The 57,671-nt window shown below is 62.1% G+C and carries 42 protein-coding genes and 1 other RNA gene (2 of these 43 cut by a window edge); 27 read left to right on the top strand and 16 right to left on the bottom strand.

Annotated features, from left to right (window positions below; all coding sequences use genetic code 11):
• Together JFN90_RS18120 and JFN90_RS18115 are read left to right on the top strand one after the other, a co-directional pair.
• On the top strand, positions 1 to 596 hold the 3' portion of the coding sequence (locus JFN90_RS18120; protein ID WP_183344735.1) for a response regulator transcription factor. Its footprint begins 79 nt before the window's first position; only the last 596 of its 675 coding nucleotides appear in the window; its start codon lies off the left edge, out of view; its stop codon occupies positions 594 to 596.
• A 165-nt stretch (positions 597 to 761) separates the two neighbouring features.
• Entirely contained in the window at positions 762 to 2,138 is a 1,377-nt protein-coding gene (locus JFN90_RS18115; RefSeq protein WP_199396525.1) for a DegQ family serine endoprotease, read from the top strand.
• 187 nt (positions 2,139 to 2,325) lie between these two features.
• Here JFN90_RS18115 and JFN90_RS18110 read toward each other — a convergent pair whose 3' ends face one another.
• Together JFN90_RS18110 and ssrS are read right to left on the bottom strand one after the other, a co-directional pair.
• Positions 2,326 to 3,330, bottom strand: coding sequence for a ribonuclease Z (locus JFN90_RS18110; RefSeq protein WP_199396524.1), 1,005 nt, complete (start codon positions 3,328 to 3,330; stop codon positions 2,326 to 2,328).
• Positions 3,331 to 3,450: 120 nt separating this feature from the next.
• Positions 3,451 to 3,632: non-coding RNA, 6S RNA (ssrS, locus tag JFN90_RS18105), on the bottom strand.
• Positions 3,633 to 3,786: 154 nt separating this feature from the next.
• Here ssrS and JFN90_RS18100 point away from each other — a divergent pair.
• From JFN90_RS18100 to JFN90_RS18075, 6 genes are all read left to right on the top strand, one after another.
• Entirely contained in the window at positions 3,787 to 4,068 is a 282-nt protein-coding gene (locus JFN90_RS18100) for a DUF507 family protein (RefSeq protein ID WP_199396523.1), read from the top strand.
• A 37-nt stretch (positions 4,069 to 4,105) separates the two neighbouring features.
• Positions 4,106 to 4,378, top strand: a complete 273-nt coding sequence (locus JFN90_RS18095; RefSeq protein WP_199396522.1) for a DUF507 family protein — start codon at positions 4,106 to 4,108, stop codon at positions 4,376 to 4,378.
• A 160-nt stretch (positions 4,379 to 4,538) separates the two neighbouring features.
• The gene (groES, locus tag JFN90_RS18090; protein WP_199396521.1) at positions 4,539 to 4,829 is read left to right on the top strand and encodes a co-chaperone GroES; all 291 of its coding nucleotides are present in this window, start codon (positions 4,539 to 4,541) and stop codon (positions 4,827 to 4,829) included.
• Between the two features lie 51 nt (positions 4,830 to 4,880).
• A complete protein-coding gene (gene groL / locus JFN90_RS18085) occupies positions 4,881 to 6,542 on the top strand; it encodes a chaperonin GroEL (RefSeq protein ID WP_199396520.1) in 1,662 nt (553 codons plus the stop codon).
• A gap of 252 nt (positions 6,543 to 6,794) precedes the next feature.
• Positions 6,795 to 8,489, top strand: coding sequence for a HEAT repeat domain-containing protein (locus tag JFN90_RS18080; RefSeq protein ID WP_236019058.1), 1,695 nt, complete (start codon positions 6,795 to 6,797; stop codon positions 8,487 to 8,489).
• Between the two features lie 23 nt (positions 8,490 to 8,512).
• Complete coding sequence (locus tag JFN90_RS18075; RefSeq protein WP_328755773.1) at positions 8,513 to 9,925, top strand: HD-GYP domain-containing protein; 1,413 nt, start codon at positions 8,513 to 8,515, stop codon at positions 9,923 to 9,925.
• On the opposite strand, the gene JFN90_RS18070 is transcribed toward JFN90_RS18075, so the two are convergent.
• Positions 9,922 to 10,518 carry a hypothetical protein gene (locus JFN90_RS18070; RefSeq protein ID WP_199396517.1) on the bottom strand — a complete coding sequence of 199 codons (597 nt, stop codon included), beginning with the start codon at positions 10,516 to 10,518 and terminating at the stop codon, positions 9,922 to 9,924. The two genes, JFN90_RS18075 and JFN90_RS18070, sit on opposite strands and share 4 nt — an antisense overlap.
• A gap of 419 nt (positions 10,519 to 10,937) precedes the next feature.
• Here JFN90_RS18070 and JFN90_RS18065 point away from each other — a divergent pair, with 419 nt between their 5' ends.
• The 4 genes from JFN90_RS18065 to JFN90_RS18050 all read left to right on the top strand — a co-directional run bounded on the left by JFN90_RS18065 (position 10,938) and on the right by JFN90_RS18050 (position 18,422).
• A complete protein-coding gene (locus JFN90_RS18065) occupies positions 10,938 to 12,989 on the top strand; it encodes a serine protein kinase PrkA (RefSeq protein WP_199396516.1) in 2,052 nt (683 codons plus the stop codon).
• Between the two features lie 109 nt (positions 12,990 to 13,098).
• A complete protein-coding gene (locus JFN90_RS18060; protein WP_199396515.1) occupies positions 13,099 to 14,460 on the top strand; it encodes a DUF444 family protein in 1,362 nt (453 codons plus the stop codon).
• A 33-nt stretch (positions 14,461 to 14,493) separates the two neighbouring features.
• Positions 14,494 to 16,119 (top strand): SpoVR family protein, encoded by a 1,626-nt coding sequence (locus tag JFN90_RS18055; RefSeq protein ID WP_199396514.1) that lies wholly within the window; start codon positions 14,494 to 14,496, stop codon positions 16,117 to 16,119.
• Between the two features lie 14 nt (positions 16,120 to 16,133).
• Entirely contained in the window at positions 16,134 to 18,422 is a 2,289-nt protein-coding gene (locus JFN90_RS18050; RefSeq protein WP_199396513.1) for a serine protein kinase PrkA, read from the top strand.
• Positions 18,423 to 18,549: 127 nt separating this feature from the next.
• Here JFN90_RS18050 and JFN90_RS18045 read toward each other — a convergent pair whose 3' ends face one another.
• Positions 18,550 to 19,734, bottom strand: coding sequence for a methyl-accepting chemotaxis protein (locus tag JFN90_RS18045; protein ID WP_199396512.1), 1,185 nt, complete (start codon positions 19,732 to 19,734; stop codon positions 18,550 to 18,552).
• 269 nt (positions 19,735 to 20,003) lie between these two features.
• On the opposite strand from JFN90_RS18045, the gene JFN90_RS18040 reads away from it, so the two are divergent.
• Positions 20,004 to 20,846 carry an epoxyqueuosine reductase gene (locus JFN90_RS18040; RefSeq protein WP_199396511.1) on the top strand — a complete coding sequence of 281 codons (843 nt, stop codon included), beginning with the start codon at positions 20,004 to 20,006 and terminating at the stop codon, positions 20,844 to 20,846.
• 146 nt (positions 20,847 to 20,992) lie between these two features.
• Here the strand turns inward: JFN90_RS18040 and sucD are convergent, their stop codons facing one another.
• From sucD to JFN90_RS18020, 4 genes are all read right to left on the bottom strand, one after another.
• Positions 20,993 to 21,892, bottom strand: a complete 900-nt coding sequence (sucD, locus tag JFN90_RS18035; RefSeq protein WP_199396510.1) for a succinate--CoA ligase subunit alpha — start codon at positions 21,890 to 21,892, stop codon at positions 20,993 to 20,995.
• Positions 21,893 to 21,945: 53 nt separating this feature from the next.
• Complete coding sequence (gene sucC / locus JFN90_RS18030; protein WP_199396509.1) at positions 21,946 to 23,103, bottom strand: ADP-forming succinate--CoA ligase subunit beta; 1,158 nt, start codon at positions 23,101 to 23,103, stop codon at positions 21,946 to 21,948.
• Between the two features lie 228 nt (positions 23,104 to 23,331).
• Positions 23,332 to 23,652, bottom strand: coding sequence for a hypothetical protein (locus JFN90_RS18025; RefSeq protein WP_199396508.1), 321 nt, complete (start codon positions 23,650 to 23,652; stop codon positions 23,332 to 23,334).
• Positions 23,653 to 23,674: 22 nt separating this feature from the next.
• Positions 23,675 to 24,163, bottom strand: coding sequence for a DUF4124 domain-containing protein (locus tag JFN90_RS18020; protein WP_199396507.1), 489 nt, complete (start codon positions 24,161 to 24,163; stop codon positions 23,675 to 23,677).
• Between the two features lie 197 nt (positions 24,164 to 24,360).
• Between JFN90_RS18020 and msrB the strand changes: the two genes are divergently transcribed.
• The 5 genes from msrB to corA all read left to right on the top strand — a co-directional run bounded on the left by msrB (position 24,361) and on the right by corA (position 29,122).
• Positions 24,361 to 24,876: a peptide-methionine (R)-S-oxide reductase MsrB gene (gene msrB, locus JFN90_RS18015; protein WP_215906857.1), complete on the top strand. Its 516-nt coding sequence runs from the start codon at positions 24,361 to 24,363 to the stop codon at positions 24,874 to 24,876.
• 163 nt (positions 24,877 to 25,039) lie between these two features.
• Entirely contained in the window at positions 25,040 to 25,645 is a 606-nt protein-coding gene (msrA, locus tag JFN90_RS18010) for a peptide-methionine (S)-S-oxide reductase MsrA (RefSeq protein ID WP_199396506.1), read from the top strand.
• 69 nt (positions 25,646 to 25,714) lie between these two features.
• Positions 25,715 to 27,451 (top strand): DNA polymerase/3'-5' exonuclease PolX, encoded by a 1,737-nt coding sequence (gene polX, locus JFN90_RS18005; protein ID WP_199396505.1) that lies wholly within the window; start codon positions 25,715 to 25,717, stop codon positions 27,449 to 27,451.
• A 145-nt stretch (positions 27,452 to 27,596) separates the two neighbouring features.
• Positions 27,597 to 28,061: an EVE domain-containing protein gene (locus JFN90_RS18000; protein WP_199396504.1), complete on the top strand. Its 465-nt coding sequence runs from the start codon at positions 27,597 to 27,599 to the stop codon at positions 28,059 to 28,061.
• Entirely contained in the window at positions 28,058 to 29,122 is a 1,065-nt protein-coding gene (corA, locus tag JFN90_RS17995; RefSeq protein WP_199396503.1) for a magnesium/cobalt transporter CorA, read from the top strand. Before JFN90_RS18000 ends, corA begins: the two co-directional genes overlap by 4 nt.
• Before the next feature lie 286 nt (positions 29,123 to 29,408).
• Here the strand turns inward: corA and pepN are convergent, their stop codons facing one another.
• Positions 29,409 to 32,051, bottom strand: coding sequence for an aminopeptidase N (gene pepN / locus JFN90_RS17990; protein WP_199396502.1), 2,643 nt, complete (start codon positions 32,049 to 32,051; stop codon positions 29,409 to 29,411).
• Between the two features lie 222 nt (positions 32,052 to 32,273).
• Between pepN and JFN90_RS17985 the strand changes: the two genes are divergently transcribed.
• The 4 genes from JFN90_RS17985 (at position 32,274) to JFN90_RS17970 (ending at position 37,075) form a co-directional block, all read left to right on the top strand.
• Positions 32,274 to 33,191, top strand: a complete 918-nt coding sequence (locus tag JFN90_RS17985) for a CopD family protein (RefSeq protein ID WP_199396501.1) — start codon at positions 32,274 to 32,276, stop codon at positions 33,189 to 33,191.
• Positions 33,192 to 33,228: 37 nt separating this feature from the next.
• Positions 33,229 to 34,455 carry a sensor domain-containing diguanylate cyclase gene (locus tag JFN90_RS17980; protein ID WP_199396500.1) on the top strand — a complete coding sequence of 409 codons (1,227 nt, stop codon included), beginning with the start codon at positions 33,229 to 33,231 and terminating at the stop codon, positions 34,453 to 34,455.
• Positions 34,456 to 34,724: 269 nt separating this feature from the next.
• Positions 34,725 to 35,471 carry a phosphate/phosphite/phosphonate ABC transporter substrate-binding protein gene (locus JFN90_RS17975; RefSeq protein ID WP_328755764.1) on the top strand — a complete coding sequence of 249 codons (747 nt, stop codon included), beginning with the start codon at positions 34,725 to 34,727 and terminating at the stop codon, positions 35,469 to 35,471.
• Positions 35,468 to 37,075, top strand: a complete 1,608-nt coding sequence (locus tag JFN90_RS17970; RefSeq protein WP_199396498.1) for an ATP-binding protein — start codon at positions 35,468 to 35,470, stop codon at positions 37,073 to 37,075. Before JFN90_RS17975 ends, JFN90_RS17970 begins: the two co-directional genes overlap by 4 nt.
• Before the next feature lie 131 nt (positions 37,076 to 37,206).
• Here JFN90_RS17970 and JFN90_RS17965 read toward each other — a convergent pair whose 3' ends face one another.
• The 5 genes from JFN90_RS17965 to JFN90_RS17945 form a co-directional block, all read right to left on the bottom strand.
• Positions 37,207 to 37,773 carry a response regulator gene (locus JFN90_RS17965; protein ID WP_199396497.1) on the bottom strand — a complete coding sequence of 189 codons (567 nt, stop codon included), beginning with the start codon at positions 37,771 to 37,773 and terminating at the stop codon, positions 37,207 to 37,209.
• Positions 37,774 to 37,894: 121 nt separating this feature from the next.
• Positions 37,895 to 39,466 (bottom strand): HD domain-containing phosphohydrolase, encoded by a 1,572-nt coding sequence (locus tag JFN90_RS17960; protein WP_199396496.1) that lies wholly within the window; start codon positions 39,464 to 39,466, stop codon positions 37,895 to 37,897.
• Between the two features lie 50 nt (positions 39,467 to 39,516).
• Positions 39,517 to 40,329 carry a response regulator gene (locus tag JFN90_RS17955; protein ID WP_199396495.1) on the bottom strand — a complete coding sequence of 271 codons (813 nt, stop codon included), beginning with the start codon at positions 40,327 to 40,329 and terminating at the stop codon, positions 39,517 to 39,519.
• Positions 40,322 to 43,792: a PAS domain S-box protein gene (locus JFN90_RS17950; RefSeq protein WP_199396494.1), complete on the bottom strand. Its 3,471-nt coding sequence runs from the start codon at positions 43,790 to 43,792 to the stop codon at positions 40,322 to 40,324. Before JFN90_RS17950 ends, JFN90_RS17955 begins: the two co-directional genes overlap by 8 nt.
• A gap of 145 nt (positions 43,793 to 43,937) precedes the next feature.
• Positions 43,938 to 45,203 carry a sensor histidine kinase gene (locus tag JFN90_RS17945; protein WP_199396493.1) on the bottom strand — a complete coding sequence of 422 codons (1,266 nt, stop codon included), beginning with the start codon at positions 45,201 to 45,203 and terminating at the stop codon, positions 43,938 to 43,940.
• Positions 45,204 to 45,408: 205 nt separating this feature from the next.
• Here JFN90_RS17945 and JFN90_RS17940 point away from each other — a divergent pair, with 205 nt between their 5' ends.
• Positions 45,409 to 46,695, top strand: coding sequence for a nitrite/sulfite reductase (locus tag JFN90_RS17940; RefSeq protein WP_199396492.1), 1,287 nt, complete (start codon positions 45,409 to 45,411; stop codon positions 46,693 to 46,695).
• 265 nt (positions 46,696 to 46,960) lie between these two features.
• Here JFN90_RS17940 and JFN90_RS17935 read toward each other — a convergent pair whose 3' ends face one another.
• Together JFN90_RS17935 and JFN90_RS17930 are read right to left on the bottom strand one after the other, a co-directional pair.
• The gene (locus tag JFN90_RS17935; protein ID WP_199396491.1) at positions 46,961 to 49,564 is read right to left on the bottom strand and encodes a cache domain-containing protein; all 2,604 of its coding nucleotides are present in this window, start codon (positions 49,562 to 49,564) and stop codon (positions 46,961 to 46,963) included.
• Positions 49,565 to 50,185: 621 nt separating this feature from the next.
• Entirely contained in the window at positions 50,186 to 53,632 is a 3,447-nt protein-coding gene (locus JFN90_RS17930; RefSeq protein WP_199396490.1) for a pyruvate carboxylase, read from the bottom strand.
• Between the two features lie 380 nt (positions 53,633 to 54,012).
• Between JFN90_RS17930 and JFN90_RS17925 the strand changes: the two genes are divergently transcribed.
• From JFN90_RS17925 to JFN90_RS17910, 4 genes are all read left to right on the top strand, one after another.
• Positions 54,013 to 54,690: a DUF554 domain-containing protein gene (locus tag JFN90_RS17925; RefSeq protein ID WP_236019057.1), complete on the top strand. Its 678-nt coding sequence runs from the start codon at positions 54,013 to 54,015 to the stop codon at positions 54,688 to 54,690.
• Positions 54,691 to 54,958: 268 nt separating this feature from the next.
• Positions 54,959 to 55,795, top strand: coding sequence for a glutamate racemase (gene murI / locus JFN90_RS17920; RefSeq protein ID WP_199396488.1), 837 nt, complete (start codon positions 54,959 to 54,961; stop codon positions 55,793 to 55,795).
• Entirely contained in the window at positions 55,779 to 56,369 is a 591-nt protein-coding gene (locus JFN90_RS17915) for a GerMN domain-containing protein (RefSeq protein WP_199396487.1), read from the top strand. Before murI ends, JFN90_RS17915 begins: the two co-directional genes overlap by 17 nt.
• Before the next feature lie 28 nt (positions 56,370 to 56,397).
• Positions 56,398 to 57,671 carry the 5' portion of a homocysteine S-methyltransferase family protein gene (locus JFN90_RS17910; protein WP_199396486.1) on the top strand. Its footprint extends 1,168 nt past the window's final position, so 1,274 of the gene's 2,442 nt are visible here — the first part of the coding sequence; the start codon lies at positions 56,398 to 56,400; its stop codon lies beyond the right edge, outside the window.

Raw genomic sequence — 57,671 nt, 5'->3', positions numbered from 1 at the left:
TCCACACGGCCGCCGACGGTGAAGAGGGACTGAAGCTTGCGCTGGAGAAGCCGTTCGATCTCATCGTACTTGACTGGATGCTTCCGAAAAAAGACGGCCTTTCCGTGCTGAAGGAACTCAGGGAGCGTAAGAACGTCACCCCGATTCTGATGCTCACCGCGAAGGACTCCGTAGAAGATATCGTGGCTGGTCTGGACTCCGGTTCCGACGATTACCTGACCAAGCCGTTCGCCTTCGCCGAGCTGTTGGCCCGCGTCCGTGCGCTGATGAGAAGGAGCGAGCTCGACCGCGGCGCCGAGATCCGCTTCGCCGACCTCCGTCTCGACCCGGTTACCCACAAGGTATGGCGCAAGGACAAGGAAATCGATCTTACCGCCAAAGAATACGGCCTGCTCGAGTACTTCATGCGCAACCCGCACCAGGTGCTTACCAGGACCATGATCGCCGAGCACGTCTGGGATTACACCTTCGACAGCTTCACCAACATCATCGACGTCTACGTGAACTATCTGCGTAAGAAGATCGACCGTGAAGCTGACAAGAAGCTGATCCACACCGTCAGGGGCGTGGGCTACATCCTCAAAGAAGAAGAGTAGCCGCCAACCGGTGTCACCCTTCTAGTCCGAGCAACGGACCTCTCCTGGCCATAGCGGCCTGGGGGAGGTCCGTTTTTTTTCGTTAAAGCCGCTCCCCGGTGGGAAGGCTTGACAAAGTACCGGTGCAGTATTAGCTTTACCGTACTCAAATCCCAGGAGGTAGCCATGCAGGCAGCAATCGTCGCAAGATTTCTGGTGTTTAGCTTATTTCTCTCCTCCGTTTTCTCCACCGTCGCGGGCGCCACGACGCTCACCCCCGACTTCGCCAAGCTTGCCAAGAGACTGAAGCCAGCGGTAGTCAACATCAGCACTTCCAAGACCATCGCCATGAAGAAGCGGCAGCATCCGGGCGGCGATCCCTTCCAAGAGTATTTCGACAAGTTCTTCGAGGCCCCGCGCCAGCAACCCCATAAGCAGCAAAGCATGGGCTCGGGCTTCATCATCAGCGATGACGGCTACATCATCACCAACAACCACGTGGTGAAGGATGCCGACGACATCAAGGTCAAGCTCTCTGACGGTCGCGAGTTCAAGGGCGAGGTGAAGGGGCGCGACGACAAGCTCGACCTGGCCCTGGTCAAGATCGACGCCAAGGCGCACCTGCCGGTAGCGCCCCTGGGCGACAGCGACAAGATGGAGGTCGGCGACTGGGTCATGGCCATCGGTAACCCCTTCGGCCTGAGCCAGACCGTCACCGCCGGCATCATCAGCGCCCAAGGCAGGGTGATCGGCAGCGGCCCGTACGACGACTTCATCCAGACCGATGCCTCCATCAACCCGGGCAACTCCGGTGGCCCGCTCTTCAACACCGACGGCGAGGTGATCGGCATCAACACAGCCATCGTAGCCGGCGGACAGGGGATCGGTTTCGCGATTCCGGTGAACATGGCCAAGGAGATCCTGCCGCAACTCAAGGAAAGCGGTAAGGTGACCCGCGGCTGGCTGGGCGTTTCCGTACAGATGGTGACCCAGGACTTGGCCAAGTCCTTCGGTATGGAGAGCGAGCAGGGCGCCCTGGTGGCCGAGGTCATGAAGGATAGCCCCGCCGAAAAGGCCGGCGTCAAGGGTGGCGATATCATCCTCGAGTACGACGGTCATGTCATCAAGGACATGGCGGAACTGCCGCGCCGCGTGGCGGCGACCCCGGTGGGCAAGCATGTGAAGCTCGTGGTACTGCGCGACGGCAAGCAGGTGCCGCTCCAGGTCGCCATTGAGAAGCTGAAAGACGGCGGAGAGGACGAGGACGGCACGGTCACCGGCGACCGCCTCGGGCTGAAGGTCACCGACCTGACCCCGGAACGCGCCCAGCAAATGAGGCTGCAGGGAGAGAAAGGTGTCCTGGTAACTGACGTGCAGGCCGACAGTGTCGCGGAGAAGGCCGGCATCGTCGAGGGGGACCTGATCCGGGAGATCAACGGGGTGCGCATCTCCAGCGCCAAGGACTACAGCAAGGTGGTCGGGGCCGTCAAGAAGGGCGGGTACCTGAAGATGCTGCTCAGAAGGGGGGATACCTCCCTGTTCGTGGCGCTCAGGCTCGACTAGAAGCGGATACATGATGTGAATGAGAAAAGGGGGACCCGGTAACCGGGTCCCCCTTTTTTTGCGTCCCATACCCTCTCCCTCCGGGAGAGGGTGCCCGAAGGGCGGGTGAGGGAGGTGGCATCGCGCACTGTTTCTGCCATGAGCAGCGCCCTCACCCCCGCCCCTCTCCCGGGGGGCGAGGGGATACTTATCTACCTGCGAAAGCCTCCTCAACCTCTCGGCGCAGTTCCTCCTCGGCGCCCAGGTGCCTCGGGGAAAAGTGGAACGGGATCACCCGCGCGGCACCGGCCTCACGCGCCAATTGGCCCGCCTGGCGAGCGGTCAGGTGGGCGCGCTCCCGGGCGCGCTCGGCATCCACGTCCAGGAACACGGCCTCGATGAAGAAGTAGTCGGCGCCGCGGGCTAATGCCACGATGCGGCGGCGGTTGTCGGGGGTGAAGGCGGTGTCGGTGACGTAGGCGATCTTCTCGCCGGGCACTACCTGCAGCACCTTCTCCTTGAGTTGGCCGATGGTAAGGCGGCGCCCTTCCGACTGGCCTGGCAGCGAGGCCACAATCACGGTATCGTCTGGCTCACCGCGCAGCACGGCACGCTTCACCTCCGACAGCCAGGGGCCAACCGGTAGTCCCAACTCCGCAAGGTGGTTCTTCATGAAGTTCACGTGCAGCTTTTCCTCGAAAGCGTAGGCGAGGCAGGGGATACTGTGCTCCAGGAAGGTCGCCCGCAGCCGCAAGTTCTCCTCCTCCAGGATCACGCCGTCCGTGAAGGTGAGCCGCTCCTCGTCCTCTCGGGCGAAAACCCGGCGCGAGCTGAAGCGGGCACGCACCCCGCTGCCATCCGGGTGTAGTTCGGTGACGGTGATGACGAACTCGGTGGGGTAGCTCTGGATCAGGTTCCAGCTGTAGGAGGCGAGGCGATGCTCGACCTGTTGCAGGATGCCGGGAGGGCCAAAGAGACGCAGCGCCATGTCGCGCCCGAGCATGATGCGCAGCATCAGGTCGAAGCCGATGAAGTGGTCGATGTGGGTGTGGGAGATGCAGACGTCGCTCAAACGCAGGATCTTGCGGGGACCGAGGCGGTGGATCTCCCCCAGGTCGAAGAGGATGGCGCGCCGGGCGAACTGAAAATCGACGTACACGCCGGGGTCTCCGAAGGGAGGGTTGACCAGGGTGGGGAGGAAGTGGGGAGTCATGCATGCCTCCGAAACCGTGGAGCAGGGAGTGGCGAGCCATCCATTGCTATATATCCATAGCCACCGGAGCGCAAGACGAAAAAAAGGGGACCGTCGCCGGATCCCCTAATTTCTATTGCAGCTCTCTCCGCCTTGTCGTTCGGTTGGGGGGCCTCACAGCGAGTTCCCATTCAGGTGGGCTCCTGTAGACCGCTTCAGGCAATTCCCGCGTAATGGGGCAGCACACCACGGTCGAAACAGGCTCCCGTTCAAAAAATTATTCCGCAGGGGCTTTAATAACCTCACGGGCACGGCAGAGAGAGCGTGTAGTGGCTGTATTGTAGGTCTGAGCTTATGAGAAATCAACCTTGTTTTCTTTAATGACAATGCCGCTCATGCGGTCCCCAAAACTGTTGCAATTTTGCCCTGTTGACGTACAATGCGCCCAACCGAAACCCTTAATAAATGGGAGGCAAGATGCGTCTTAAGGAAGAACAGATCGCGCGCCTGGCGGAAAAGGTGCTGGGAGACCTGGAGTGCGCGCAACTGGTGCAGCAAAAACAGGGGCGGGGCGCGGTGCTGGCGGGAATCAAGGCCGCCATCGCCCAGGACATCAAAAAGGAGGAAGACCTGGAGCGCGACGCCGAGGCGCTCTTGGAGCAGACCCTCAAGGCAGTGGGAGGCCAGGGCATCGACCGGCACAAGATGCTCAAGATGGTCAAGGACAAACTGGCCAAGGAGAGGAAGATCGTTCTGTGATTGCCCGGCCCGCCGGCAAGCCATGCAAGGAGACACCATGCACATCTCGGAAGACCGCATTTCCCATATAGCTCACAAGATCTACGACAAACTCTACAACGACGACCTCGCCGACTTCCCGGACGAGCGACGCGCCCTCGACTCCATCAAGGACTCCATCGAGGGATTCTTCTCCATCATGGAACAGGTGGACCAGGCGGTGCGCACGAAGCTCGCCTCCTACAGCCAGGCCAAGGTCCCCGGCAGCCGCGAATGGGAAATCCTGTACCAAAAGTTTTACGCCGAGGAACTGGCAAAAAGGAAGTGGTAGCAAGGGGATAGCTGCGGGAAAATTATTTTGCAGACCGCCCTTGATTTTTAGGGTCATGCTGTTTATATTTAGCAGGCATTTAGCACTCAGCAGTTTTGAGTGCTAATATTTTTTTCAATAATCAAGAGATCGATGCATCTCAAGGAAAGGAGAGGAAAGCATGAATCTTAGACCGCTGCAGGACCGTATCATCGTGAAGAGGGTTGAGGAAGCTACCATGACCGCCGGTGGGCTGTACATCCCGGAAACCGCCAAGGAAAAGCCGCAGCAGGGCGAAGTCGTGGCAGTGGGCAACGGGAAGAGGGGCGAGGACGGCAAGGTGTACCCGATCGATCTGAAGGTGGGCGACAAGGTGCTGTTCGGCAAATATGCAGGTAGCGAAGTGAAGCTCGAGGGTGAGGACTACCTGATCATGCGCGAGGACGACATCCTCGGCGTCGTCGTAAAGTAATCCCGGCAGCTAACCCTTCACGACTACAATCATTTAAGGAGGAGATTAGATATGGCAGCAAAGATCATCAAATTCGACCAGGAAGCACGCAACTGCATCCTCAAAGGTGTGAACACCCTGGCAGACGCAGTGAAAGTGACCCTGGGCCCCAAAGGGCGCAACGTCGTCATCGAGAAATCCTACGGCGCACCGCTCATCACCAAGGACGGCGTCACCGTCGCCAAGGAAATCGAGCTGGACGACAAGTTCGAGAACATGGGCGCACAGCTGGTGAAGGAAGTCGCTTCCAAGACCTCCGACGTCGCCGGTGACGGCACCACCACCGCTACCGTTCTCGCGCAGGCCATCTACCGTCAGGGCGCGAAGCTGGTCGCTGCCGGCCACAACCCGATGGAAATCAAGCGCGGGCTGGATCAGGCTGTCGAGGCGCTGGTGGGCGAGCTGAAGAACATCTCCAAGCCGATCAAGGACCACAAGGAAATCGCGCAGGTCGGCACCATCTCCGCCAACAACGACAAGACCATCGGCGACATCATCGCCCAGGCCATGGAGAAAGTCGGCAAGGAAGGGGTCATCACCGTCGAGGAAGCCAAGGCGATGGAAACCACCCTTGAGACCGTCGAGGGCATGCAGTTCGACCGCGGCTACCTCTCCCCGTACTTCGTGACCGATCCGGAGCGCATGGAAGCGGCCATGGACAACGTCGCCATCCTGATCCACGACAAGAAGATCTCCAACATGAAGGACCTCCTCCCGGTTCTCGAGCAGACCGCCAAGTCGGGCCGTCCGCTGCTGATCATCGCCGAGGACATCGAGGGCGAGGCCCTGGCCACCCTGGTGGTCAACAAACTGCGCGGCGTGCTGAACGTCTGCGCCGTCAAGGCCCCGGGCTTTGGCGATCGTCGCAAGGCGATGCTCGAAGACATCGCCATCCTGACCGGCGGCAAGGTGATCTCCGAGGAAGTCGGCTTCAAACTCGAGAACACCACCATTGACATGCTCGGCAACGCGAAGAAGATCACCGTCGACAAGGACAACACCACCATCATCGATGGCTACGGCGCTGAGGCCGACATCCAGGGCCGCGTCAAGATGATCCGTGCCCAGATCGACGAGACCTCCTCCGACTACGACCGCGAGAAGCTCCAGGAGCGTCTGGCGAAACTGGTTGGCGGCGTCGCCGTGATCAAGGTCGGTGCGGCCACCGAGATCGAGATGAAGGAGAAGAAGGCACGCGTCGAAGACGCGCTCCACGCAACCCGCGCGGCGGTCGACGAGGGCATCGTCCCCGGAGGCGGCGTGGCTTACCTGCGCGCCATGCAGGTGCTGGACAACCTGAAGCTCGCACCGGAGCAGCAGTTCGGCGTCAACGTGATCAAGCGCGCCCTCGAGGAGCCGATCCGTCAGATCGCACAGAACGCCGGCGTCGACGGCTCCATCGTGGTCGACAAGGTGAAGAACGGCAAGGAGGCCTTCGGCTACAACGCGGCCGACGACGTCTACGTCGACATGATCGAGGCCGGCATCATCGACCCGACCAAGGTCTCCAGGAGCGCACTGCAGAACGCAGCTTCCGTGGCAGGTCTCATGATGACCACCGAGGCGATGATTGCCGACAAGCCGAAGGAAGATGGCGGCATGCCGGCAATGCCGGGTGGCATGGGCGGCATGGGCGGTATGGGCGGTATGGGCGGCATGGGCGGCATGATGTAAGCCCTGCAGTCCAAAGCAGCAACAAAGGGAGTCGGCCTCGAGCCGGCTCCCTTTTTTTTGCCTTTATTTTTAATGGGGATTGGAGCTATCGCTTTCGGACTAAGGCCATCCCTTTACATAAAACAAGGGAAAGCGTATGCTTACGCGGGTGTGCCTGATGCTGAGGGCTCATGAGCCGAGAGTTTTGCAGGCGCAACGCGAGGCAAGGGCGGTCGGCGTGGACCTAACCACCACCGCAGGCGAGGGAGCATGATGGAACAGGCTGTTGAGCAGTCGGACGTCGGTAAGAAAGAGCTTGCCTCGGTGACCCAGATCGTCCTGGGCATGATCAAGACGTCGAAGGCGCTCAGGATCTACCTGCCCAACAACCCGGTACTGATCGGGTTCATTTCTGATTTGGGCACCAGGATGACTGTTCACCTGGCGCGTTACGGCGAGCTTACCCTGGACGTGGAGCAGTTCGTGCTGCGCTACCAGGGGGCGCAGGTGTACGAGAACAAGGACCCCAAGGAGAGCATGGCGAGCCGGCTTCACGCCGACGGGATCAGAACCGTGTTCTTCGACCAAGGAGTGGCGCCGGCAGAAATCGTGGCCTTTCTGGGGGTGGTCGGCTTCGAGCGTCCCAGCGGCGACGACGACGTGGTGACCCAGCTTTGGGAGCGAAACCTCCAGCACATCGGCTACCTCACCGAGGATGATTTCAGCGATCCCTACCTGTTGCGGGAGGCAGAGGATGCGAACCAGCAACGGGACGCCCTGGAGCGTATCCGGCAGGCTCTCACGGAGCAGCCGCCGCCCGCACCCCGGATGATCCCGAAGCACCTGCTCATGCTCACCGCCGACGAGGAGGAGTGGCTGCGCAAGGCGGTCGATCTCGAGGGGCGCTGCAACGGGCTTGATGACGTCATCAGGATTCTGGCCACGATCCTGGGCGAGGTTCAGGAGCCGGAGCTTTTCGCCGATTTCGCAGCAATCCTTGGCAACCTGGCCGTGAACCTCGTGCTGGCCGGCGACATAGCCCACGCCGTCAAACTGGCGCGCTTCCTGGACCGCCTGCAAAAGCTCCCCATCACGGCGCCGGAGCAGCGGCAGCAGTTGGCTGAGGTTCTGGCAGCGATACTCTCCACCTCCACCGTCGAGGTGCTCAAGGTAGCGCTGGACGGCAACGAGGCGGCGATAGAGTACGGCCAGTTGAAAGAGCTGTTGCTGATTTTGGGTATCCCCTCGCTGGGGTCGATCTGCGAGTTGTTGGGGCGCGTGGAGAAACTCAAGGTGCGCAAGCTGATCGTGGAGGTCCTGGTGGAACTGGGGCGCGGGGACCCGGCGGTGTTCCAGCCCTTTCTCAGCGACCCGCGCTGGTATCTGGTGCGCAACGTCGTGCTGATCCTCTCCCAGATCGGGACGCCGGCGGCCCTCAAGATGATCCTCGGGCTGATCACGCACCGGGAGCCGCGCATCCGGCGCGAGGTGCTGGGCTTTTTGGAGCGCACCAGCGACGCCAAGGCAAAAACGTACATCCTGAAGTTCCTGCGGGACGAGTCGAGCCCTCTGCGCATCAAGGCCCTGCAGGTCCTGACCCGGGAGAGGCTTCCCTTCGCGCTCAAGCCGATCGTGGCGCTCGCGGGCGCCGACGATTTCCAGGAGCGTCCCTTCGAAGAGAAGAGGGAGATTTTTCTGGCGCTGGGAGAGCTGGGGCAGGAGAGCGTGCTTCCCCTGTTGCGCGAGCAGCTGATGAAGCGCTACTGGTTTCAGAAGGGGAACGAGAAGGAGTCGGTGCAGCTTGCAGCCCTGGGGCTGGGCCGCATCCGCAGCAGGTCGGCGCTGCAGCTTCTGGAAGAGGCGCGCGGCCAGAAGAAGGGAAGCGAGATCCGGTCCATCTTGGACCAGGCCATCGCATCTTATGTGGCACGGCAAAGAAGCGCTGGGCGCGGTGAGGTTGGGGCATGATGCTTGATACGGTTCGGGAACCTGTGGCAGAAGATCTGGCGAGGCTGGGCAAGACCCTGGTGGCGCATTTCTTCGTCCTGCTCAAGAGCTCCGTTAATTACGGCGCCGGCCACGCCGCCGTCGTGCACCGGGTCGGCAACGTTCTCGAGGTACTGCGGGCCATTACCGGGCAGCATGAGGATGCTTCCCTGGTTCTCAAGGGTGGACATCTCTACCTGGGAGAGCTACGGCTCCGGCCTGACATCGCCAGTTTCGAGGGGCCGCGGTACATCATCGAGTTGATGCGGCGCCATCACCTGGGCAGTATCACCTTCGGGCCGGCCGTTACCAGCACCGACCTGCAGCGTTTCGTGTACCTGTTGCAGGAGCCGCAGGAGGACGAGGCGGATTGCTTCCAGAGGCTGGTGGATGCGGTGCAGCAACGGAGCATCGCCAACCTGGAGCTCGACCTGCTGCGTGATGACGAGGTGTTGACCATAACGCCGCAGCTTAAGCGGATGCGCTCGGCAGGGGACAAGGTGCGGCCGCTGTACCGCAAGCTCCTCTCAACCATGGACGAAGTGGCGGCCGAGGTGGCTTCGGGGCGGAGGCTGCGTCTGCGGGAGTCGAAGCGCGTGGTACAGCAGATCGTCGATCTCCTCTACACCCACGAGACTGACCTCTTGGGCCTCAGCACCATGCGTTCCCATGACAGTTCCTCGCAGCATCACGCCGCCAACGTCTGCATCCTCTCGCTTCTAGTGGGGAAAAGGCTGGGGATGAACAAGTTTCACCTCTGCGAGCTGGGGCTCGCCGCTCTCTTCCATGACATCGGTAACTGCGACATACCTGCGGAAATCCTGAACAAGGCGGGAGAACTCTCGGTAGAGGAGCGGGAGCTGATGGAAAAACACCCGCTGTTCGGGGTGAGGAAGGTGCTGAAGCTGAAGGGGCTCGACGATTTGACTGCCCGCATCATCACCGGCATCTTCGAGCACCACCTGATGGCGGATTTTTCAGGTTATCCGCGCCTGGGCTACAGGAAACTGGGGCTTTTGGGGAGGATCATCGGCATTGCCGACAGCTACGACGGCCTTACCTCCTCGCGCGTCAGCGGGCGCACAGCCTACCCCCCGCACAAGGCCCTCCGGGTCATGCTGTCGCAAAGCGGCAGGTCCTACGACCAGGCCCTGTTGAAGGTCTTCGTTGCGTGCGTCGGGATCCATCCGGTGGGGTCGTTGCTGCTTCTGGACGACAAGGACATCGCGGTAGTGGTGGGCAACAGCGAGGACCCGGCCCAGTGGGACAACCCCCTGGTGCGCGTCATCGCCGACCGGGAGGGGCGTGAAACGGAGGGGGGAGAGGTGATTGCGCTTGGCTCACCCGGCTCCCCCCAGATCATTACCGCTGTTTTGGATCCCTACCTTTACGACCTCGATGTGAGCCGGTACTTCTAGAAGTAGAGCACTCGGAGTTGCGGCGGAGTGGCGTTCGAATCGTCGATGGTGACGATGCCAAGCGGTGAGTTTACGAAGTCCTCCAGTAGTCTGATCTGGAAGTGGGAAAGCCTCTGGTTCTGTGCTTCGATGAGGAGGGCAGTTACATCAATGTCGACCCCGCCCGGGTCATTGACCTGCGCCGGGGTGATGGTGCGTACGGTTTGCGCCCTGGAGGGGATGGCCAGTATGGCCGAATCGAAGTCGCCAGCGATCAGGGGCGGGACGTAGGACACGAGTTCCACCAGTAACGGAAGGCTGGAGCCGGCAGGCGAGGTGCTCAGGTTTCTCACCACGACGTTGAGGGTGGCGGACTGGATCACACCGTTTCTCACCCCGCTGGTGAGTGGGAAATCCAGGAAGGCCCGGTACTCGTCGCCCGAAAGGTCAGGAGCTACCCCCGCCAGAAGTGTGGCTCCCGCACCGCCGCCCGGCATCGTTATCGTGAACGTGCTACCCTGCTTCAGGATGTCGCCGTCCGCAGTCTCATAGCTGTCGATGGTCGTGTCTATAAGGGGCCTGTCGTTCCCTCCGCCGCATCCCGCCATCGCCACAAGCATCGCCGCCAGTACCAGCCACAAAATTTTCCTCTTCATGTAGTCCTCCTTTTCGTCATCCCCATTAAAAACCTTCCCTGACCGGGACTAGCAAATGGTACCAGAGGATACCCGAATTTAAAGTATGGCGGCCGGGTCCTCCCGTAACCTCATTTCCTGGGGCGCCACCAGAATACCTCTTCCCTCGGTTGCAGAAATCAAAGCGGTGGGTACAATTCAATCTGCTAATTTTCTAATGTATTCGCCGCTGTTCACTGTTTAACGACCGGGCGACGCTCCCCGGACGAGTCACACGTCCCCAAGGGGCCTTTACAGTAAAGACTTTGCAAAAGTAAAGCGCCGGGGCGTATAATTTTTCTGGATATCAAAATCAATTAAAACGAAGACCGCAGCTTAATAACACGCGGAGGGAAACCATGACTGCCAAGAACGAAACGCTCCGTCAGCACCTGGCCGCCGTCAAGGCGGGAGAAAGGGTTTTTGAGAACGCCTTCCAGGGGATCATTCGGATGATCCTGGAGCCGGGTTTCGAGAAGGTCGTCGTCAATGGCAAAACGACCTATGACTTCAACATCTTCCGGACCGGTCGCAAACACACCATAGGCATGTACGACGAGATCAACAGCTTCGTCTCCTTCGTGAAGGACGCGGCCGAAGGTGGCTCCAGTAAGGAGATGGCGTTCGTGCTGGTGGGCGAGCCCGGCAACGGCAAGACCTTCTTCGTGGAGTTTCTCTGCGGCAAGTACCGGAATTTCCTGCAGGGGCGCAACCGCAAGTACAGCTTCCGCTTCCTGAACATGGAAGCGCTGGGCAACTACGGACGCATCCGCGAGATCGACTCGGAGACCTACGAGGACCCGATGATCCTGGCCATGAACCTCTTCGACGATCCCGAGGAGAGCCGCCACTTCATCGGTGAACAGGGGTTCTCCGACGCCGAAATAGAAACCCTGTACCGGAACTATCGCCCCCTGGGCGCGAGCACCGGCTACATCCTCAACGAAATCCGGCAGTACCACGACAACGACCTGGAGAAGGTCCTGGAGAGCATCGCCATCCTACCCGTACCCATGAGCGAGAGCCTCGGGACGCTCACCGGCAAGTATCCAGCCAAGGACAAGATCACCTCGTCCGCCGTGGACCTGCTGGGCGAGGAATCGATCCAGCGCCTGTTGCACCTGTCGGACACCAACAACCCGTACCGCTTCGACCTGCGCCGAGGCGCTCTGGCCCGCGTGGCGGGGGGTGGCATCCACTTCTCCGACGAGATCTTCAAGAACAAGAAGGACTTGGTGCAGGTGTACCTGGGCGTGATCCAGAACCGCGCCATCGAGATCGACGGCTACAAGTGGCCGATCGATTCCATGATCATCGCCACCAGCAACAACTCCGAGTTCAACCGTTTCCTGGCGGAGAAGGAGGAGGCGCCGATCGTCGACCGCTGCAGGATCTGCTATGTCTCGCACAACACCAACTACCGGATGCAGGAAGGGCTCACGGCCTACGCCATCGGCGGCGAATCGAAGACCACCCTGACCAAGGAAGTGCTGCACCAGGACCCGAATCTGAACTACGCCGCCTCCGTCGGCGTGGTACTCACCAGGCTGCCCAGATCGGAGAAGCTGACTCCGATCGAGACCATGAAGCTTGCCGCCGGCGAGGTGGCCGGTGAAAAGAGCATCAAGGCGCTGGCCGAGGTCATCGACACCCTCGGGCAGGAGCCGGATATCACCAAGCGCTTCGGGCAGCGCGGCCTGGGGCACAGGAGCCTCGGCCGCAGCATCCAGATCCTCAAGGAAAGCTCCGAGACCAACGAGGGGCGCTGCATGGTCGCCTACGATGTCTTCAGGAGCCTGGAACGGGTCGTGCTCGACTACGTGGTGGAACCCAACGAGCGCGCCAAATATCTGGAAGACCTGAAGACCGGCAAGAAGCTCTACCGCGAGCGGATCATGACCGAGATGTTCAATGCCTACATGGACGAGCCTTTCGCCATCAAGAAGGACGTGCAGAACTACGTCAACATGATCATCGGCATCGATGCCGAGAACCTCGGGCCGGATCGGATGTGGAAGTACAAAGATCCCCAGAGCGGCGAGCTGAAGGCGCTCAAGATCGACGAACGTTACGTGAAGAGCGTCGAGGAGCGCATCGGGCTTAAGACTGAGGAGCAGCGTGCCTCCTTCAGGACCTCGATCCGGAAGATCTACGGCCAGAAGATCTCGGTCGATCCGAGCTATGACTTCATGGACAACCTGGAGCTGGTCAAGGCGGTCACCGACGTGCGGCTGAAATCGGACATCGCCGGTGCCGGGAGCTTGATCGGAGCACTAGCCAACCGCACAAACGAGGAAAACCAGAAGCTCTACGACCGCATGATCGTGACCATGCTCGGGAAACTCGGCTACTGCCGCACCTGCGCCCAGAAGACCATCGAGTACTTCTGCACCCAGGAGGACGAGAGCTGATTGGAAGCGGGGCTAGGGGGTAGGGACTAGGGGCTGGCAGGGATAACTGGGCAACGTGGGTAGGTACCGATGGGAACCTGTCCACCGTAGCCTGATAAGGCGAAGGCGGATGAAAGATCCGGAAAAATACCTCGAACAGCTGAAGGCCAAGGGGCTCGAACCCGAGCGCGAGGCGCGTTTTCGGGAGGAACTCGCGGGTAGCCGCGAGATTTCCACTTCGAACCGCCGCGGCCCATTCCCGGACTTTTCCCGCAGCCTCTACGCCTGGCACGACCTGGCGGTGCTGCAGGCCCAGGAGCGTGTCCCCAACCCGTACCAACTCCACATGAAGGCTCTGGACGAGTTGTTGGAGCGGGACCGGCAGCGCGAGAAGGATGGCTTCCCCCGCAAGATCAGGGTGGGGAGACTGATCAAGCCGGGCAAGGGGGGCAAAGGGAAGATCGTGGTGGTTCCCTCCACTGAGGAGGAGAAGCTCATTCACGACCCGACCATCCGTCCTCCGGGTGAGGGAGGCTCCACCGGCGGCAGCGGCAAGGGCGAGGAAGGCGAGGTCATCGGCGAGCAGAAGGTGCGCGAGACCGGCGAGGAGCCGGGCCAGGGGCCGGGACAGGGCGACGGCGAAGCCCATGAGATGGGTGCTTCCGCCTATGAACTGGGACGCGTGCTGACCGAGCAGTTCCAGCTCCCCAACCTGAAGGAAAAAGGTAAAAAACGCTCCTTTACCCGCTACATTTACGACCTTACCGACCGTAACCGCGGCTCCGGCCAGGTGTTGGACAAGAAGGCGACGCTGCGGAAGATCGTGGAGACCAATATTTCCCTGGGGAACCTCCCCGATCCGGCGGACCTCGACCCGACCCGCTTCCTGATCTCGCCGCGGGACAAGGTGTACCGCATCTTCTCCCAGGAGAAGGATTACGAACCGCAGGCGATGGTCTTCTTCCTGCGCGACTATTCCGGCTCGATGGCGGGGAAGGTGACCGAACTGGTGGCGACCCAGCACGTCATGATCTACAGCTGGCTTTTGTACCAGTACGCGGGGCAGGTGGAATCCCGCTTCATCCTGCATGACACCGAGGCGAAGGAGGTGCCGGACTTCGACACCTACTACAACTCGCGGGTCGCGGGGGGAACCGAGGTGGCCAGCGCCTACAAGCTGGTGAACGAGATCGTCGAGAAGGAGAACCTCGCCGCCGACTACAACATATATGTATTCCACGGCACTGACGGCGACGACTGGGATACCGGTGGCGACAAGTCGATCCCCGAACTGGTCAGGATCCTCAGCTACGTGAGCCGCATGGGAGTCACCATCGCGGAACACGCGGGGACGCAGTGGACCGAGGTGGCGCGCTACCTGGAGAATTCCGGGCTCCTGCGCGACAAGCCCGACCTGTTGCGTATGGACATCATGCACGAGGACGCCGAGGAGGCCCGGGTCATCGAGGGGATCAAGAAGCTGATCTCGTAGTTCTTTATCTTAATCTGCTTTTTTGAGGCAGTTATGGAACTGATCAACCAACATACCAAGGCGATCATGGAAGGGTGCAAGGAGCGGGCGCGCGCCGCCGGGCTGACTTTCACCGACGAGAGCCTCGAATACATCGTCACCAACCGTGACCTGATCGAGCTCTCCCCGAAGGTCATGATCCCGACCCTTTACGATTACTGGGTCCACGACGTGGAGGTGCTGCGGGGCAAAGGGGAGTACGAACTCTACCCGCACAACCCCTACGAGACGGTCATCAACACCCGTCCCCCCATCTCGTTCTACAACGACAACAACCCCGACTGGCTCAACGTGATGATCTTCTACCACGTGCTGGGCCACATCGATTTCTTCCAGAACAACCTCTACTTCCGACACACCTGGGAATACGACTTCACCGGCCAGGCGCTCTCGGACAAGCGGGTGATCGCGAAGCTTCGGGCGGAGAAGGGGCGCTGGGTTGATTACATCCTTGAATTCGCCCGCTCCATCGACAACCTGGTCGGCTACCACGACGAACTCTCCCCCCTGTTCATGGCGCCGGAGGCTGCCACGTCCAGCCGGCTGGACTACTACTTCGACGTGTTCCTGCAGGTCGAGAAGAAGCTGCCGGTAGGGGAGTACCTGAAGGAGGTGGCGCGCTACAACGAAGCCATCGCCCAGAACAAGGAAGAGGGAGAGCGCATCTTCTTCGCCGAGGTGACCACCAAGTACCCGGAGATGGAGGCGCATTTCGGCAAGAGCCAGAACGTGAAGCGTGTGGAACGGCGCGACCTGATGAAGTTCCTCATCGAGAACTCGGAGTTCTTGGCGCGCGACGAAAACCAGTGGATGCGCTCGGTGCTCGAAGTGGTGCGCAAGACCTCCATCTTCTTCCAGCCCCAGATCCGCACCAAGATCATGAACGAAGGGTGGGCCAGCTACTGGCACGAGAAGCTCTTCCTGGTGGACGACCGCATCAAGGGGCACGAGGTCGACTTCGCCCGCGTCCATGCCGGCGTCACCTCCATGCCGCGGGTCGGCATGAACCCTTACGCGCTGGGCATGCGGCTCATGTACCAGTTGAAGGAGAACGGCGACAAGGGTAAGACCGGCTACGAGTTCAACCGGCTCTCGGACCGCGAGGAGAGGAAGCATTTCGACACCGCCGCCGGCAAGGGCGACGAGTACCTGTTCAAGATCAGGAGCAACTACTGCGACTACCTCTTCATCAAGGACTTCGTGGACCAGGAATTCACCGACCGCTACGACCTCTTCGTAACCGGCAAGCGGCTCGACCCGCAGCGCATGGTCTGGCAGTACTACGTCAAGAGCCGGGCCGCCAACGACTACCGGGACATGGTGCTCGCCTCACTGTACCATCCGCCGCACATCGAGATCGCACCCGAGCGCGGCGAGGAGGGGATGCTCTACCTGGTACACCATTTCGAGGGGAAACAGCTGGTGTCCGAATACATCGCCAACACCATGGTCGGCATCGAATACCTCTGGGGGGCGCCGGTGCAGCTGGAGACCAGCGAGGCGGTGATAGAACAGACCCGTGGCAGCTCCGGGCGTGAAGGGGTGGAAGAGCCGGAGATCACTTGGCAGCGGGTGGTCTACACCATGAAGGAAAAGGTTCTCAGCCGACAGATACTGTGACAGGCGGATAAGCTATGCCAGATCTAGAGACAGTCATAAAGCAGTTGAGCCGCACCATCGTGGACCACAAGAACGCCACCCACATGTCGTTCGAGGAGTTCATGCAGCTCGTCACCGAGCAGCCGGAACGGATGATGCGCAACATCTTCCAGCTCTTCCACGACATGGTGCGCAGTTATGTCACTGAGGGGAGCGACGAGTATGCCGAGGACCCGGAGTCGATCAACTTCGTCCCCTTCGATACCACCAAGCTCTTCGTGCAGAATTCCGACCGCCCCTTCTTCGCCGACCGCCTGTTCGCAAACCGTTTCATGAGCCACGTCGCGGACATGCAGAGCGGGGCGCGCCAGAACAAGATCTACATCTTCGAGGGCCCCCCCGGTTCGGGCAAGAGCACTTTCCTGAACAACGTGCTGATGAAGTTCGAGGAATACGCCGCCACCGACGAGGGGAGAACCTACGAGGTGGTCTGGCACTTGGACCGTCGCGTGCTCGGCAGCTTCAAGGAGCACCAGGTTGGCGCCTTCGTGGAAAAACTTTCCCACCTGCTCGACGAGTACGAGCTGGAGAGTCACGACCACATCGACACCAGGGCGTTGCTGCGCGGCGGCGACGTGGTCGAGGTGCCCTGCCCGTCACATGACAGCCCGCTCTTAATGATCGACAAGGCCCAGCGGCGCGCTTTCTTCGACGACGTGTTCCAGAACGATTCCTTCAAGTGGAAGCTCTTCACCGAGAAAGAGTACGATTGGGTCTTCCGCGACTCCCCCTGCACCATCTGCACCTCCATCTTCCAGGCGCTCTCGGCCCGGCTCGAGGACCCCACCGACATCTTCAAGATGATCAAGGTGCGTCCCTACCGTTTCAACCGCAGGCTCGGTGAAGGGATCACGGTGTTCAACCCGGGCGACAAGTCGATGAAGATGAACATCCTCACCAACGACATGCTGCAGCGGAAGATCGACCTGTTGCTGGGGGACAGCAACGAGGTGAAGTACCTCTTCTCCAACTTCGCCAAGACCAACAACGGCATCTATGCCCTCATGGACGTCAAGTCCCACAACGCCGAACGGCTCCTGGAGCTGCACAACATCATCAGCGAAGGGATCCACAAGGTCGAGGATATCGAGGAGAACGTTCGCAGCCTGTTCATCGCCCTCATGAACCCTGAGGACGAGCGGAGCATCGAAGGGGTGCAGTCCTTCTCGGACCGCATCGAGTTCATCAACATCCCCTACGTCATGGATCTCAACACCGAGGTGGAGATCTACCGCAACATCTTCGGCAAGCACATAGAATCGAGCTTCCTGCCGCGGGTGCTGCACAACTTCGCGCGGGTCATCATCTCCACCAGGATGAACGTGAAGTCGGATGCGCTCCTGGAGTGGATCGGGGATCCGGAGAAGTACCGGCTCTACTGCGACGAGAACCTGCAGATCCTGAAGATGGAGATCTACACCGGCCACATCCCGGATTGGCTCTCCGAAGAGGACCGAAAGCGGCTCAACGCCAAGCGGAGGAAAAAAATCATCGCCGAGAGCGAGCACGAAGGGGACCACGGCTTCTCGGGGCGCGAGTCCATCAAGATCTTCTCCGACTTCTACTCCGCCTACGTCAGGAAGGACAAGATGATCACCATGAACAACCTGTCCACCTTCTTTACTCGCTGGCACAAGGAGCTGAAGGAGTCGATCCCGGACGGATTCATGGAGTCCTTGGTGCACAACTACGACTACGTGGTGCTCCAGGAGGTGAAGGAGGCGCTCTACTACTACAATGAGGCCCAGATCGAGCGCGACATCCTGCACTACATGTTTGCCGTTAACTTCGAGCCGGGCGCGGTCGAGGTGTGCCGGTTCACGGGTGAGAAGCTGGAAATATCCGAGGAGTTTCTGGCGGGAATCGAGCGGCGCCTGCAGGGCGCCAAGGTGGAGGACGAGGCACGGTTGGCCTTCCGGCAGGAGACCCAGCGTGAGTACACCGGCAGGACCTTGACCCAGGAGATCATGGTAGAGGGGAAACGGGCGCAGGAAACCGCGCTGTTCCAGTCGCTGCATGACCGCTACGTGTTCAACCTCAAGGAGAAGGTGCTGGAGCCGTTCCTGGAAAACGCAAACTTCCGTCGCGCCATCAAGGATTTCGACACCGAAGCCTTCAAAACCTACGACAAGCGGATCAGGGACGACGTCACCTTCCTGATCAACAACCTGAGCTCAGAGAAGTTCAAGTACACCAAGCAGTGCGCCAAGGAAATCTGCGTTTACGTCATCGACAACGACCTCGCCCGCAAGTTCCACGTTTAAGGCAACGCGCCTTGTCCCAGATGGGCTCCTCCCCCCGGAGGGGGGAGGCTGGGAGGGGGGCTGCCATCATTTCCCCCCTCCCCCCCCCTCCCCCTCCGGGAGAGGGAGCTACAACACATCCGCTTCCTTACGCCGCCACCCTGAAACGACTCACCATGTCCTGCAGTGCCCGCGCTGAGTTGGCCAAGTCCTCGGCGGCGCGTGCGGATTCCTGAGCCCCCCCCGCGGTTTCCTGCACCACGCCGATGATCTGGCGCATACTTTCGGAAATGTTGGTCGTGGTTGCGGACTGCTGTTCCGCCGCAGTAGCGACCTGCGAGACGTACTCCAGAAGTGGAGTGATATGTTCCTTGATGGTTCCGATGGCACGGCTGGAATGCTGCACGTCGTCGGTGCCGCTCTTGACGCTGGTCGCGCTACGCTCCATCAGTGCCATCACGTTCTTCACATCCCCTTGCAACGATACGATGATCGACTGTACTTCGCGGGTGGACGAGGTGGTTCGCTCTGCGAGCCTTCTGACCTCGTCGGCGACCACCGCGAAGCCGCGCCCCTGTTCGCCGGCTCGCGCGGCCTCAATGGCGGCATTGAGCGCGAGGAGGTTGGTCTGGTCGGCGATGTCCTCGATGGCGACCACGATATTACCGATCTTGTCCGAGTTGGCACCGAGGGCCTTGACGGCGTCGACGGTCCCCGCCACCATCTGGTCGATCTCTCCCATGACCGAGGTCATGCGCGTGATGGTTTCTTCCCCCTTGCTGGTTGCGGTGTTGGTGCTTCCCGCGCGGTCCGCCATCTTTTGGCAGTTGAGCGCGATGTCGCTGCTGACGCCGGCCATCTCACCGACGGCGCTGGAGACGGAACTTGATTGCTGCGAGGCGTGTTCCGTCCCCTCCGCCATCCTGATTGAGGTGTTGCTCAGTTGACTGGAGGCGCTGGCCAGTTCGTCGGCGGTTTGCTGGATGCCTTGGATCATCCCGCGCATGGAAGCCTGTAGTTTCTGCAAGGCCTTGAGCATTTGGCTGATCTCGTTGCGGCGGTTGACCACGATCTCTTCGCTCAGGTCCCCCTGAGCCATGGTTTCCAGGTAGCACACAGTCCGCACCAGCGGCGTCCTGATGGACCAGATGTTGATTGCCCCGAAGATGCCGCCGAGGATTATGAAGAGGGTGAGTGAGCCGTACTTCACCAGTATGGAGTCGGCTTGGGCGGCAACAGCGGTGGCGATCAGGCATAAGCTGTAGCAAATGCACAGCAGGCTGAGCCTGAATTTAATGGTGAGGTTGAGGTAAACGTTCAAGATCTCCTTCATTTCCTTCTCCTTGCCGATGCTGCCGGGTCGTGCTGCCGCTGCCGAAAAGTGTCACTGGTGCAGGTCACTTATCGGGAGATGCTGTCTGTACTTGAGACGTGTTGTAAACAAAAGAAAGGTAGTTAGTGAAAAATAATGTAATCCCCGCTGCTGCCATGACGGCAACGGCCTTTATACTCCTTCCGTCAGGACAGGATAATAGGTGGCTGCCGTTGTAGATCGTGATAAGGTGTCTTGCCGTTTCTGTAACTCTCCAGGAGGTGCCAGGGATGAGAGAAACCCTTTGCCAGATGATTGAGCGGTTTGTGCGGGAGGAGCCCGGCAGCCATTTCCCGGAAGACGGTGGACCGTACTTTACAGAGCCGTTGATCGGCTTCGCGGCTGCCGACGATCCTTTGTTCACGCAGTACCAGACGGTAATCGGCCCCTTCCACCTCACACCGACCCAGTTCGCGCAGCGCGAAACCCCGCCCTGGCAGCCTGCCACCGTCATTTGCTGGGCTCTCCCCATCTCCGAACCGACCCGCCGCAGCAACCGCGCTGAGACGACCTATCCCTCCCGCGCCTGGGCGCAGACCAGGCAGCACGGGGAGGCGTTCAATGCCGCGCTGCGCCGCCAGGTGGTGCAGTTCCTGGTCGATGCCGGTTACCGCGCCCTGGCCCCGCAACTTCATCCAGCCTGGAGGGAATATCCGGAGAGCCCGGTCGGTATCGCATCTGCGTGGTCAGAGCGCCATGCGGCTTACGCCGCAGGTCTCGGCACCTTCAGCCTCAACGATGCCTTGATCACGCCGCGCGGCATTGCGCACCGGCTCGGCAGCGTCGTGACCGACCTCGCCATTGCGCCCACGGCGCGCCCGTGGAGCGATCACAGGTCCAACTGCCTGTGGTACCGGGAGGGGACCTGCGGGGCGTGCATCGGGCGCTGCCCGGTCGGCGCGCTGTCCAAGCAGGGCCATGACAAGGGTATCTGCCGCGGCTATGTTTATGGAGCGGTCCCCGAGGCTGTCGGAGAGCGGTATGCGGTCACTAGCACCGGTTGCGGCTTGTGCCAGACCAGGGTTCCCTGTGAAGACAGGATACCGGCGGGCAAGGTGGCATCGCCGGCTTAACAGCGGGATAGCCCTCACCCTGACCGTCTCCCGGCGGGAGAAGGGATTGGCGGCATGCGGCGATACGACAGGAAAAGGAAAGGGCACCTCCCGTTTGGGAGGTGCCCTTTTTTGCGCAGAACCAGCGCAGCAGCGGAAGATCGTGTTTAATCGCTCTTCTTTTTGCCGTTGTGCCTGGAGCCGATGGCGATCTGCATCGCCTCGCCCATCTTGGTCGGGCTGGAGGCGACGGTGACGCCGCACTCGGTCAGGGTGCGGATCTTGTCTTCGGCCTTCCCCTTGCCTCCGGTGATGATGGCGCCGGCATGCCCCATCCGCTTGCCGGGAGGGGCGGTGACCCCGGCGATAAATGCCGCCACCGGCTTTTTCATGTGCTCCTCGATCCAGTGGGCGGCGTCCTCCTCGGCGGATCCCCCGATCTCGCCGATCATGAACACCCCTTCCGTGCCGGGATCCTCGTTGAAGAGCTTAAGCACGTCAATGAAGTTCATGCCGATGATCGGGTCGCCCCCGATGCCGACGCAGGTGGACTGCCCGAGCCCCACATCGGTGAGCTGTTTGACCGCCTCGTAGGTGAGGGTGCCGGAGCGCGAGACCACGCCGATCTTGCCCGGCTTGTGGATGTGGCCGGGCATGATGCCGATCTTGCACTCGCCGGGCGTGATAACGCCCGGGCAGTTGGGGCCGACCAGCCGCATCTTGCTTTGTTTGAGCACCGCCTTCACCGGAACCATGTCGCGCACCGGAATACCCTCGGTGATGCAGACGGCGAGTTCGAGACCGGCGGCGGCCGATTCCAGGATGGCGTCGGCGGCTCCCGGCGGCGGCACGAAGATCATGGAGACGTTGGCGTTGGTGTACTTCACCGCCTCGGCCACCGTGTTGAAGACGGGTATCCCCTCGATGTGGATGCCCCCCTTGCCGGGCGTCACGCCGGCCACGATGTTGCTGCCGTACTCGCGGCACTGCTGGGTGTGAAACAGGCCGCTGCGGCCGGTGATCCCCTGGACCACTATCCTGGACGAATTGTTTATCAGTATGGACATATGACTGATCTCCTAGTGTGTGAATCTCCTCCCCTCGTGCGGGGAGGGGGGAGCTAGCCGAGCATCCCGACAATCTTAGAGGCCGCGTCTCCCAGGTTGTCGCTGCACTGGACGTTTAAGCCGCTCTCGGTGAGGAGCCGTTTTCCCTCCTCTACTTGGCTACCGTCCATGCGTACCACGATGGGGAGGGTGCAGTTCACCTCGCTGGCCGCCTCGATGATGCCGTGGGCGATCACGTCGCAGCGCATGATGCCGCCGAATATGTTGACGAAGATCCCCTTCACGTCCGCGTCCTGCAGGATGATCTTGAAGGCCTCGGCCACCTTCTCGCGGGTGGCTCCGCCACCGACATCCAGGAAGTTGGCTGGTTCGCCGCCGTACTCCTTGAGCACGTCGAGGGTGGCCATGGCGAGCCCGGCGCCGTTCACTAGGCAGCCGATGGAGCCGGAGAGCTTGATGTAGGCCAGGTCGTACTTCCCGGCGTTGATCTCCAGCGGGTCGAGCTGGGAGTAGTCCATCATGTCCGGGTATTCGCGGTGCCGGAAGATGGCGTTGTCGTCGAAGGTGATTTTGGCGTCCATGGCCATGAGCCACCCCGCCCGGGTCACCACCAGTGGGTTGATCTCGACCAGTGCGCAGTCTTTTTCCAGGCATACCCGGTACAGATTCTGGATCAGGTTGACGCAGTCCTCGCAGACGCTCCCGGACAGGCCGAGCTGCAGGGCGATCTGTCGCGCCTGGTACGATCTGAGCCCGAGGAACGGGTCGATGGTCAGGGTGTGGATCTTTTCCGGGGTCTTGGAGGCAACCTCCTCAATCTCCATGCCACCTTCGGCGGAGGCGATCAGGACGTAGCGCGAGGCGCTCCGGTCCAGGGTGATGGAGAGGTAGAATTCACGGGCGATCTCGACCGCCTCCTCCACCAGGATGCGCCGGACCCGGAGCCCCTCCGGCCCGGTCTGCGGGGTCACCAGGGTCTTGCCGAACAGTTCCTTGGCGTACTCCTGGGCCTGTTCGGGGTGGTGCACGAGCTTAACGCCGCCCGCCTTGCCGCGTCCCCCGGCGTAGATCTGCGCCTTGACCACGCAGCGCCCTCCCATCTCCTTGGCTGCCCGCTCCACCTGGTCCGCGGTAAGCGCAACGCGACCACGGGGGATGGGGATGCCGAACGAATTCAGTATCTCCTTGGCCTGATACTCATGAATGTTCATCCTGTTCTCCTATGGTGCAGCTTTGGATTTAACCTGATGCAGTCTGCTCTGAGAAGGTAAGTTGCCTGAATCGCGGGGATCTGTCGGAGCGACGAAAGACGCGCCCCGTAATCTTATCGGCACATCTGCACTGGAAATTCAAATTAAAGGTAAATACTATCACAATAAAAAAAAAGAGAAGCCCGGGCGGCTTCTCTTCTCATGTTGATTGTACCGATGCTGACGCCGCTACCTGGTTGGCAGCCTGCGGCGTACCTCGATCTTTTCCGCACCTTTGACGCATTGCAGTTCAACATCGGAAGTCGAGGTGAAGTTGCCGCCGGGGTTCTTGCGGGCGGCGCGGGCCTGGCGCTCCAGCGCGATCTTCTTACATTTTTCCAGCACTGCCTGGACGTCGTCACCGGTCACGTCGGCTACCTCGAAGCGGTGCTTACGCGCCACGATCCCTTCCCCCTGGGTGCTGACGATGTTGCCTCGGCAGATGAGTTCTTCTGCGCCGGCGCTGCCGGCCCATATAAGTAAAAGAGTTGTCACTACGGCAACTTTCAAGACAGCCTCCGTTTTGGTAGGGTCACTCCTCGCCCGTGCTGTTGCTGCGCCAGGCCTTTGCCCTGAGCTCCTTGCGGGAAAGCCTGCCGGCGGGCCGCGTCGAATTCTGTGCCGCGCGCGCGGGCTCTACCACCGGAGCCGCCGCAGGGGGGGCTGCTGCCGCTGGCGCGGTCGCTGCTCGCGGTGCGGCAAGCTGCACCGGCGCCTGCTGTTCCGGGGCCGCAGCGGGCTGTACCGCTGGATCCTGCGAAACCAGCAGCGGCTGAGTCATCGGCGTGGGTGCCGGGGGGCGCGCCGCAGTTACCGGTGTTGCCGGCTGTGCCGTGGCCAGCCCACCCAGTTTGCCGGTTGCCACATCGAGCACCCGGGCCTTTTTCAGAAAGCGTGTGGGAATCTCGTTCAGGCTGTTGGTGTAGAACCTGGTCCCGGTGCTGTCTTTCCAGGTATAGATCTCGGCGCGAGCCGCTGTTGCACTCATAAAAACCATCAAGGCTACCAGAAGACCCTTCATTTCCCCTCCCAAGCAATGCAGGCGACGTCACCTATTATTCAGGATAACCCTTCCAGCTTCAAGCCAAAAGGTGAAGATACTTTTCGGCAGGTGCGCCGGTATCTTAAGCAAGGGGCTGTCATGCAATATTCTGCGGCCTATGCTATCCTAAGGGCTGTGCGACAGCGGAAGTTTCAATAACAAAGGGAGATAGCGCCATGAAGTACGGAACATTGATTCTGGGCTTTTTGTTCTTTCTCGCGACGGCAGTAGGTATCGAAGCTGACGCCGCTTCCCGTATCAAGGTCTATTCAGCGGAAAAGGGGAGCTACATCATGTCTGACGAGGTAGTGAAGACGAATGCGGAATGGAAGAAGATACTTACCTCCGAGCAGTATCATGTCCTTCGCGAAAAGGGGACCGAGCGCGCCTTTACCGGCAAATACGCCACCACCCATGACCACGGCATCTACCGTTGCGCGGGGTGCGGGCTGGATCTTTTCAAGTCCGAGGACAAGTTCGAGTCGGGGACCGGGTGGCCGAGCTTTACCCAGCCGATAGCCAAGGAGAATGTGAAGACCGAGACGGATCGCAGCTTCTTCAGCACGCGGACCGAGGTACTGTGCCGGCGTTGCGGTGGGCATCTTGGGCACGTCTTCAATGACGGGCCCAAGCCGACCGGCTTGCGCTACTGCATGAATTCGGCAGCACTGCAGTTCGTGGCGACCAAGTAGGGTAAAGGACAAAATCCTGTATTTAACGCAAAGCCGCAAAGGCGCAAAGAACGGCAAAACGTGGATGTCGAAAGTCTTTTCTTTGTTCTTGGTTGAGCTTCTTTTGTTCCTTTGCGACTCCGCGTCTTTGCGTTAAATATCGGGGGTGGGGGGAGGCCTTTCAATGAAAGCACTTACTGTAGTAGCACTCGCCTCTATATTCATCCTCGCGGCGGCGGGATCCCTGCCGGCTGCGCAACTGCAGAAGGCCACCTTTGCCGGGGGCTGCTTCTGGTGCATGGAACACCCCTTCGACGAGCTGCCGGGGGTGGTGTCGGTGACGTCGGGCTATACCGGCGGCCACACGAAAAACCCGACCTATGAGCAGGTCTCCGCTGGCGGTACTGGCCACGCGGAATCGGTGCAGGTGCTCTACGACCCGGCCAAGATCAGTTACGATAAGCTGCTCGCCCGTTACTGGCACAACATCGACCCGACCGTGAAGGATCGCCAGTTCTGCGACGTCGGCCACCAGTACCGGAGCGCGATTTTCTATCACAACGAGGAGCAGCACCGCTTGGCCCTGCAGTCCAAGCAGGCACTCGAGAAGAGCAGGCAGTTGAAGGCGCCTATCCAGACCGAAATCGTCGCGGCGACCGAATTTTATCCGGCGGAAGAATATCACCAGCATTACTACAAGAAGAACCCGCTGCGGTATTCTTACTACCGCCTGAGCTGCGGCCGTGACGGTAGGCTGAAGGAGCTCTGGGGCGACCAAGCCGGACATTGAAAGGAAGCCCGTCAACGTAGAACTTAGAACGTAGAACATAGAACCTGCTGTTGTGCCTCGGGGGAAGCCATGAAAAACCGGGAGATAGCCAGGATGTTCGATGAGATCGCCGACATCATGGAGATCCGGCAGGACAACGTCTTCAAGATCAGGGCTTATCACCGGGCGGCGCTCAACCTGGAAGGGCTGAACCGGGACCTGGCCCAGATGTCCCACAAGGAGCTCCTGGAGATCCCGGGGGTGGGTGCGGATCTGGCCGCGCGCATCGAGGAGTACCTGCAGACCGGCACCATGGCTTATTACGAGCAGCTGAAACAGGAGGTGCCTCCCGGCGTCTTCACCCTGCTGGCCGTGCCCGATCTCGGGCCGAAGACGGCGAAGGCAATCTACGAAGCGCTGCAGATCACGAGCCTCGAAGAGCTGGAAAAAGCCGCGCTGGAACACCGCCTGATCGGCATCAAGGGAATCAAAGAGAAGACCGAGGAAAACATCCTCAAGGGGATCCAGGCCGTGAAGCGGGGGCGCGAGCGGCAACCATTGGGGCGGATGCTGCCGGCCGCGGATGAATTGGTGGCGGCGCTCAAGCAGATGGCGCCCCTGGAGCGGATCGAGGTGGCGGGGAGCATCAGGCGCCGCCGCGACAGCATCAAGGACATCGACATCGTGGCCACCTCACCCGACCCGGCCAGCGTCATGCAGGCCTTCCTGAACCTGACCCAGGTGCACGACGTGATCATGCGCGGCCCGACCAGGGCCAGCGTGACCATCCGGGAAGGGGTGCAGGTGGACCTGCGCGTGGTCGAGCCCGCCTCCTACGGCGCCGCGCTCGCCTATCTGACCGGCAGCCAGGGGCACAATGTCCGGCTGCGGGAGATGGCACAGAAGCGGGGGCTGAAGATCAACGAGTACGGCATCTTCCGCGAGGAGGACAACGTGCGCCTTGGTGGCGAGAACGAGGAGGACGTCTACCGCCTGCTCGACCTTCCCTTCGTGCCGCCGGTCCTGCGCGAAGATCGTGGCGAGATCGAGGCGGCCCTGGCGGGGAGACTGCCGCAATTGGTGACCAGGGAGCAGATACTGGGCGACCTGCACGTGCATTCCCGCTGGAGCGACGGCGCCCACGGCATCGCTGAACTTGCGGAGGCGGCGCGTTTGCGGGGCCTTTCCTACATAGCGGTGACTGATCATTCGCAGGGGCTCGGGGTGGCGCGTGGCCTGAGCGTGGAGCGGCTCAGGGAGCAGCAGGCGGAGATCCGGGAGTTGAACCGTGACCTGAAGGGGTTCCGGGTGCTGCACGGCACTGAGATGGACATCCACGGCGACGGCACCCTCGATTTTCCCGACGAGGTGCTCAAGGACCTCGACCTGGTGGTGGCGTCGATCCATTCAGGCTTCAACAACTCCAAGGAAGTGATGACCGCGCGCATCGTAGCCGCCATGAGGAACCCGTACGTGCACATCATCGCCCATCCCACCGGGCGCATAATCGGCGAGCGGGAGGGATACCAACTGGACATGGAAGAGGTGCTCCAGGTTGCCAAGGAAACCGGTACGGCGCTGGAGATCAACGCCTACCCGCTGCGGCTCGACTTGGAGGACCGCTACGTGCGCCGCGCCAAGGAGTTGGGGGTGAAGATCGCCATCAACACCGATACCCATGTCAAGAGCCAGTTCGATACCCTTCCTTGGGGGATTTCCGTGGCCCAGCGCGGGTGGCTGGAGCGGGAGGACGTGCTGAACACGCTGACGGTCGATGAGCTGCTGAAGGTATTGAAAAGGAAGAAGCGGGTGAAGCACGGACAGTAGCTGAACCGTGTTCCTCCCCCAGGAGGGGGGAGGCTGGGAGGGGGGTGCCTCGCACTGCTGCCCCCTCCCCGACCCTCCCCCTCCGGGGGAGGGAGTAAGAAGACGCCCCCGGAGGGGGGGCGAACAAAAACCGAAAGGAAGCAACATGCCCAACTACTGGCTCTTCAAGAGCGAACCATCCAGCTTCTCCCTCGACGATCTCAAAAGCCGCCCCGACGCCACCGAGCATTGGGACGGCGTCCGCAACTTCCAGGCGCGGAACTTCCTACGCGACCAAGTGCAGGTGGGCGACCAAGTGCTCTTCTACCACAGCAACACCGCCGAGCCTGGTGTTGTCGGCATCGCCGAGGTGGTCAGGAGTGGTTACCCCGACTTCACCGCCTTTGATCCCAATAGCAAATACTTTGACCCGAAAAGCTCGCCGGAGCGGCCAACCTGGTACATGGTCGACGTGCGCTTCGTGCGCGAGCTGCCGCGCCCGGTGACTCTCGCCGAGCTGAGGACCATCCCCGAGCTGTCGGGCATGGCGCTGTTGAACCGCAGCCGTCTCTCGGTCCAGCCCGTGCGCGAGGAAGAGTGGGAGCGGATCATGAGGCTTGCCGGGTTATGACCTCGATAAAGAACCGCTCCAAAAAAGCCGGGCTGGCCCCGGGAACGCTGATCCACATGGGCCGCGCCAAAGAGGGCACCACCAAGGTCGACCTCGTGCACTATGATGAGACACACCTGGATAAGCACCCGGTGACTTCGGTGGACGAGTGCCTGATCAAGAAGGACATTCCCGGAGTGACCTGGATCAACGTGGAGGGGCTCGCGGACCTCGAGGTGTTGCGGCACTTCGGGAGCTGCTACGGCATCCACCCGCTGGTCCTGGAAGACATCCTCGCCACGGACCAGCGCCCGAAGGCCGCCGACTACGGCGAATACCTCTACGTGGTGCTGAAGATGATCGCCCTGGACGAGGGGGGCACAGAGATCAAGAGCGAGCAGGTGAGCCTGGTGCTGGGGCAAAACTACCTGATCTCTTTCCAGGAGGGGTTGGAGGGGGACGTCTTTGAACAGGTGCGCGCCCGGCTGGTGAACGAGAAGGCGAGGCTGCGCGCCCAGGGCGCGGACTTCCTGCTGCACGCCCTTTTGGACGTGATCGTGGACCACTACTTCCTGGTACTGGAGACGCTGGCGGACCGGATCGAGGACATCGAGGACGAGCTGATCGACAACCCGACCACCGCTACGGTGCAGGCGATCTACCGGCTCAAGCGCCAGTTGCTCTTCCTGCACAAGGTGTTCTGGCCGCTGCGCGAGGTGGTGAGCAGCCTGCAGCGCCGCGATTCACTGCTGATCCACGACACCACGGTGATCTACCTGCGCGACCTCTACGACCACACGGTGCAGGTGCTCGACACCCTGGAGACTCTGCGCGAGATGCTCTCCGGCATGCTGGATATCTACCTCTCCAGCGTCTCAAACCGCCTCAACGAGGTGATGAAGGTGCTGACCATCATCGCCACCATCTTCATGCCGCTGTCTTTCATAGCCGGGTGGTACGGCATGAACTTCAAGGGGATGCCCGAGCTGGACTCGCCCTACGGTTACCCAGCTGTCTTCGCTTTGTGCCTGACCATCGCGGGGGGGATGCTCGTTTACTTCAAGAAGAAGCGCTGGCTGTAAGGCCGCTCTACAAAGCAAATCCCCCCTGTCCCCTTCCTCGTGTTCATCGGGAAAAATCGGGATCGCCAATCTGCCATTAACGAAGCTCAGCAGGAGAACCCGCGTCCTCCCCTTTGCGAAGGGGAGACAGAGGGGATTTGCCTTTAGGGGTTAGCAGCAAAGATCAAATCCCCCCTGTCCCCCCTGTCCCCCCTGTCCCCCCTTCGCAAAAGGGGGGGACCCTACGCCACGTGTACCACTAGTGGCCAATATTCCGCACGTTCCCGAATGACTCCGTCGTCAATCCCTACAGACTCTTGGCCGCCAGCTCGTAGACGTCGCGAGCCAGGCCGGGCTCGGCCAGGATGCGTTCCAGCTCCTTCTTCATGAGCTCCTGGCGCTGCGCGTCGAAGCGGCGCCAGCGGCTGAAGGGGGTGAGCATGCGCGCCGCTATCTGCGGGTTGATCCCGTTCAGGCGCAGGATCTGGTCGCCGAGGAAGCGGTACCCCCTGCCGCTGGCATCGTGGAAGCGGAACTGGTTCCCCTGGCTGAAGGCGCCCACCAGCGAGCGGACCCGGTTCGGGTTGCGGATGTCGAAGTCGGGGTGCTCCAAAAGCGCCAGCACCCGGTCCAGGGTGTCGGGCAGGCGCGAGACGGCCTGGTGGGCGAACCACTTGTCGATGACGCCGCGGTCGCTACGCCAGCACTCGTAGAAGGAGGCGAAGGCCTCCTCGCGCTCGGGGCAGGCGCAGCTCCCCAGCGGGGAGAGCGCCCCCAGGCTGTCGGTCATGTTGTCGGCGCTTCTGAACTGCACCATGCAGGCGTCGATCGCTTCCTGCCTCCCCGCCGCCATCAGGTAGGAAAGGCAGAGGTTTTTCAGCCTGCGGCAGCCGGAGAGCCCGTCGTCCGGGCGGTAGGGGGCCTTGGGTGCGCAGGCTTTTCGCACCGAGGTGAGTTCCGCGCCGAGCAGCTCGCCTACCGTTCTCCGCACCAGCTCACGGGCCTGGTGAATGGCGTCGGGGTCGATCACCGCCATCTGCTCGGCGAGGTAGTTTTCGGTCGGCAGGGTCAGTGTCTCGGCCAGGAAGGCGCGGTCCTGGCGGTCATCGGAAAGGAGCCTTCTGAAGGATTCGATGAAGCTCTCCGGCACCCGCGCCTCGCGCCCCGCCTGGATGTCGGCGATCAGCGCCATGATCAGCTTCACCGCCTGGAGCTGCCCCGCCTCCCAGCGCACGAAGGGATCGCTGTCGCGGGTCATCAGGAGGTTCAGGTCCTCGTCGCTGTAGGGGTACTCGAGCTTTACCGGCGCGCAGAAGTTGCGCAGAAGCGACGGCACCGGGCGCTCCTTCAAGCCGACAAAGGTGAAGGTTTCCGTTTCCCGCCGAAGCTCCAGGACCCGGGAGGTTCCCAAAGCTTCCGTCTCCCCCGCAAGCTTCAACGGCAACTCGTTGCCTTCGCGGTCCAATAGCCCCATGGCGAGCGGGATATGGAACGGCTTTTTCTCCGGCTGGCCCGGCGTGGACGGACAGCTTTGGGTCACGGTCAGGGTGTAGCTCCCCTCGTCAGCCCGGTAAGCGTCGCTTACCGTCAGGACCGGGGTCCCGGCTTGGTCGTACCAGAGCATGAACTGGGACAGGTCGCGCTTCCCGGCGTCCGCCATCGCCTGCACGAACTCGTCGACCCGCACCGCCTGCCCGTCGTGGCGCTCGAAGTACAGATCCATCCCGGCCCGGAACGCGTCGTGTCCCAAGAGGGTCTGCAGCATCCGGATCACCTCGCCCCCCTTGTGGTACACGGTCATGCTGTAGAAGTTGTTGATCTCCACGTAGGACTCGGGACGCACCGGGTGGGCCAGGGGACTGGCGTCCTCGGGGAACTGCGCGCTGCGCAGGCTCTTCACGTCGGCGATCCTCTTCACCGGGCGCGACTGCATGTCCGCTGAGAATTCCTGGTCGCGGAAGATGGTGAGCCCTTCCTTCAAGGAGAGCTGGAACCAGTCGCGACAGGTGATCCTGTTGCCGGTCCAGTTGTGGAAGTACTCGTGGCCGATCACCTCCTCGATCGCCTCGTAGTCGTCATCGGTAGCGCTTTGCGGGCTCGCCAGCACGTAGCGCGAATTGAAGACGTTCAGCCCCTTGTTCTCCATGGCCCCCATGTTGAAGTCGTCCACGGCTACCACCATGTAGGTGTCGAGATCGTACTCCCGCCCGAACTGCTCCTCGTCCCACCGCATGGCGCGCATCAGGGACCTCAGGGCGTGCTCGCACTTGTCCTGGTTGCGCTCCTCCACGTAGATCTCCAGTTGCACCTCGCGGCCGCTCATGGTGGTGAAGCGGTCGGCGATGTGGACCAGGTCCCCGGCGACCACGGCGAAGAGGTAGCTCGGTTTCTTGAAGGGATCATGCCAGACGGCGAAATGGCGCCCGTCCGGGAGATCACCTTTCTCCACCAGGTTGCCGTTGGCCAAAAGCACCGGGCAGCTCGCCTTGTCGGCGCGCAGGGTGACGGTGTAGACCGCCATGACGTCGGGGCGGTCGGTGAAGTAGGTGATGCGCCGGAAGCCCTGGGCCTCGCACTGGGTGCAGAGCATGGGGCCGGAGGAGTACAGGCCGGAGAGGGCGGTGTTCTCCTTGGGGTTGATCCGGGTTTCCACCTCGAGCAGGAACCGCTCGGGAGGGGAGGGGAGCACCAAGCCCGCGTCCTCGATGCGGTAGGCCCCCTGTTCCAGCGCGACCCCGTCCAGTTTGAGCGACACGAGGGTCAGGTCCTCACCGTCCAGTACCAGCGGCTTGACGCCGTTACCCCGGTCGTGGTTACTGTGAATGGCGAGACGGGAAACGACGCGGGTGTCTTCGGGATCAAGATCGAAGGTCAGCTCGACCGTGTCTATAAGATAGTCGGGAATCGTGTAGTCCTTCTGGTGGATGGTCTGGTGCTGGCACTGTGACATGACGTTTCCTCTTATGCAGATGTAATGGCTGGACCAAGGGTGCTATTGTACCGGGATGCCGCTGCGTTTTCAACGCCCGGGTGGCGGGGCGCGTGAAATTAATTAATAATGCCGCATGCTTGGCGTCGCGGTCGACGGCCACGTCTGGCGAGGGGGTTTCGGGCTCAATTAAGAGACGCCCAATATGTTGACTTTATTGGAGAATAAGGCTATACAGTCCGCATGAAAGGTCTGCTCCTCTCATTACTTTTCCTGCTCTTCACCTCTCTTGCCGCTCCGGCACTCCCCGCCCGCGCCACTGAGATATACGCACAGCAGACCGGGAAGAGCTGCGACGCCTGCCATGTCGATCCGGCGGGCGGCGGCGAACTGACCGCTGCCGGGAAGGAATTCGCCGCCGCGCGCGCCGTGAAAGCCGAGGCGCCGCGCATCGGCACCGCCGGCAAGGTGGTGCGCTTCCTGACCGGCTACCTGCACATGCTGATCGCGATCTTGTGGTTCGGCACTATCCTCTACGTGCATCTGGTCCTTAAACCTGCCTATGCGGCGGGGGGACTGCCTCGCGGCGAGGTCAAGGTGGGCGTGCTCTCCATGGTCGTCATGGGGATCACCGGCGCCATTCTTACCCACTTCCGGGTTACTTCCCTGGACATGTTGCTGCACACCCGTTTCGGGGTGCTGCTGCTCGTCAAGATATCCCTCTACCTGGTAATGGTTTTCTCCGCCGCTTACGTGGTGTTGGTCATCGGGCCCAAGCTCCGGGGGAAACGCCGTGAACCGGTGGCGCTCCCGTCCGGAAAGGAACTCACCCTCGACGAGCTGGCCTCCTTCGACGGCAAGGAGGGGCGTCCCGCCTACTTTGCCTACCAAGGCCACCTCTACGACGCGAGCGCCAGCCGGCTCTGGAAAGAAGGGGTGCACATGGGGCGGCACCATTGCGGCGAGGACTTGACGGAGGCGCTTAAACTGGCGCCGCACGGGTCCGACAAGGTGCTGGGCATGCCCGAGGTCGGGAGCTTGGCTGATGTGACCCAGCGCAAAGCTCCCTTGCATGAGCGGGTCTTCTTCTTCATGGCCTACATGAACCTGACCATCGTATTTTTGATCGTGCTGATCCTGTCGCTCTGGCGCTGGGCGTGAAAGCACAACACCGGGGCACCCCGGACAAGGACTGACCGTGAAGTACTTCCGCGCCATATTTAGTGCCGATGCCAAGAAGGATCCGGATTCCCTGCTGCGCCTGTTCGTCACGGTCGCCCTGGTTTCCATCATCGTGATCACCTCACTGGCCGGCTACGCCTTCTACCAGGTGCTGCAAAAGAACCTGGTGGACAGCGCGGAAGAGGACGCCATCAAGGTCAGCACCGCCCTTTCCGAGAACGAGCGGGCGCGCTTCACCGTGGTCAGGAGCGACGGCAGCGTCGTCGTCGAGGTGGTGCCGGACAATTTCTTCATCCTGGACCGGGACCTCAGGAGGTTCCTGGCCCCCTTCGATATCGTCAAGATCAAGATCTACTCGTCCGATTACCGCATCGTGTATAGCACCGAGGCCAAGCTGATCGGTGAGGTGAACCGCGGCAACCGGCGGCTGGCCCGCGCGCTGGCCGGCGCCTTCGACTCCAAGCTCGAGCGCAAGGAAGAGGTGAAGGACCTCGCCGACGAACTCAAGTTCAACGTGGACGTGGTGGAGACTTACATCCCCATCCGCGCCCGCGGCAAGGTGATCGGGAGTTTCGAAGTCTACATGGACGTCACCAAGTACCGCCAGCAGACCATGAACGCGGCGCTTGTCTCGCTCGGGGCGTTGTGCGGCATCCTGATGGTGGTCTTCGGCATCTCTTTCGTGCTGATCCGGCGCGGCACCAACGAGTTGAAGGAGACCCAGGAGGTTCTCAGGAAGCAGACCCTGATCGACGGGCTCACCGGAACCTTCAACAAGATGCAGATCGAGCTGATCGGGCGCAGGGAGTTCGCGCGCGCCCAGCGCCGCAGGGAGAAGGGACTGGCCGACTCCGAGGTCGGTTTCATCATGATCGACATCGACCGGTTCAAACAGGTTAACGACCGGTACGGGCACCTGGCCGGCGACCACCTGTTGCAGCAGTTCGCCGAGAGGGTCACCGCCTCGTTGCGCAGCTACGACTCCGTGGGGCGCTTCGGAGGCGAGGAGTTCCTGGTGGTGCTGCCGGGCTCGGGCCGGGAACAGACGCTCAGCGTGGCGCACAAGATCTGGTCGCTGGTCCGTGAGGAACCCTTCCTGATTGACGGCGAAACCCTGCGGATCACCACCAGCGCCGGCGTCGCCAACGTCCAGCACAGCGACGACGACCTGCTGCAGGTGTTGAAGCGCGCCGATCTGAACCTTTACCAGGCCAAGAGCGGTGGGCGGGACCGGGTCATCTAGCCTCCGCCCCTGCCGGTTGCGCCGGCCGATGACCTCCTCATCCCCATCTCCCCGACCCCGTTGGCTCCCCCCAGCCTCTTCCATGACGTTCTTTTTCAAGTTTTTCCTCTCGGCTCCGAAACGGTAGATACCCGTTTCACTCTCCCCACGCCTAGAAGTTCCAAGGGAAAGTGCGGCAAGGAGGAATGATGAAGAACGCGGTCTCTCTCTTTGTTTTCGCCTTTTTTTTGCTGTTTGCGCCCTGGTACGCGTCCGCCCAGGGGGCATTCGTGATCGGAGTCGCTCCCCATACCAGCGCCCGGGTCATTCTTGAGATGTATCAGCCGCTGAGACTCTACCTGAGCAGGAGCCTGAACATGCCGGTAGAGGTGGTCACGGCGCCGGACTTCGACGAGTTCGCCAGGCGTGCCCTCGCACAGAAATACGACCTTGCCGTTACCACCGGCCACCAGGCCCGGCTGCTCCAGAACGACGCCAAGTACCTGCCGCAACTCACCTACCAGGCCGATTTCAAGGCGGTCGCCATAGTGCCTCAAAACAGTCGCGTCACCAAGGCGGCTGACTTGAAGGGGCAGAAGGTACTCGGTCTGAGCGCGGCCTCGCTGGTCACCCTGTGGGGGGAGCACTGGCTGGCCCAAAACCACCTCGACATACCCGTCAAGTACGTCAGCGCCTCGGACAGCGTGGCGCAGCTTCTTGTGGCAGGTGAGGCCGCCGCCGGATTCACCTCCCTGGCCAATTTCCAGAAACTGCGGCCGGAACTGCAAGGCCAGTTGCGCATCATCGCCGAAAGCGCCCCCCTTGCCGGAAGGGTGTACCTGCTGAACCAGCGCTGGGCGACCCGTGAAAAGGCCATCAATGCAGCGTTGTGGGGTTTCGCCGAAACGGCGGAGGGGAAACGCTATTTCGACAGCAACAAGCTCGGTGGATATCGAAGGCTCCACAGCGGGGAGCTGGAGGGTATGGACCGGTATGCGGCCGAGGTCAGAAGGCTGCTGAAGAAAGCGGAAAAATGAGGGCGCTCGCTCCCTGGTCCACGGTGCGGGGGCGCCTTTTGATGCTCGTGATCGGCATCGAGGCGCTGATGCTGTGCGTGATGGTGTTCAACAGCTTGCGGCTGCTGCACGGCGCCATGACCAGGCAGGCCGGGTGGCAGGCGGAGCAGATCGCGCCCGTTCTGATCGCCGCCCTCACCGCACCGCTCGCGCAGCAGGACTTCGCCACCGTCCAGGCCGTCATCGACGAGAGCCGGCGGGCAGGCGGGGTGAAATACATCGCGATCCAGGACAGCGCCGGGAGCAGGGTCGCCTCCAGCGGCTGGGGGAGCAACCAGGCACTCCCCCCTCCCAGCACGAGCTTCCAGCTGTTCCAGGGGGGCGGAGGGCCGCGTTACGACGTGCGCGTCCCCATCGTACAGACGGGACAGCCCCTGGGTACCCTCCAGTTCGGCCTGGATCTCTCGCAGATCGTCGCCGCGCGGCACCTGTTGCTGCTGCAGGGGGGGACCATCGCCGCCATGGAGGTGATTCTCTCCACGGTGATACTGACCTTGCTGGGGTACTGGCTTACCAGGCACCTGGCCTCGCTGACCAGGGCGAGCCTTGAGGTCGCCCAAGGGAACCTGACGCCGGCGCCGGTGTGGGAGGGGCATGATGACGTGGGGCGGCTGGGGGCCGCGTTCAACACCATGTCCCGGGCCATCTCGGAGCGGGTCCGAGAACTGACCGCGGCCAAGGAGGCGCTGCAGCAACGCGCAGGGGAGCTCGAGGACCTGAACCTGACCCTCGAGTCGCGGGTGCAGGAAGAGGTTGTCAAGAACCGGGAGAAGGACAATTACCTGACCCAGCAGGAGAAGATGGCCTCCATCGGGCAGCTCGCCGCCGGCGTCGCCCACGAGATCAACAACCCGATGGGGTTTATCACCAGCAATCTCTCCACCCTCGACAAGTACCTGGGGCGCCTCCAGGATTTCATTGCGGCCCAGGAAGAGGCGCTCCGCGGGGAAGGGGGGGAGGCGGCCTCGGAGTCCCTGGCCCAGGCGCGCAGGCAGCTGAAGATCGACCACATCTTCACCGACGGCAAGCAACTGATCGCCGAATCCCTGGAAGGCGGAGTGCGTGTCCAGCATATCGTTCAGAACCTGAAGAACTTTTCCCGTGTGGACCAGCTCCAATACTCACTGGTCGACCTGAACGAATGCCTGGAGACGACGATCAGCATCGCCTGGAACGAGATCAAGTACGTCGCCACCCTGACACGGGAGTTTGCGGCGCTCCCCCTGGTCAGCTGCTACCCGCAGCAGTTGAACCAGGTCTTTCTCAACCTGCTGGTCAACGCCTCCCAGGCCATCGAACATGCCGGGGAGATCGTGGTCCGCACCTGGAGCGAAGGCGGGAACGTCTTCGTCTCCGTGAGCGATACCGGAACTGGGATCGCACCGGACGTCATCAAGCGGATCTTCGAACCGTTCTTCACCACCAAGGAGGTAGGGAAGGGGACCGGGCTGGGGCTGTCGATCAGTTACGACATCATCCGGAAACACAACGGCGAGATCACCGTGGAAAGCACCCCCGGCCTGGGCACAACGTTCAAGATCACGCTCCCCGTGGGACATCCCTAAGGCGGAGAACAGCCGGGCGCGGGCGCGGCCGTGGTGTGACGTCGCGGAGTGACGGGTGACGGGTGACGGTGAGGGGGGGCGGAAGGGACGGAGCCGGCGGCGGGCGCCGGCCGGCTCCGCGAAGTCTAGCGCTACTGGTTACAGCGGGCGATGATGCCGTCGATCTCCTCCTGGGAGATCTCGTCGATCCTGATGGCGCCGTCGGCCTCCCTGCGCAGTTGCGAGATGCCGGGGTAGTTCTTCTCCAAGTACTTGAGCTCCCGCGACTGGTGTTTCACCGTCTTCAACAGGCGCCTGTTTTCCTCTTCCAGGTCGTATTTCTCCAGCGCGCTCTTCAGCGCTAACTTCAGTTCCGTGTCGTTCCAGGGCTTGGTGAAGAAACGGTAGATCTCGCCGCTGTTCACCGCCCGCATGGTGGCCTCGATGCTGGCATGGCCGGTCAGCATGATGCGCACTGTCTCCGGGTACAGCTCCTTCACGATCCCCAGGAACTCCGCCCCGTCCATCCCCGGCATCTTCTCGTCCGAGATCACCACCTTGAAATGGCGCCGCGTCATGAGATCGAGCGCCTCTTTCGCCCCCGGGGCCCCCTGGATCAGGTAGGGCTCCTCGTCCAGCCCCCGCATCAGGGCCGAGATCACGTGCGGCTCGTCATCTACGATCAATATGCTCTGTTCGCCTTCTCCCGGCGTGGACATGATTCACCTCGCAGCGGACCCGGCGTTGTCGCCGCGGCCCCGTATTTTATTCCCGCTTGCCGGGGGCGCCGGCCCTTCGCTGACCTGCTTCGGCACCATGCACCCCTTATGTTGTACTCGATTATTTGCGCCGCTCTTCGACCACCCATACCCCGCAGGAGGGAGGGTCGATCCGGTAGTAGCGCAGCACCGCGTCGAGAGTGCCGCTGTTCAGCACCGTCCCTTCGGTCAGGAGCAACAGCCCCGTGCCGCTGTAGAGGTTGCGGGTAAGCTTCATCCCCTCCGCGAGCCGGTCGGGCGCCACCTCCTGCTCGGCCACCGGGACGCTGGCCGTGAACCGGGCCGCGCTCCCCTCGCTCCCCCCGGAGGGGGCCCAGCTGACGAAGATCCCTCCCGCGGGTGGGTCGACCTGGTAGGCCCGCCCGACCGCCATTATCCGTCCGGCGTCGAGCACCGTGCCGCGCTCCAGGATCAGGGCTCCCGACCCGGTGCGCAGATCCCGGGTCACGGTCATCCCTTCCAGGAGCTGCTTGGGGCGCAGTTCCTTCTCGGCCACCTCGGCGCGGCGCGAGTAGGTGGGGAGGTACAGGGCCCGCACGTGCCGCTCAACGACCGGGAAGATCTCCGGGTCGAGCCCGCGCCCGCGCTCCTGCCCCATGCGTGCCAGGAGCGCGGCGACCGGGTCGTCCCCGCCCAGCTCGGTCAGCTCGCGGTCCACGAAGTCGGCCATGGTGATGATCCGGGCCCCCAGCGGGATCTCGCCCCCCGCCAGCGCGTCGGGGAAGCCGCTGCCGTCGTAGCGCTCGTGGTGGTGCCGGATCAGGATGCCGACTTCGCGCAGGTCCTCGACCGCATCCAGCGTGGCCTGGCCACGCACCGCGTGCTGCAGGAAAATGCCCAGCTCCTCCCGGTTCATGGCGGACATCTGCTTTTGGAGGATGTCCTGGCTGATGCCGATCACCCCGACGTCGTGCAGAAGCGCCGCCGTGCGCACGGTCTCGACCTCTTGGTCGGAGAGTTTCAGATCGCGGGCGATCCTGACGCTGAGCTCGGTGACGTTCCTGGTATGCTCCTGCAGCCGGCTCGAGTGGAGTTCGATGAGGCGCGAGAAGGCGAGGATGGTCTCGCGGAAGGAGTGGGTCACGCGCCGGTTGCGCTCCTTGAGTTCCTCGTTCTGGCGCCTGATGGTCGCCGTCTGCTCCAGGACCCGGCTCTTCAGGTTGTCGTTCCAGGCGGAGAGTTCCCTGTTCTGCTGCTCCACCAGCGCGGTGAGGCGCCTGTTCTCCTGGACCAGGTGGTACTGCTCGACCCCCTCCCGGATGGTGCGCACCAGGACTTCGTCGTCCCAGGGCTTCAAAAGGTAGCGCGACGCCCCCCCCTTGTTGATGGCGTCCATGGTGGCCGCCATGTCGGCGTAGCCGGTGAGCACCATGCGCACCGCATCGGGCGCCAGGGTCTTCGCCTGTTCCAGGAACTGGGCCCCGGTCATGCCGGGCATGCGCTGGTCCGAGAGGATGAGGGCCACGTCCGGGTGTGCGGTAAGCCGCTCCAGTCCTTCGGCTCCCGATACCGCACGCAGCACCTCCAGTTCCAGTTCCTGTTCCAGGAGGAGTCGCGCAATGGAGCGGGTGATGTTCTCCTCGTCGTCGACCAGGAGCACTTTATGGGGTTCGCTTTGCGACAGTTTGTCCATGTCCTTCGTCCTTTATGGCAATCTCGTGGTGTCGGTGGGCGCGGCGTCCTTCAGCCCCCCGGCGCAATGGTAATGAGGAGTTCTCCCTCTCCCTGGCTGAGCGGGAGCGCCTCCAGCTTGAGCTGCGCCCCCCCGGCCTGCAGGGTCCAGCCCCCGGGTGCCAGCCGGCCGACATCTGCGGCCAGTTGCGCCAACTGAGGCGGCAGGGCCTCGGCGAGCCGTTTCCCGACCAGCTCGTGGCACCCCACCTGGAGCAGGTGTGCCGCCTCCCGGTTCATCTGCAGCACGGTGCCGCCGCCGTCCAGGGTCAGCACTCCCAGGGGGAGGTAGTCCAGGGCGACCGCCGCATGCAAGAGCGACCCGTACTCCTGCATAAAGCCGCAGCTGCACGCCCTCGCCCGCAGCCGCAGGTCGGCGTTCAGCTCGCGCAGTTCCTCGTTCTTGCACCGCAACTCCTCGGCCAGCTGCTCGTTGCGGCGCTGGATCTCAAAGTGTTCCAGCGCCTTCGCCACCGTCATCCTCAGCTCGTCGTCGTTCCAGGGCTTGGGGATGAACTTGTAGATCTTTCCCTCGTTGATGGCCGCCACCACCGCGGCGGTATCGGCGTAGCCGGAGAGGACGATCCTGATGGTCTCCGGGTGCCGCGCGCACACCTCCTTGAGGAACTCCACGCCGTTCATCCCGGGCATTCGGAAGTCCGAGATCACGACCTGGACCTGGGGGGATTCCTCGAGTAGCAGCAGCCCCTCCTCGCCGGAGGCGGCGGTAAGGATCTCGTAATCCTCGTCCAGGAAGATCCGCTCCAGGGCGCGCAGCACGTTGCGTTCGTCGTCGACGCACAATATCCGAGTCTGGTCAGTCATCTGAGGTCACCCCTTCGATCGGGAGCCGGATGGTGAAGGTGGTGCCGATGCCGACGCTGCTCTCCACCTCGATGCTCCCGTTATGTTTCTTGATGATGTCGTAGCTGATGGAAAGCCCGAGTCCGGTTCCTTGGCCCACCTCCTTGGTGGTGAAGAAGGGCTCGAAGATGCGGCTCTTGATTTCGTCGGGGATGCCGCTGCCCGTGTCGGAGAAGGCGATCAGCACCTCATCCCCTGCCCGCCGGGTCCGGATGGTGATCTCCCCCTGCTTCTCGATCGCGTGGGCGGCGTTCACCAAGAGGTTCAGGAATACCTGGTTCAGCTGCTGCGGCAGGCACTTCACCTGAGGCAGTTCGCCGTAGTCGCGCACCAGGGTGGTCTTATACTTGAGCTCGTTCCAGGCGATGGTGACCGTGCTTTCCAGGCATTCGTTCAAGTCGACGCAGGTCGCCTGGGCGTCGTCGATGCGGGAGAAGCTCTTCAGGTTCTGAACGATGGTGCGCACCCGCTCCGCCCCGTCCTGGGATTCGGCCAGAAGACACTTGGCATCCCCGAGGATGTAGTCCACCTTGAACTTCTTCCGGGCCTGTTCGATCCCCTGGCGCACCGGTTCGGGCGCCACCCCGGCGATGCTGTTGGACTGGATCTCCAGGAAGCCTTCGAGCCGCTCCAGGTACTTCACCATGGTGCCCAGGTTACTGGATATGAACCCCATGGGGTTGTTGATCTCGTGGGCCACGCCGGCGGCAAGCTGGCCGATGGAGGCCATCTTCTCCTGCTGCAACAGTTGCGAGTGGGTTGCCTTCAGCTCCTGGTAGGCGGCGACCAGTTCCTCCGAGACCTGCTTGATCTCGGTCAGGTCGTGCAGCATGATCACCTGCCACCCCTGGTCGCCGTACGGGTAGGTCGTCAGGGTGAGCCAGCGCCCGCTCGCCTCGTGGTAGAGCTCGCTGTGGCCTGTCTCCAGCGGCTCCAGGTTCATGCCCGCCCCGCTCAAAAGCTCGCGCCAGTTGACCGATACCAGCCTGGAGTAGGAGCTGCCGGTCAAGAGCTTGAAGGCGCGGTTGCAGCGCCTGACCTTCCCCTGGTCATCAACCATGGCCACCAGGTCGTCCACGCAATCCATGGTCTGTTCCCACTCGCGTTTCCCTTTCTCGACCTGGCGGAACAGCTCGGAGAGCTGCTCGTGCTTGAGCACCAGCTCTGCCTGGTTCTTGAGCAACTGACGCTCGGCGTCTTTGCGGGCGGTGATCTCCTCCTTGACGCCCAGGTAGTGGGTCACCTTGCCGTACTGATCGCAGATGGGGGAGATGAGGGCGCTTTCCCAGTAGAAGGTGCCGTCCTTGCGCCTGTTGTAGAATTCGCCGTGCCACTCCCTGCCGGCGGTGATGGTCTCCCACAGTTCCCTATACTCCTGATCCGGCAGCCGGCCCGACTTCAGTATGCTCGGCTTCCTGCCCAGCGCCTCCTCCTTGCTGTAGCCGCTCACTTCGCAGAATTTCCGGTTCACGTACTGGATCACGCCATCGGCATCTGTGATGACGATGGTGCTGGCGCTTTGTTCGACCCCCTGCGAGAACAGGCGTAGCGACTCCTCGGCCCGCGCGCGCTCGGTGATGTCGTACAGCGTCTCGACCACCGCCACGACCTTGCCGTCCCTGGTTACCGGCGCGGCGTCGAAGCAGAGGTAGCGGTCTCGGCCGTTGAGGTTGCGGTACCACCCTTCCGCCCTGATGATGCCTTTCATGACCACGTCGCTGCTGTAGGTGGGGTAGAACTCCCCTATCCGTGAGACGTCGCCGGATAGGACTACGTCGCACAGGGTGGGGCGATTTTCCGGATAAAACGGCTGCCATTGGCGCTGGGTACCGAGCATCTCGTTGGCGGGCATGCCGGTCATCTCGGCAATGGCGCGGTTCCATACGATGATCCGGTGGTCCGCGTCGATGACGAACAGCGGCGTCGAGGTGTTCTCCAGTAGGTTTTCCGCGAAGCGGCGCTCCGTTTCCAGCATCCCTTCCAGCACCCGGTCCTGGGTGATGTCCCTGAAGCTGCCGCGCAACCCGAGGTACTCACCGTCAGCCCCGTTCACGGCCCGGCAGGTGTACTTGAACCAGCGCGCGTCACCCTGACGCGTGATGAGACGTAGCTCCACCGGGGCCGCCGGTTTCCCTTCCCTGGCGCAGAGGTTTCGTTGCTGCCACATGTCCCGGTCCTCGGGGGGGATGATGTTCGACAGGAGTTCCGGGGCATCGAGGAACTCCCTGTCGGCGTAGCCGGTGACCCCCTGGCAGTTGGAGGAGATGTAGCGCAACGACCCGTCCGGGTTGCAAACGATGGCGATTTCAGAGGTGAACTCGGCGATGATACGATACAGCTCCTGGTTCTCCTTCAGGGCTTCCTGCCGCTTGTCCATCTCCTCCACCATGCTGTTCACCGTCGAGGCCAGGTGCTCTAGTTCGTCCCCCGTGTCGAGAGTGAGCCAGCGCTCGGCGCCGTTTTTCTGCGGAAGGCTGCGGATGTGGTCCACCAGGAGGGACAAAGGCTGGGTGATGTGCCGGATCAGGCGCCGGAGGGCGATCTGGGTGAGCAGCAAGAGGGCAATAAGGGCGCCGAGGAAGAAGAGGCGAGCGTCGATGAGCGGCTGGTAGGACTCCGACTCCGGGTGCTGGATCGCCACGATCCAGTCGGCGTTGGTCAGGGGGGTGGCGGTGGTGACCCAGGTCTCCCCATTGGCATCGCGGACCTCTCCCTCGGACAGCCGGTTGCGCTGGAGGGCGTCATCGATGCCGGGGTCTTCGCCGGGGGCGAGGTGTGCCATGACGCGGGAGGGGGCGGGATGCCAGATGATGGTGCGGTTGCGCTCCAGGACGAGCAGGCGGCCGCGCTGCCCCACGGTGTGCAGCGCCCGGTCGGTCTCGTTGTCCCGGGTGAGATCGTGGTGCCCGGCCAAAAGGCCGGCAACGCTGCCGTCGGGGCGCAGGATGGGAATCCACAAGCTGATGATGGGACGATGCGGGGCGGTCTCGGCGAGGTAGGGAGGAGAGATCGAGGATTTGCCGGTTGCCAGCGCCAATGCCGCGTAGCCGTTGCCACGGCCGGTGGGGCTGCTCTGCGCGGCGAGGCTCGTAGCGACGCTGCGCCGATGGTCATCGAAGATCTCCAGCCCTCCGTTGAAGAAGGTGCGGGCGATCTGCATCTGCTGCAGCTCACGCTGCATCGCGTGACGGTCACGCATCCGGGCGGGGTCGATCCCCTTGACGAGCAACTCCAGCATCTGCCTGGAGTGCAGCAACTCGTCGTCGATGTACCTGCTGGCCATGCGGAGCATGGCAGCATGCTGCCGGGCCACACTCAGCTTCAGGGCATGGGCGAGGTACTGGTATCCCGCTAAGGCGAGCACCCCCATCAGGAGTGCCACCAGCAGGAATATCGGGCCGGATATCTTGGTCTTGATCCTCATGTCAATGCCGGTCTAAAAGTTGGGTGATCAACGCGGGTAGGAACCGTTGTTCCGCAGCGTGCCTGGCACCAGGCGTTGCTTCACCTATCGGAGAAAATGCCCCCCGCTTGAGCGAAATATGGTCTAAGTGGTCGAATTCTCAGGATTAATTTAAGTTAATCTGTTGGGGTGCCGGGGGGGGCGAAGGGAGTTCGACGCGGACGCAGGTTCCGGAGGCGTCGCTGGAAATGAGGATGCGGCCGCCGTGGCCGGCGATGAAGCGTTGGGCGATGGTGAGGCCAAGCCCGACGTGGCTGTCGGGGGACTTGGTGGTGAAGAAGGGATCGAAGAGCAAGGGGATCTGGTCCTGCGGTATGCCGGGACCGCTGTCGGAGATGGTGATCTCGGCCAGCTCCTGCTGGGAACTGATTGAGACGCTGATGCTACCCGGGGTGCTCCCAAGCGCCTCGCAGGCGTTTTTGAGGAGCGCGATCAATGCCGTGTTCAGCAGTGTCAGCGACCCTTCGACGCGAATGTCCTCCTTGGGCTGGGACCAGTGCACCTCGGTTCCCGGTGGCGCGAGGACCGTGATCATTTCGACCAGCGGCTTCATCACGCTGATCAGGTCCAATTTCTCCACCCCCTGGTTGGCCAGTCCCAGCTCGAGCTGTGCCATCTGCTGCACGATCAGGGCGATGCGCCCCCCCCCCTCCCGGGTCTCCTGCAGCAGCGCGGGGAGGTCCAGGTTGATCTGGCGCAAACGGTGCTTCTTCTCCAACTCGGCGATCTGTTCCTCGTTGCCGGGGGCTACGGTGTGCAGCAAGTCGGTGAGGGCTGCGGCGTGCTTTTGCAGGGCCACCGCATAGCGCTCCAGCGTCGACAGGTTGCTCATGACGAAGCCGAGGGGGTTGTTGATGTAATGGGCGGCGCCGGCGGCCAGACGCGCCACGGCCCCCACCTTTTCCTGTTCGACCAGTTTTCTCTGGGTCTTTTGCAGTTTGGCGAGGGTCTGCTCCATTTCCTGGCGGGCACGGGCCAAGGCGGATTTCTGGCGGGTGCTGCGCACCGCGGCGCGGATCCTGGCCAGGAGGTCGACCGCCTGAAAGGGTTTCACCACGTAGTCGTCCGCGCCGAGGTCGAGACCCCCCGCGATCTGATCCTGGGTGGATTGGGTGGTGAACAGGATGACGGAATAGATGCGGTCGTGCAGGGCCGGGGTGCGCAGGACATCCAGGCCGGACAGACCGGGCATTTCCACGTCGAGGAGCACCACGTCCGGCTGCGCCGTTTGCAGGGCGGCGAGGGCGCCGGCCCCGTCGACGGCCTCACGGACGCGGTACCCCGCCGTCGCGAGCAAGGAACCTACGTACTTGCGGACAGCGGCGCTGTCGTCGACGACGAGTATTTCGGGTTGGTCGGGAAATTCGTTCATGATGCGTTGGTCCGTGCGGCTTCGATATGGTGCCCGCACCGGCTCAGCCAACCTGGCCGGAGGCACCTCTACCTCATCGGCGCATCCGGGATGTCCCTGAAGGGTTTTTACGCGACCAGCTTTTCCAGATGACGGAGCCGGTCAAAAAAGGTAGTATCGTGTGCCGGCCGCAGCCGGCAGACGGAACCACCAGGAGACACAGACCATGACCGACAAGAACCTGCGCCTCGAGGGGATCTACCCCCAGCGTCAGAAGGAATTTTTCATGCAGCGCGTCAAGCTTCCCGCGGGCATCATCTCCGCCGACCAGGCCCTCAAGGTGGCGCAACTGGCCCGGCGTCATGCGCGCGGGTTGGTTCACCTCACCACCAGGGGGAGCATAGAGCTGCACTGGCTCACCGAGGCGGACCTCCCGGTGGTGGCGGCACAGCTGGCCCAGGTGGGACTCTACAACCGCGGTGCCTGCGGCGGCGCGGTGCGCGGCGTCATCTGCGGCAGCCTGTCGGCTGCGGGAGCCCCGGCGCTGGAGGCGCTGGTCAGGAGGATCCACCGGCATTTCACCGGCAATCCCCGCTTCGAGAAGCTCCCCAAGAAGTTCAAGATCGGCGTCGAAGCCGACACGACGAGCAAGAGGCACCTGATCCAGGACCTGGCCTTTATCCCCGCCGCTTCCGATGACGGCCGCTCCCGTTACGACGTTTATGCCGCCGGGGGGCTGGGGCGCGAGCCGGTACCGGGTTTTCTGCTGGCCCAGGGCGTTGCCGAGGATGCCCTGCTGCCGCTGATCGAGAGGGTGCTGGTGGAGTACGAGGCGAACACGCCGCCCCCCAAGCGTCTGAAGTACCTCGTGGGGCAGATAGGACAGGAGGAGTTCCGGCGCAGGGTGCTGGGGGATGCACTGGAGGAGTTGCCGCCACCGGCGCTGACCCTGACCGGGAGCCTGGTGCCGGTGCCGGCAGCCGATGAGGATCGTCTGGAGGCGCACGTCTTCGCGGGCGAACTCTCCGCGGACGGCCTGGCCGCGCTGGCGGACATCGCCGGCAGGTTCTGCGGCGGGATGCTCATGGTCACGGGGAACCAGACCGTGGTGATGCACCTGGCTCAGGGGGGCGACCGCAACGAGGCGCTCCTGGCGCTGGCGCAGGCGGGGTTCGCCAATGAAAGCGCTGCTGAGCGGGTCGTGTTCCGGGTCTGCCCGGGCAACCACGAGTGCATCATGGGGCTTGCCGCGACCCGGGAAGTGGCGGCGGCGGTGGTGGCGGAGCTAGGGGATGCGGCGCTCCAGCTTTCCTGGGCCATCTCCGGCTGCCCGAACTGCTGTGCCCAGCCCCAGTTGGCGCAGGCGGGGATCGTCGCCTCGCGGCTGGTGAGCGACCAGGCGGGGCGGACCCCGCGTTTCGACCTGTATCGTGCCGGTGCCGGCGCCTTTGCCGAGCCGGTGCAACAGGGGCTCAACCTGACCGAGCTGCTGGCGGAGGTCCGGAAGATCTAAAACACGTTCTAGGTTCTACGTTCTACGTTGGCGGCGGCTGCTTCTGCATGGTTCACCTTGCAGGAGAGCCGCCGCTTTTTTTGTGTCGTCTCCTCCCGCCTTTACAACTCCTCAACCTACTCCAAAGTTTCTCTAGCGAAAAATGTTGCCTACGAAGCGCCGCACCTGAAACAGAGTCCCCCCCTTTGCAAAAGGGGAGGACAGGGGGGATTTGCCTGTGGCTTTTGGGAACGTAGAACCTAGAACGTAGAACCTAGAACAGCCGTTAGTTCCTTTCGTCCAGTAATTCCCTTACCCGCGCCAGCAGTTCGTTGATCTTGATCGGCTTGGAAATGAAATGGCGCGGGTCCCCCATGGTCAGGGTATCGGTGATGATATCGGCGGTGTAGCCGCTCATGAAGATGACCTTGACGCCGGGGGATATCGCGGATATCGCCTGGTACGCGTCCCTGCCATTCATGCGGGGCATGATCACGTCCATGATGATCATCGCCACACTCCCCGCGGCAGCCTGGAACTTCTCCACGGCATCGGCCCCGTCCACCGCCGTGATCACCCGGTAACCGAAATCGCGCAAGAGCTCCCGCACCATCTCCCGGATCACCGCGTCGTCCTCGACCAGGAGCAGGGTCTCCTCCCCGCCATGCACCACATCATCGACAGCGATGCACTCGCTGGGGGTGGGCGGGTCGATCAGGGGGAGGTAGATCCTGAACACCGTGCCGTGTCCCAACTCGCTGTAGCAGTTGATGAACCCGGAATGCTGCTTCACGATGCCGTACACCATCGCCAGCCCCAGGCCGGTCCCTTTGCCCGGTTCCTTGGTAGTGAAGAAGGGCTCGAAGATCCTGTCCCTGGTTTTCTCGTCCATGCCGATGCCGGTGTCGGCTACCGTGATCAGGGCGTAGCTCCCGGGGAGGCCGTAGCCGTGGGCCGAAACGAACTCCTGGTCCAGGATGATCCGGTCCGTGGAGATGCTCAGGACCCCGCCGTTGGCCATGGCGTCCCGGGCGTTCACGGCGAGATTCATGACCACCTGTTCGATCTGCCCGGCATCCGCCAGTACCGAAAGCTCTGCGCTCGCCGGGTGCATCCTGAACTCGATGTTCTCCGGTATCAGGCGGCGCAGCATGACCTCCAGGTTCGTGAGGATCGCGTTCAGCCCGACCGCGGCCGGGTTGGTCACCTGCTTCCTGCTGTAGGCCAAGAGGCTGCGGGTCAGGTTCGCGGCGCGCTCGGAGGCGCGCAGGATCTCGCGCACCTTCGCCTGGAGAGGATGATCCTCCCCTAGCTGCACCTGCATCATGGTGCTGTAACCGATGATGGCGGTGAGGATGTTGTTGAAGTCGTGGGCGATGCCGCCGGTCAGGGTGCCGATCGCCTCCATCTTCTGGGACTGGGTCAGCTGGTGCTCCAATGCCCTTCTCTCATCCTCGGCCAGGAGCCGGTCGGTCACGTCGTAGCAGGTCCCTATGTACCCCGCAAACTTGCCGTCCAGGCCGTTGAAGGGTCTCCCCATATCGATGATCCAGTGGTGGCTGCCGTCCGCGTGGCGCAGCCGGTACTGCATCTGGAAAGGCATGCGCTGGGCGAAGGCGTCCCGGTAGGTCTTCAGGCAGTACTCCTGGTCCTCGGCGTGCACCCCGGTCGCCCACCCGTCACCCAGTTCCTCCGCCAACTCCCGCCCCGTGAAGTCGAGCCAGGTACGGTTGAGGTAGTTCACCTTGCTGTCGGTGCCGGCACGCCAGATCATGGCCGGGAAGTTCTCGAACAGCGTCAGGTAGAAGTCCCCCGAGCGCTCAAGTTCCAGGAGCATGGTGTTGAAGGTACGGGCCATTTGCCCGATTTCGTCGTCGGAGGTCACCGGCGCCAGCTTCTGGGCGAGGTCCCCCATGGCCGGCAGTTGCTCCAGGTGTCTGGTGAAGGAGACCAGCGGCTTGGTGAGGTACTGCATGAAGGGCCAAACCAGGCAGAGCGAGAGGAGGGCGGCAATGAGGGAGCCGGCGATGAAATAGTTCCGGGCCGCGTGCACCGGGGCGTAGGCCTCGTCAACGGGGTAGCTGACCGCCAGCACCCAGCCGGTGGAGCGCAGCCTCTTGACCGAGCGCAGCACCGGGATCCCGGTCCGCGTCATGGTCTCCGCGGTGCCCTCAAATCCCTTCAGGGCGCGCTCCAGCATCTCGTTGGTGCCGGGCAGGTCCTGGCGCAGCACCCTGCGCTTGTCAGGGTGCATGAGGACGTTGCGCCGGTTGTCGTAGAGTGACAAAAAGCCTCTTTTGCCCAACTTCAGGTCGGCCAATGAACGCAGAAAGTGTTGCTCGCGCAGGTCGATACTACCCCCCAGGATGCCGGCAAGCTCGCGGTTGCCATTGAAGATGGGGACGGTGAACATGATGATGGGGCGGCTTTGCTTCTGCAGTGAGGCGAAAGGGGGGGAAATGTAGGTGGCGCCGCGCTTGACGGTCTCCTTGTAATACTCGCGGAAGGAGAAATCCGTCCCGATGAAGTTCAGGTCGCGCGGAGTGGCCGCAACCAGTTTGCCGGAGGGGGAAAAGAGGAAGAGGGAGTTGTCGAAGAAGGCGCGTTGTCTCTGCTCGGTATCCAGCAGGCGTTGGGCCTGTTCGGGGTGAGCCACCGCATCGGAGGTGAGACGGCCGGAGAGGTTGTGCAGTTCCTGGGTGAAGTCGAAGATGCGGTCATCGATCTGGGTGGCCAGCGAGTCCAGCAGCACGGCTTGCTGTTGCGAAATACTTTCTTTAAAGGTCTTGTCAAAAAACAAAAAGGATCCCACGGCGGAGAGCGTCATAAGAACGGCGACCAGAAGAAACACGGCCAGGGTCATCTTTGTCTTCATGCTGGTGAAAAGCACAAGCGCTCCGGTGGCTGCTGGTTCCCGTGCCGGGCTGTTACGGTCTGCGGTCGGTACCGCTGCTAGAGCTGGCAGCCTGTGTCAGTCATGCCAAATCTTATAAACCTTCCTGCGCAAATAACAACTTAGCTGTGGCCTTTTTATTATTTGTACTTGCCAATGTTTTGATTGAATCTATCTGAAAGATAGGCTCTATATGATAGTGTATTTTAATTTTATGCGAGACCCATTTCATAAGTCACCGGGAGTAGGGTGATTTATGAAATAGGAGACGGGAGGTGAGACGCGTCGGGGATGTCGCGGGAGGTACAGTAGTGTCAATAAACTGTCGATTCGGGCGGGAACCGGGCTAAAGTGGACAACTGTCTAGGTTTTTGCGGCGTTTACGGTGTAGATTGCGGCTGGCAGTAGTTCTTCTATCCACCGCACCTGTGGAAAACCATGTGGACAAACCGGCCTTGGCGGCATGAAAATACCGTAATGGGTAGCGCTCCAGCAGATTGCACTAATTTTAAGCAGCTAAACCCGCTGTTATTACAGGGCACGCCAACGATTTGGCGGTTGCCTCAGGATGCAAAAAAAGGGGGGCCAAGGCCCCCCTTTTGACAGTAACAATGTTGCTTATGCCATTACGAAAAGGAGCTCCTCTTTTTCCACCTTGCCCCCTTCCTTGCACTTCACCTGGGCGACGACGCCGTCCTCCTTGGCCTTGATGTTGGTCTCCATCTTCATGGCCTCGGTGACCGCGAGGATGTCCCCCGCCTTGACGGCGTCCCCCTCTTTGATGTTCATCTTGATCACCTTGCCGGGCATGGGCGCGCCGACGTGTTTGGGGTTCCCCTTGTCGGCTTTCTCGTGGCCGCACTCGTCGCTTTGCACCGACTGGTCGCGCACGGTGACGCTCCTCGCGTTGCCGTTGAGCTCGAAGTAGATCTGCTTGGTGCCGTCGGGCTGGGTCTTGCCGATCGCGTTCAGCTTCACGATCAGCGTCTTGCCCGGCTGGAGCTCGATGGAGGTCTCCTGCCCCGGCTCCAGACCGTAGAAGAAGATCGGGGTCGGGATCACCGAGACGTCGGAGAACTCCTGGCGGTGTTTGGCGTACTCGGCGTAGACGTTCGGGTACATCATGTAGGACATGAGTTCCTCGTCGTTGACCGGGTGCCCCACCTTCGCCTCGGCGGTGGCACGCTCCTTCTCGAAATCGGCCGGCTCCAGAAGCTCGCCGGGGCGGCAGGTGATGGGCTCCTGCCCCTTGAGGATGATCTTCTGCAGTTCCTTGGGGAAGCCCTGGTAGGGCTGGCCGATCATTCCCTTGAAGAAGCCGACCACCGACTCGGGGAAGGCGAGGTCGGCGCCCGGGGCGAAGACGTCCTGGGGCTCCAGGTTGTTCTTCACGAGGAACATGGCCATGTCGCCCACCACCTTGGAGGAGGGGGTGACCTTGACCACGTCGCCGAAGAGCAGGTTCACCTTGTGGTACATCTCCTTGCACTCTTCCCAGCGCTCGATGAGGCCCAGACCCGCGACCTGCGGCTTGTAGTTGGAGTACTGCCCCCCCGGGATCTCGTGGTGGTACACCTCGGCGGTGCCGCTTTTCAGCCCCGACTCGAAGGGGGCGTAGTAGTCGCGCACCGTCTCCCAGTAGTTGGCGAGCTGCTGCAGGCCGCGCTCGTTCACCTGCGGGTCGAACTCGGTCCCCTTCAGGGTCGCCACCAGCGCGTTCAGGTTGGGCTGCGAGGTGAGGCCGGAGATGGAGGAGAGCGCGGCGTCGACGATGTCGACCCCGGCCTGCGCCGCCATGAGCAGCAGCGACCCGCCGTTGCCGGAGGTGTCGTGGGTGTGCAGGTGCACCGGGATGCCGATCTCGTCCTTGAGCGCCTTCACCAGCTGGTAGCCGGCGTACGGCTTCAACAGACCCGCCATGTCCTTGATGGCCAGGATGTGTGCGCCCATCTTCTCCAGTTCCTTCGCCATGGAGACGTAGTAGGAAAGCGGGTACTTGGTGCGGGCGGGGTCGGAGATGTCGCCGGTGTAGCAGATGGCGGCCTCGCAGATCTTGCCCGACTTCTGCACCGCCTCCATCGCCACCTGCATGCCGCGGGTCCAGTTGAGCGAATCGAAGACGCGGAAGACGTCCACGCCCGACTCGGCCGCCTGTGCCACGAAGCGCTGCACCACGTTGTCCGGGTAGTTGGTGTAGCCGACGGCGTTGGAGCCGCGCAAAAGCATCTGGAACAGGACGTTGGGGATGGTCTCGGTGAGCGCGTGCAGCCGCTGCCAGGGATCTTCCTTCAAAAAGCGCATGGAAACGTCGAAGGTCGCCCCGCCCCAGAGTTCCAGCGAGAAGAGGTCGCTGGCCAGGTGCGAGGTGGCGTCGGCCACCTTCAACAGGTCATAGGTCCTGACGCGGGTGGCCAGAAGCGACTGGTGCGCGTCGCGCATGGTGGTGTCGGTGAGGAGCAGCCGCTTTTGTTCCAGCACCCACTTGGCGAGCCCCTCGGCCCCCTTCTCGCGCAGGATGTCCTTGGTCCCCTTGGGCTTCTGGGCAAAGGAGTCGTATTCCGGGAGGGTCGCCTCGATCAGGTCCGCCGAGCGCAAAGGCTTCGCGACGCCGGCCGAGCCGTTCACGATGACGTCGCCTAAGAAGTTCAGCACCTTGTTGGCCCGGTCTTTCTTCTCGGGGATCACCAAAAGCTCCGGGTGCTGATCGATGAAGGAGGTGTTGCACTCGCCGGCCAGGAACACCGGGTGGGTGATCACGTTTTCCAGGAAGCCGATGTTGGTCTTCACGCCGCGCACGCGGAATTCCTGGAGGCAGCGGTCCATGATGTGGGCCGCCTCGGAGAAGGTGAGCCCCCAGGCGCTGACTTTCACCAGCAGCGAGTCGTAGTGCGGCGTGATCTGTGCCCCGGTGAAGGCGTTGCCCGCGTCGAGGCGCACGCCGCAGCCGGCGGAGCTGCGGTAGGTGGAGAGGGTGCCGAAGTCGGGCGCGAAGTTGTTGGTCGGGTCCTCGGTGGTGATGCGGCACTGGATGGCGAAGCCGCGCATCTCGATGGAACCCTGGTTGGGGATGTTGATCTCAGGGTCCGAGAGACGCTTGCCTTCCGCGATCAGTATCTGCGCCTGCACCAGGTTGCGGCCGGTGATCATCTCGGTGACGGTATGCTCGACCTGGATGCGCGGGTTCATCTCGATGAAGTAGTAGCGCCCTTCCTCGTCCAGGAGGAACTCGACGGTGCCGGCGTTACGGTACCCGACCTGCTTGGCGATCTTGAGGGCGTCGGTGCACAGGGCCAGCCGGGTGTCGCCGGGGAGCGCCAGCGAGGGGGCGAACTCGACCACCTTCTGGTGGCGGCGCTGGATCGAGCAGTCGCGCTCGTAGAAGTGCACCAGGCTGCCGTAGCCGTCGCCCAGCACCTGCACTTCGATGTGCTTGGGGTTCTTCAGGTAGCGCTCCAGGAACACGGAGGGATCGCCGAAGGAGGCCTTCGCCTCCGAGGAGGCGGACTGCAGACCCTCCAGAAGCTCCTTCTGGTTGGTGGCGACACGCATGCCGCGCCCGCCGCCGCCGGCCGCCGCCTTGATGATGATCGGGTAGCCGTGGTTCTTGGCGAAGATGAGGGCCTCTTCCTCGTGGACGATCGGTTCCTCGGTGCCGGGAACGGTGGCGACCCCGGCGGCCTTGGCCACCTTCCTCGCGGCCACCTTGTCCCCCAGGGCACGCTGCATTTCGGCGGTGGGTCCGATGAAGGCGATGCCGTTTTGCTCGCACTTCTCCGCGAACTCGGCATTCTCGGCCAGGAAGCCGTAACCGGGATGGATGGCGTCGACATCGCGCTTTTTGGCAAGGGCGATGATCTCGTCGATGCCGAGGTAGGCGTCGATGGGGGCTTTCCCCTTGCCGACCTGGTACGCTTCATCAGCCTTGTAGCGGTGCAGCGAGAGCTTGTCCTCTTCCGAATAAATGGCAACGGTGCTGATGCCGAGTTCGGTGCAGGCGCGGAAGATCCTGATCGCGATCTCTCCGCGGTTAGCTGCCATCACCTTCCTGAATTTCCGTGCTTCCATTTCCGCTCCTTTAGTGGGGGTATTTTTTTACCGAGACTAAAACAAATGATGGAAATTTTATTGCCGTTTTAAAACGACTCGAGCAGTATTGGTAAAACCAATTTTCCCTTATGTTTTGAGGGTTTAAAAGTGTATTCAAAGGGAGGCATATAAAAGCAGATTCCCTTCTGAATGTCAATCCTGGAATCATGTTATATTTTTGTATACTTTCCCCGAACACGGTACCCCAGATAAAGATTAAGGTTGAGATTAAGAAAAGCCTGTGGTCGAGGCGGCCCCGGACTGCGGCTGGGAGAGGGTTACTTTATCTCAATCTTCGTCTTAATCTAGTTTTTCCCCTTGCCTTAGCGCGGAGAAATTTCTATCTTTGCCCGATGATCATGCAAGGAACGGCGGTAAACGCAGCGGCAATCGTTATCGGCAGCGCTCTGGGCCTGAAAGCGGGGCACCTCATCTCCAGCAAGGTGCGGGGCACCGTCATGTCCGGGCTCGGGCTCGCCGTACTACTTATCGGCATCCAGCTCGCTTTCAAGAGCCAGCAACCGATGATTATCATAGGCTCGCTCATCGGCGGCGGGATCATCGGCGAGCTCCTCGGCATAGAGGCGCGCCTGGAGGCGCTCGGCAACTGGATCGGGGATCGCTTCAAGGGGAGCGGCAAGATTTCCGAGGGGTTCGTGACCGCGAGCCTGCTCTACTGCGTCGGGGCCATGGCCATCATGGGGGCACTCCAGGACGGGCTCGGCTCCCGCCCGGACATCCTTTACGCCAAGGCGGCGCTGGACGGCATCGCCTCGGTGGCGCTCGCCTCCACCCTCGGCGCCGGCGTGCTCTTCTCGGCGCTGCCTCTCTTCGCCTACCAGGGCGCCATCACCCTCTCCGCCACCCTCGCGCAGCAGATCCTGACCCCGGTGGTGGTGCAGGAAATGAACGCGGTGGGGGGGCTTTTGATCCTCGCCATCGGCCTGGACATGCTCGGGGTCAAGAGGGTCCCGGTGGGCAACCTGCTCCCCGCCGTTTTCCTGGCGCCTCCCCTGGTGATGCTCTTCGTGTCGTAAACCTTGACATTCTCTCTAACAATTTAATAACATGCAGTACTTCGCCCACCTTCGCGCTTTGCGCTTCGGTGGGCAGGACCGCTTTTAAATCAAAAGCTGTTGCGCAAAGGGCGCCAAGTATCCGCAGAGAACGCGAAGAAAGCTTTCAAGGGTGAAACCTGGAGAACCTCTTCGCGTCCTTCGCGCGTCTTTCCTTTAGGTGCTTCGCGTAACTGCTTTTGAATCTGACGGCGAAGAGTCGCATCAAACAGGTATTGGAGAAAAGATTTTGGCCTGGAAAGCAATCGGTATATTCGATTCCGGCGTGGGCGGGTTGACCGTCCTTAAAGAAGTGGTGCAGGCGCTCCCCCAGGAGGACACCATCTACCTCGGGGATACCGCCCGGGTCCCGTACGGCACCAAGTCGCCGGAGACCGTGGTCCGCTACTCGCGCCAGATCGCCCGCTATCTGCTGAACCGCGACATCAAGCTCCTCGTGGTCGCCTGCAACACGGCTTCCGCGGTGGCGCTCGCGGCGCTGCAACAGGAGTTCGACATTCCCATCGTCGGGGTGATCGAGCCGGGCGCCCGCGCCGCAGCCGCGGCGACCAGGACCGGCAAGGTCGGGGTGATCGGTACCGCCGCCACGGTGGCCTCCTCCGCCTACACCAAGGCGATCAAGAGGATCAACCCGGACATCGAGGTGGTGAACCGCGCCTGCCCGCTGTTCGTCCCGCTGGCCGAGGAAGGATGGGTGGACAACGAGGTCACCAGGATGACCGCGCGCATCTACCTCGAGGACCTCAAGGCCCAGGGCGTGGACACCCTGGTGCTTGGCTGCACCCATTACCCCATTCTGAAGGAAGTGATCGCGCAGGTGATGGGGCCGGAAGTCACCCTGGTCGACTCCGCTGCCGAAACTGCCCGCACCGTGGCGCAGATCCTCACCGAGCAGGGGCTCTTGCGCCCGGAGAACGAACGGGGCAACCACCATTACTACGTGACCGACATCCCGGCCGGCTTCATCAGGGTCGGCAACCGTTTCCTCGGCGGCGACCTGGGCGATGTCTACCAGGTGAGCCTGGAGCAGGAACAGGAAGGAGGGGAAGGTGAAGAGACGTACTAACAAAGCCAAAGGCGTCTTGTTGATCGCCTTCCTCGTCTTCGCGGTGGTGGTCGGCCTGCTGGTCTTCAGAAAGTACGAGACCGCAACCAAGGTGACGCCGCCGGCCGCGCCGGCCGAACACGTTGACACCCGGGTGGTGACCCTGTTTTTCGCCAGCCAGGACGGAGCGTCCCTGGCGCGGGAAGGGCGCGAGATCGCGGTGGAGGACACCACCGACGACATGATCGCCAGCGTGGTGGACGAGTTGGTCGTGGGGCCTTTGGGCGACCTGGCACCGACGCTGCCGCACAACGCGAAGGTGATCGGCGCGCACCTGAACGGCGACGTGGTGCAGGTGAACTTCTCCAAGGAGTTGGTGGAGAGCCTCCCCGAGGGGAGTTCCGCCGAGATGAGTGCCGTCTATTCCGTGGTCGACACGGTGGTCGCTAACTTCCCGCAGGTGAAGGCGGTGCAGTTCCTGGTCGACGGCGTGCCGGTCAAGGAGTTGAAGGGGCACCTCGACCTGGACGCCCCCATCCCGGCGGACTTCACGCTCGAGAAGAAGGAGGCGCCTGCGGCGCCGGAAAAACAGTAAACCAATTTATTTCCTTTAGGGGTGACCGATGAAGATGCCGTTTATGCAGGCGGTTAGAGAGCGGGTGCTGGTTCTGGACGGCGCCATGGGGACCATGCTGCAGGAGCGCGGGCTGAAGGCGGGACAGTCGCCCGAGGAAATGAACCTGACCGCACCCGAGGTGGTGGCGGGAGTGCACCGCGCCTACGTCGAGGCCGGCGCGGACATCATCGTCACCAACACCTTCGGCGGCACCAAGGCGAAGCTGGACCACTACGGCCTGGGTGACCAGGTGGAGCGGATCAACGCGGAGGCGGTGCGCATCGCCCGCGAGGTCGCCGGCGACAACGCCTACGTGGCGGGCTCCATCGGACCGACCGGCCGCTTCGTGGAACCGGTAGGCGACATGAGCTTCGATGAGGCGCACGCGCTCTTCACCGAGCAGGCCAAGGCCCTCATCGACGCCGGCTGCGACGCCATCTCCCTGGAAACCTTCCTGGACATCAAGGAGATCCGGGCCGCGCTGATTGCCATCCGCGACCTCTCCGCGGAGGTCCCGGTCATCGCCATGCTCACCTTCGAGGAGAAGGGAAGAAGCGTCCTCGGCTCGCCGCCGGAGGCCGCCGCCATCACCCTCGAGGCGGCGGGCGCCTCCATCATCGGCTCCAACTGCGGCCTGGGCGTGGACGGCATCTACGACATCCTCTGCGCCATGAGGAAGGTGACCGCACTGCCGCTCATCTCGCAGGCCAACGCCGGACTCCCCATCCTCAAAGACGGCGTCACCGTCTTCCCCGGCACCCCGGACGAGATGACCGCTTACCACGACCGCATGATCGGCCTCGGCGTCCGCGTCATCGGCGGTTGCTGCGGCACCACCCCGGCCCATATCTCCGCCATCAAGGAAGCCCTCTCCGGCAGGCAGGCCCCCTTCGTCCCCAAAGAGGATGACGGCACCACCTGGATCTCCAGCCGCGGCTCCTTCGCCGCCATCGGCAAGAAGCACCCGGTGGCCCTGATCGGCGAGCGCATCAACCCGACCGGCAAGAAGCTCTACTCCCAGGAGCTGCGCGAAGGGAAGGTGACCTACATCCGTCGCGAGGCACTGGAGCAGACCGAGCTCGGCGCGACCCTGCTCGACGTCAACGTGGGCACCCCCGGCATCGACGAGACCGCCGCCATGGAGCGCGCCGTCTTCTGCATCACCGGCGCCGTACAGACCCCGCTGGTGCTCGATTCCTCCTCCGTCGAGGCGCTGGAGGCGGGGCTCAAATCCGCCGACGGCAAGGTGCTCATCAACTCGGTGAACGGGGAGGAGAAGAG

The organism is Geomonas propionica (assembly GCF_016458235.1).
Lineage (GTDB): Bacteria > Desulfobacterota > Desulfuromonadia > Geobacterales > Geobacteraceae > Geomonas > Geomonas propionica.
The sequence above is the reverse complement of the archived record's forward strand: the minus strand, read 5'-3'. Positions and strand labels throughout refer to the sequence as shown.

Bases quoted from the DNA above. Each gene is read 5' to 3' on its own strand.
- JFN90_RS18115 (WP_199396525.1), top strand. From the start codon at position 762: ATGCAGGCAGCAATCGTCGCAAGATTTCTGGTGTTTAGCTTATTTCTC.
- JFN90_RS18110 (WP_199396524.1), bottom strand. From the start codon at position 3,330: ATGACTCCCCACTTCCTCCCCACCCTGGTCAACCCTCCCTTCGGAGAC.
- JFN90_RS18100 (WP_199396523.1), top strand. From the start codon at position 3,787: ATGCGTCTTAAGGAAGAACAGATCGCGCGCCTGGCGGAAAAGGTGCTG.
- JFN90_RS18095 (WP_199396522.1), top strand. From the start codon at position 4,106: ATGCACATCTCGGAAGACCGCATTTCCCATATAGCTCACAAGATCTAC.
- groES (WP_199396521.1), top strand. From the start codon at position 4,539: ATGAATCTTAGACCGCTGCAGGACCGTATCATCGTGAAGAGGGTTGAG.
- groL (WP_199396520.1), top strand. From the start codon at position 4,881: ATGGCAGCAAAGATCATCAAATTCGACCAGGAAGCACGCAACTGCATC.
- JFN90_RS18080 (WP_236019058.1), top strand. From the start codon at position 6,795: ATGGAACAGGCTGTTGAGCAGTCGGACGTCGGTAAGAAAGAGCTTGCC.
- JFN90_RS18065 (WP_199396516.1), top strand. From the start codon at position 10,938: ATGACTGCCAAGAACGAAACGCTCCGTCAGCACCTGGCCGCCGTCAAG.
- JFN90_RS18060 (WP_199396515.1), top strand. From the start codon at position 13,099: ATGAAAGATCCGGAAAAATACCTCGAACAGCTGAAGGCCAAGGGGCTC.
- JFN90_RS18055 (WP_199396514.1), top strand. From the start codon at position 14,494: ATGGAACTGATCAACCAACATACCAAGGCGATCATGGAAGGGTGCAAG.
- JFN90_RS18050 (WP_199396513.1), top strand. From the start codon at position 16,134: ATGCCAGATCTAGAGACAGTCATAAAGCAGTTGAGCCGCACCATCGTG.
- JFN90_RS18045 (WP_199396512.1), bottom strand. From the start codon at position 19,734: ATGAAGGAGATCTTGAACGTTTACCTCAACCTCACCATTAAATTCAGG.
- JFN90_RS18040 (WP_199396511.1), top strand. From the start codon at position 20,004: ATGAGAGAAACCCTTTGCCAGATGATTGAGCGGTTTGTGCGGGAGGAG.
- sucD (WP_199396510.1), bottom strand. From the start codon at position 21,892: ATGTCCATACTGATAAACAATTCGTCCAGGATAGTGGTCCAGGGGATC.
- sucC (WP_199396509.1), bottom strand. From the start codon at position 23,103: ATGAACATTCATGAGTATCAGGCCAAGGAGATACTGAATTCGTTCGGC.
- JFN90_RS18020 (WP_199396507.1), bottom strand. From the start codon at position 24,163: ATGAAGGGTCTTCTGGTAGCCTTGATGGTTTTTATGAGTGCAACAGCG.
- msrB (WP_215906857.1), top strand. From the start codon at position 24,361: ATGAAGTACGGAACATTGATTCTGGGCTTTTTGTTCTTTCTCGCGACG.
- msrA (WP_199396506.1), top strand. From the start codon at position 25,040: ATGAAAGCACTTACTGTAGTAGCACTCGCCTCTATATTCATCCTCGCG.
- polX (WP_199396505.1), top strand. From the start codon at position 25,715: ATGAAAAACCGGGAGATAGCCAGGATGTTCGATGAGATCGCCGACATC.
- JFN90_RS18000 (WP_199396504.1), top strand. From the start codon at position 27,597: ATGCCCAACTACTGGCTCTTCAAGAGCGAACCATCCAGCTTCTCCCTC.
- corA (WP_199396503.1), top strand. From the start codon at position 28,058: ATGACCTCGATAAAGAACCGCTCCAAAAAAGCCGGGCTGGCCCCGGGA.
- pepN (WP_199396502.1), bottom strand. From the start codon at position 32,051: ATGTCACAGTGCCAGCACCAGACCATCCACCAGAAGGACTACACGATT.
- JFN90_RS17985 (WP_199396501.1), top strand. From the start codon at position 32,274: ATGAAAGGTCTGCTCCTCTCATTACTTTTCCTGCTCTTCACCTCTCTT.
- JFN90_RS17970 (WP_199396498.1), top strand. From the start codon at position 35,468: ATGAGGGCGCTCGCTCCCTGGTCCACGGTGCGGGGGCGCCTTTTGATG.
- JFN90_RS17965 (WP_199396497.1), bottom strand. From the start codon at position 37,773: ATGTCCACGCCGGGAGAAGGCGAACAGAGCATATTGATCGTAGATGAC.
- JFN90_RS17960 (WP_199396496.1), bottom strand. From the start codon at position 39,466: ATGGACAAACTGTCGCAAAGCGAACCCCATAAAGTGCTCCTGGTCGAC.
- JFN90_RS17955 (WP_199396495.1), bottom strand. From the start codon at position 40,329: ATGACTGACCAGACTCGGATATTGTGCGTCGACGACGAACGCAACGTG.
- JFN90_RS17950 (WP_199396494.1), bottom strand. From the start codon at position 43,792: ATGAGGATCAAGACCAAGATATCCGGCCCGATATTCCTGCTGGTGGCA.
- JFN90_RS17945 (WP_199396493.1), bottom strand. From the start codon at position 45,203: ATGAACGAATTTCCCGACCAACCCGAAATACTCGTCGTCGACGACAGC.
- JFN90_RS17940 (WP_199396492.1), top strand. From the start codon at position 45,409: ATGACCGACAAGAACCTGCGCCTCGAGGGGATCTACCCCCAGCGTCAG.
- JFN90_RS17930 (WP_199396490.1), bottom strand. From the start codon at position 53,632: ATGGAAGCACGGAAATTCAGGAAGGTGATGGCAGCTAACCGCGGAGAG.
- JFN90_RS17925 (WP_236019057.1), top strand. From the start codon at position 54,013: ATGCAAGGAACGGCGGTAAACGCAGCGGCAATCGTTATCGGCAGCGCT.